Source organism: Streptomyces flaveolus (assembly GCF_014648815.1).
In the GTDB taxonomy this organism is placed as follows: Bacteria; Actinomycetota; Actinomycetes; order Streptomycetales; family Streptomycetaceae; genus Streptomyces; species Streptomyces flaveolus.
Genome location: NZ_BMRV01000010.1, coordinates 230,687 through 287,313, shown reverse-complemented (window position 1 = coordinate 287,313; position 56,627 = coordinate 230,687). Strand labels below are relative to the sequence as shown.

Genomic DNA, 56,627 nt, shown 5'->3' with positions numbered 1-56,627 from the left:
GCGGGGGCCTCGGGCAGGCCCCGGTGGCGGTAGTCCTCGCCGTCGATGCGCAGGGCGCGGAAGTGGGCGGACAGGCCCTGGATCTCGCGCAGGAAGTCGGCCGCCGCGAAGCGGCCCTCGCCGAGCTTGCCCGGCAGTGTGTTGGAGGTGGCGGCGAGCGCGACGCCGGCCTCCACGAGCCGGGCCAGCAGGCTGGAGACGAGGACGGTGTCGCCCGGGTCGTCGAGTTCGAACTCGTCGATGCACAGGAGACGGTGCCCGGACAGCGTCTGCACGGTCTGCTGGAAGCCGAGGGCGCCGACCAGGTTGGTCAGCTCCACGAAGGTGCCGAAGGCCTTGCGGGAGGGCTCGGCGGGGGTGGCGTGCCACAGGGACGCCAGCAGGTGGGTCTTGCCGACGCCGTAGCCGCCGTCGAGGTAGACGCCGCGGGGGCCGGCGGGGGGCTTGGGGGCCTTGCTCCGGCCGAGGCCGAAGAAGCCGCGCTTGCCGGTGGCCGTGCCGGGGGCCTCGCCCAGTCCGGCGGCGAAGCCCTCCAGGACCTGGACGGCCTCGCTCTGGCTGGGCTGGTTCGGGTCCGGGATGTACGTGCTGAAGCGGACGGAGTCGAAGCGCGGGGGCGGCACCATCTCGGCGACCAGGCGGTCCGCCGGGACGTGGGGCTCGCGGGCGCACAGGGACAGCGGGGTCGCCCCGGCTATCGGGGTGGGGCCGGAGGAGGCGGAACCGGGGGCGGCGGAGGAGGACGACACGGTGGTCAATGGTAGGGCCTGTGCGGTGGGTGCCCGGTGCGGCCGCGGCCACGGGGGGTGTGGGTGCCCGTCGGTCTCCGGGTGCCCGGCGTCGTTGCCGGGGCGGGGGTGGGTCGCGCGGCCCGGCGCCTGCGGGGTGCCGCCGCGCCCCACCCGTGCCGCCCTGGGGGTACCTCCCAGGCCGTTCAGGCACTGGGGGAGGCACGACTCTGCCCGCGGCTGGGCGGGAAGGCGGCCTGCGGCTAGGGCTTGCGGCGCTGCGCGGGCGTGACTGCTCGCGGCCGGGGCGATGCGGCACGACTGGCTGCGGCTGCGGCGTGCGGCGGCTGCGGGGCGGGGCGACCACCACCGGCCGGGGTTTGCCGGTGGGTGGCGTGGAACACTGCACCGCATGCGACGTCTGTTCCCTGTGACCGATCCGACAGCAGAGGGCGACTCCGCCGGGGGCGACCGGGAGTGGAGTCTCGCCGAACTGGCCGACGCCTACGCGTACCCGGAGCCGGACGCGCGGACGGGGGTCTGGCTGCGGGCCAACATGGTCTCCACCCTCGACGGAGCCGCCCAGCACGACGGCCGCTCCCAGCCCATCTCCAGCGCGGCCGACATGCGGATCTTCGGCACCCTGCGGGCGCTCGCGGACGTGGTGATCGCCGGCGCCGAGACCGTACGCCAGGAGGGGTACCGGCCCGCACGCGCGCGTGCCGAGTTCGCGGAGCTGCGGCAGGCGGCCGGACAGGGCCCGGCGCCGGTGATCGCGGTGGTCAGCGCGAGCCTGGAGCTGGACTTCTCCCTGCCGCTGTTCACCTCGCCGCTGGTGCCCACCCTGATCCTCACCGGCGCCGCGGCGGCCCCGGACCGCGTCGCGGCCGCCGAGAAGGCCGGCGCCCGGGTGGTGATCGCCGGCGACGGCGTCGGCGTGGACCCGGCCCGTGCCGTCCACGCGCTCGCCGAACTCGGCCACACCCGGCTGCTGACCGAGGGCGGCCCGCGGCTGCTGGGGCAGTTCGTCGCGGCGGGCGTCCTCGACGAGCTGTGCCTGACCGTCTCCCCGATGCTCACCGCGGGCGACGCGCAGCGCATCGCGGGCGGGCCCTCGGTCGAGGTGCCGCGGCGGTACGCCCTGGCGTCCCTGCTGGAGGAGGAAGGTTTCCTCTTCGGCCGGTACCGGCGCGACTGAGCCGCGGCGGCGGCGAACCGTACAGACGTCCGGCCGTTAGCGCGCAGCCGCGAACCTCATGCGGAATCATTCGTTCCGCTTAGCCCGCGCCGGGCACACTGAATCCGGCAGTACCCGTGCGATCACGGGGCAGGATGGTTTCCGCAGGGCTCGGCACGCCTGCGGAGGGTGGGCCCACGGGCCCTCGAAGGAGAAGGGGCGCCTGGTGTTCACAAGCGTTTTGATGATCGAGAAGGCCCTGACGTCCGCCGACGTGGAGTTCGTCACCACCTTGCACGGCGACGAACCGGTCGCCTTCCACGTGCTGCTCCAGCCGCGCGGCGACCAGGCCGACCGGCTGCTGCGGGCCATCGACGACGTCGCCCTCGGCGAACTCGACGACGCGGTCCGCGAGGGCGAGACCCCGGAGGGGGAGGAGGCGCTGAGCGTCGGGCAGCGGGCGCTGGAGGTGTCCCTGACGGCCCTGCGCGCGTCCGGCGCCGGCGCCGAGGGCCGCCTGGTCGAGGCGCACCCGCTGGACGCGCTCAGGTCGCTCGTCCAGGAGATCGGCGCCGACGAGGTGATCGTCCTGACCGACCCGCACTACGTGGAGGAGTTCTTCCACCGGGACTGGGCCTCGCGGGCCCGGCACAAGGTCGGCGTACCGGTCCTGAAGCTGTTCTCCCACAGCAAGGCATAGGCTGGGGCCGCGCTCCCGGGCCCCGCGCCGGGGGCGCGCCCACCAGCACGCACCGCACCCCTGGGGAGAACAGCGCATGGCACCCGGCCTTCCTACCGCCATGGACCGACCGCACTTCATCGGCATCGGCGGCGCCGGGATGTCGGGCATCGCGAAGATCCTCGCCCAGCGCGGGGCCGCGGTGGCGGGCAGCGACGCGAAGAACTCCGCGACCGCCGAGGCACTGCGCGCCCTGGGCGCGACCGTGCACATCGGGCACGCGGCGGAGCACCTCGCCGACGACGCGAGCTGCGTGGTCGTCTCGTCGGCGATCCGCGAGGACAACCCGGAGCTGGCCCGCGCGGCCGAACTGGGCATCCCGGTCGTGCACCGCTCCGACGCCCTCGCCGCCCTGATGGACGGGCTGCGCCCGATCGCGGTCGCCGGCACCCACGGCAAGACCACGACCACCTCCATGCTCGCGGTCTCCCTGTCCGAGCTGGGCCGCGGCCCGTCGTACGCGATCGGCGGCGACCTGGACGCGCCCGGCTCCAACGCCCTGCACGGCGACGGGGAGATCTTCGTCGCCGAGGCGGACGAGAGCGACCGCAGCTTCCACAAGTACGCGCCCGAGGTCGCCATCGTCCTCAACGTCGAGCTCGACCACCACGCCAACTACGCGTCGATGGACGAGATCTACGAGTCCTTCGAGACCTTCGCCGGGAAGATCGTCCCCGGCGGCACGCTGGTGATCGCCGCCGACCACGAGGGCGCCCGGGAGCTGACGCGCCGGCTGGCCGGATCGGTGCGGACGGTGACGTACGGCGAGTCCGAGGACGCCGACGTGCGCATCCTGTCGGTCGTCCCGCAGGGCCTCAAGAGCGAGGTCACCGTGCTCATGGACGGCACCGAGCTGACCTTCGGGGTCTCCGTCCCCGGCCGCCACTACGCCCACAACGCGGTCGCCGCCCTCGCCGCCGGCGTCGCCCTGGGCATCCCCGCCGCCGAGCTGGCCCCCGCCCTGGCCGCCTACACGGGCGTCAAGCGGCGCCTCCAGCTCAAGGGCGAGGCGGCCGGCGTGCAGGTCGTCGACTCCTACGCGCACCACCCCACCGAGATGACGGCGGACCTGGAGGCCATGCGCGCCGCGGTCGGCGACGCCCGCATCCTGGTCCTCTTCCAGCCGCACCTGTTCTCCCGCACCCAGGAGCTCGGCAAGGAGATGGGCCAGGCGCTCGCCCTGGCCGACGCGTCGGTGGTCCTCGACATCTACCCCGCCCGCGAGGACCCGATCCCCGGTGTCACCAGCGAGCTGATCATCGAGGCCGCGCGGGCGGCGGGCGCCGACGTCACACCGGTCCACGACAAGGACGCGGCGCCCGCGGCGGTCGCGGGAATGGCGAAGGCCGGTGATCTCGTTCTCACCATGGGCGCGGGCGACGTCACCGACCTCGGACCGCGCATCCTGGACCAGCTGTCGAACACGGGCAAGTGAGGGGCTGAGAACTCATGGCGTACGACGTCGAGAAGCCGGACGAGCAGTGGCGCGCGGAGCTGAACCCGGCCGAGTACGCCGTCCTGCGCCAGGCCGCCACGGAACCCGCCTTCACCGGTGAGTACACCGACACCAAGACCGAGGGCGTCTACTCCTGCCGCGCCTGCGGCGCCGAGCTGTTCACCTCGGACACGAAGTTCGCCTCGCACTGCGGCTGGCCGTCCTTCTTCGACCCGAAGGACACCGACGCGGTCGAGCTGATCGAGGACCGCTCCCACGGGATGGTGCGCACGGAGGTGCGCTGCGCCCGCTGCGGCTCCCACCTCGGGCACGTCTTCGAGGGCGAGGGGTATCCGACCCCGACCGACCAGCGGTACTGCATCAACAGCGTCGCGCTGCGGCTGGCGCCCACCGAGGGCTGACGCCGCCCGTCGCCCACCGTCCGGACGGGGCGCGGACCCACGGTCGGCTCCGTGGGCCCGCGCCCCGCGTTCGGCCGGACGGCCGCTGTTCACAGGGAGCCCCATCGGGTGGCCTGGTCGACCAGTCGCCGCTGGACGCGTTGTACGGCGGGCTGGAGGGGGCCGGAACGGGTGACCAGGTAGAGGGTGTTGAGCGGCGGCACGTCGCTGCGGTGCAGTTGTTCCACGGAGCCGGCGTGCAGGGCGGGTTCGGCCAGGTAGCGGGGCAGGACCGAGATGCCCGCGCCCGCGATCACCGCGACCAGGACGGCCCGCAGATCGGGCACCACCACCGCGACGGGATTCGGTGGCCGGTGGCCGAACTCGCTCCGCCAGTAGCGGCGGACGATGGGCAGTTCTTCCGCGTAGGCCACCAGCGGCAGGTGGGCCAGCGCGGCGACGGGGTCCTCCTCGAGGCGCTGCGCATCGACGGAGCGCGCTGCGCTCGGCGGGCCCACCAGCAGGAACTCCTCGTCCACGTACGGCATCGCGGCCAGCCCGCGCAGGCGTGGCGGAGGCCGCACAGAGGACACGACCAGGTCGAGCTCGCCCTCGCAGAGGCGCTCCAGCAACGGCTCGGCGTGGTCGAGAGTGAAGCGCAGGTGCACGTCGCTGCGGGTGAGGGCGGTCAGCGCGGGCATCAGCCGCGTCGTGGTGAACTCGGCCGCCGCTCCGAGGCGCACGGTGCCCCGCGCGTCCCCTCCGCCGGCGTCGTCGCCCAGTGCGTGGCGCAGCCCGTCCAGGTGCGGACCGATCCGGCGGGCGAGTTCGTGGCCCCGGCCGGTCGGCCGGGCCCCGTTGCGCGATCTGACGAACAGTGCGTCGCCCAGGTGCTCCTCCAACCGCGCCAGCTGGCCGCTCACGGCCGGCTGGGAGATGCCCATGGCCGTCGCGGCGGCCGTCAGGGAGCCCCGCCGGTAGATCTCCAGGAACGTCGCCAACAGATCGAGGTCCTTCACGCAAGGCACAGTACATAAGAAGGCTTATGGAAGAGAGATGACGGGGTCCGTTGTGCGATGGAACCTGGGCGTGTCAGATCCCCCTGGGCCGCCCGCGCGGCGGCCCCGCTCAGCAGAGGACCTCCGATGGCAGACATCCTGATGATCATTTCGTCGGCCGACACGCTGACCCTCGCCGACGGCACCCCCCACCCCACGGGTTACTGGGCCGAGGAGGTGGCCGCCTCCCACCGGGTGCTCGTCGAGGCCGGCCACCGCGTGCGCATCGCCACCCCCGGCGGCGTCCGGCCGACCGTCGACGCCGTCTCGCTCGACGAGCGCGGTGGTGTCGAGGCCGCCGACGGCGCCGCCTTCAAGGCGTACCTGAAATCCATGGAAGAGGACCTCGCCGCACCGCTCGACCTGGCGGCCGTCCGCGCCGCCGACCATGACGCCCTGTATCTGCCCGGGGGGCACGCCCCGATGGCCGACCTGGCCGCCAGCCCCGTGCTCGGCGCTCTCCTCGCCGACGCCGACCGGCAGGGCAGGACGATCGCGGCCCTGTGCCACGGAGTGGCCGCTCTCCTCAGCGCGGAGCGTGCGGACGGCACCTTCCTCTTCAGCGGCCGCAGCCTGACCGGCTTCACCGACGAGGAGGAGCGTCAGGGCGGGCTCGGTGACGCCGCTCCGTGGCTCGTCGAGAGCCGGCTCGCCGAGCGGGGTGCGCACCTGAAGGCCGGTGCCCCCTGGTCCGACACCGTGATCGTCGACGGCAACCTGATCACCGGCCAGAACCCGCAGTCCAGCGTGACGACCGCCAAGCAGGTCCTCGCCGCCCTCGAGACCGTCTGATCCGGCCTACGCGCCCGCCGCGGGTGGACGCCGCGATCTCCGTGGTGGGTGCCGCAGGGGCGGCGGCCCTCCCGGGCCGGGCAGGTCAGCTCGGGCGGACCGCCGCCTCGACACGGGCGAGCTGGGCGGCGAGGAGTTCCTCGAACGCGGCGCCGCGGTCCGCCCCGAGGGGACGGACGTCGCGGGCGAAGTGGGCCAGGGCCGGGAAGCGCGCGGGGTCGGCACCGAGGACCGCCACGCGGAACAGCTCCATGCCCTGCTCGTGCTCCTGCGGGGTGACGGTGCTGACCCCGGCCTCGGAGGCGATCAACGCGGCGATGAGGACCGCCAACCGGTGGTAGCTCGCCGGGATCTCCTCGTCCGGCAGTCCCGACGCCCGCAGGGCCTGGAGCACCTCTTCCATGACCAGCCGGGATCCGGCGCCGCTCGACGCGTAGCGTCCCCAGACCGAGGCGAGCTGGGGCTGCCGGCCGAAGGCCTCCCTCAGGCGCAGGGCCAGGGACGTGATGCGCTGCTTCCAGTCGCCCTCGGGGCGGTAGCCCTCCATCGCGGCCAGGAGGATCCGGTCGGCGACCGCGCGCAGCAGTTCGGTCTTGCTGCGGAAGTGCCGGTAGAGACTCGAGGAGTCGGTCCCGAGAGCCGCGGCCAGCTTGCGCACGCTGAACGACTCCGCGTCGCTCGTGCGCAGCAGCTCCGCCGCCGCGTCCAGGATCTCCTCCGTCGTCCAACGCCTTCGACCGGCCATGACGCTCCTCTCGCCGTATGCCAGCCTACCTGTGCACTTGGCGTTGCACGCACCGCGTGCATAATGGGTTCAGAAGCATGCAGGTGGGCCCGCACGCCACTCGTGCCCTGTTCGTCCGGGTCAGGCGGCCGCTGCGGAGCGCACTCCGGGGACCACGAAAGGACGCACGACGTGACGAACCCGCTGGATCGCGCGGCGCTCGACGCCGCCCTCGACAACGTTCACCGCGCCGGGATGCCGGGCCTGTTCGCCGAGGTCAGGGACGGCGACCAGGTCTGGCGCGGCGCCGCAGGGGCCGCCGATGTCACCACCGGCCGCCCCGCCACCGCCGGCTTGCGGCACCGCGTCGGCAGCATCACCAAGACCTTCACCGCAGCGGCGGTGCTCCAGCAGACCGAGAGCGGCCGGATCGGTCTCGACACCCCGATAGGCCGGTACCTCCCTGCGCTGGTCCCCGGCGAACGCGGTGACACGATCACCGTCCGCATGCTGCTCAACCACACCAGCGGCCTCGCCGAGTACCTCCCGTACGCCTACCCGTCGCTCAAGGCGTTCCCCGTCCTCGCGGACACCGGTCCCGAGAGCCTGGACGACCACCGGTTCACGCGGTTCGACCCCACAGACCTGATCGAGATGGGGGTCACCGCACCCGCCGTCGGCGTCCCGGGCGGCACTCCGGGGGTGTACTCCAACACCAACTACCTGCTCCTCGTCCGGCTCCTGGAAGAGGTGACCGGCACCACGGCCGAGCGGTACATCACCCAGCACGTCATCGAGCGCGCCGGACTCCGGGACACCGGACTCCCCACCGGGCCGTACGTCGACGGGCCGCACTCGCGGCTCTACGAGTCCTGGTTCGGCATGATCGACCCACCGCGCGACTACAGCGTCTACGACATGTCGTGGGTGGGGCCCTCGGCCTCGCTGATATCGACGGTCGCGGACCTCAACCGCTTCTACGGCATGCTGCTCGCCGGGGAGATCGTCGCCCCGGCGTCACTGGCCCAGATGCAGCGCACCGTCCCGGTCGTCTCCCAGGAGGGAAGGGTGATCGACTACGGCCTCGGCCTGCACCCGATGGAGGGGCCCGGACAGGGCACCTTCTGGGGCCACGGCGGCACGGTCTGGGGCGGTGGGGCGCTGGCCATGACCCGCGCCGACGGCAAGCGGCAGATGGCGGTCGCGGTGAACATGCAGAGGTGGAACAGGCTGGACTCCTCCGGTACGCCGCAGCCGCACCCCATCGACGACGCGCTCGCGGCCCTGTACCGCGAGGCGATGTACGGCTGACCGCGCCGGGCGCCGCCGACCGCCGCCGTGGCCGGCCGGGGAGGACGCGGGGCCGAACGCCGGTGTGAACGCCCCCGCATGGGGAAGGAGTCGCCCCGAACCGAAGGGCCCCGCGACACCCCCGTCTACACTCGACCGGCGACGGCCCCACCGACCGCGGCCGGAGCGGGCAGCTTCTGCCAGACCCGAAGGGCATTCGGCGCTTTGATACGGATGGAATCAGTCACCAAGCGGTATCCGGACGGCACGGTGGCGGTCGACCGGCTGTCGCTGGAGATCCCCGACCGGTCGATCACGGTCCTCGTCGGCCCCTCGGGCTGCGGCAAGACGACGACCCTGCGGATGATCAACAGGATGGTCGAGCCGACCGAGGGCACCATCCTCCTCGACGGCGCGGACATCCAGGGCCGGCCGGTCACCACGCTGCGCCGGTCCATGGGCTACGTCATCCAGAACGCCGGCCTCTTCCAGCACCGGACGATCCTCGACAACATCGCCACCGTGCCCCGCATGCTCGGCTGGGGCAAGCAGAAGTCCCGTGCGCGAGCGGCCGAGTTGATGGAACGGGTCGGGCTCGACACCTCACTCGGCAAGCGGTACCCGTACCAGCTCTCCGGCGGACAGCAGCAGCGCGTCGGCGTGGCGCGGGCCCTCGCCGCCGATCCGCCGGTGCTGCTCATGGACGAGCCGTTCTCGGCCGTCGACCCCGTGGTGCGCAAGGGCCTCCAGGACGAACTGCTGCGCATCCAGGACGAGCTGGGCAAGACCATCGTGTTCGTCACGCACGACATCGACGAGGCCGTCAAACTCGGCACCATGGTCGCGGTGATGCGCACCGGCGGCCGGCTCGCCCAGTTCGCGACCCCCGCCGAGCTGCTGTCCGACCCGGCGGACGCCTTCGTGGAGGACTTCCTCGGCGCCGACCGCGGCATCCGCCGGCTGTCCTTCTTCCCGTCCGCCGCACTGGAGTTGACGACCGACGCCGTCGTGCCCCTGGACGCCGGCGCCGGACGCCTCGCCGCGCCGGACGCCCCCTACCTCCTCGTCACCGACACCGACGGCAGGCCCCTCGGCTGGAGCGAGCCGCGCGACCTGACCGCCGGGGACATCGATCCGGACGCCCTCCTGCCGTACGGGCGGCCGTTCGTCCCCGGCACCGACTCGCTGCGGGCCGCCCTCGACTGCGCCGTGCTCTCGCCCACCGGCTGGGCCGTCGCCGTGGACGCCGACGGCCGGGTGACCGGGGTCGTCTCCCAGCAGACCATCGGCGAGGCCATCCGAGCCGCCCACGCCGCCGGGCGCTCCGACGACGCCAAGGTCGCCTCGTGAACGGCTTCTTCGACATCCCGAGCGACCTGCAGAACACCTACTCCGGCCTGATCGGCCTGCACCTGCGCGAGGCGCTGCTGCCGGTCCTGGCCGGGCTGCTGCTCGCGCTGCCCGTCGCCCAGCTCTGCGTGCGCTTCCGCTGGCTCTATCCGCCCGTGCTCGGCGTGACGACCGTGTTCTACGCCATCCCGTCGCTTGCCGTCTTCGTCGTCCTCATCGACTACACGGGCCAGACCGAGCTGACGGTGATGATCCCGCTGGCCGTCTACAGCCTGGTGGTGCTCGTCCCCGCCATCGTCGACGGCGTGCGATCGGTGCCGCAGGAGACGCTGGCCGCCGCGACCGCCATGGGCTTCGGGCCCGTACGGCGCTACCTCCAGGTGCAGCTGCCGATCGCCGTGCCCGCGATCCTCGCCGGGCTCCGCGTGGCCACCGCCTCCAGCATCTCCCTGGTCAGCGTCGGCGCCCTCATCGGCAACCAGGGCGCCCTCGGCAACCTGCTCGCGGACGCGCAGAAGTACGACCGGCCCGAGCTGGCGGTCAACTCCGTGGTCACGACGGCCGTCCTGGCCATCCTGTGCGACGCGGCGCTGGTCCTGGCCCGGACCCTGCTGACCCCCTGGATGCCGCGCGGCACCCGTCCGCGCGGCAGGAACGGCGCGACCCCGCCGGCCGAGCAGCCCGCGGCGAAGGAGGCGGCCCGGTGAACGTACTGAACTTCGTCAACGCCTTCTTCAGCGACAGCGCCCACTGGCACGGCTACGACGGCATCCCGCAACGCCTGCTGGAGCACGTCCAGTACACGCTGCTCGCCCTGGTCCTCGCCGCCGCGATCGGCCTGCCCGTCGGACTGCTCACCGGGCACACCGGGCGGGGCGGCAACGCCGTCGCCTTCATCGCCACCGCGGCCCGGGCCCTGCCGAGCTTCGGCCTGCTGGTGCTGATCGCCGTCGTGATGGGCATCGGCCTGCTGCCGGTGATGATCCCGCTGGTCGTCCTCGCCGTGCCGCCGATCCTGGTCACCACCTACGAGGCGGTCCGCTCCGTCGACCCCGCCCCGGTGGACGCCGCACGCGGCCTGGGCATGCACGAGACGCGCATCCTGTTCCAGGTCGAACTGCCGGTCGCCCTCCCGCTGGTCCTCAGCGGACTGCGCTCGGCGGCCATCCAGGTCGTCTCGACGGCCACCATCGCCGCCTACGTCAGCCTGGGCGGGCTCGGCCGGTACATCATCGACGGGCTCTACCAGCGCGACTACGAGAAGGTGGTGGGCGGCGCCACCCTGGTGGCGCTGCTGGCACTGGTCACACTCGCCCTGTTCTGGGCGGCGGGCAGGTTCGCGGTGTCCCCGGGGGTGCGCAGGCGCTGACGTCCGGACACGGACGTACGGAAAACCGTGACCCGGCCGTAGTTGACTGACCGACAAGCGGCTCGTTTGGATCAGTGGATGACTTCTACCGCGAAGAGCAGCAGGTCCAGGACGAGGCACACCGGTGCGGCGGCCGTCGCGCTCACCGCCGCGACGGCGCTGCTCGCGGGCTGTTCCTCCTCCGACGACACCTCCGACAACCCCTTGGCCGGCGAGAAGGCGAAGGCCGGCACCGTCGTCGTCGGCTCCAACAACTTCGCCGAGAGCACCCTGCTCGCCGACATCTACGGCGAGGCGCTCAGGGCCAAGGGCCTCAAGGTCACCTACAAGCACAACATCGGCAGCCGCGAGACGACGTACGGCCTGATGAAGAACGGCTCGGTCACGGTGCTGCCGGAGTACAACGGCTCGCTGCTGGCCTACCTCGACCCCAAGGCCGAGCAGAAGTCCGCCGAGGCCGTGAACGCCGCGGCGAAGGCCAAGCTCGACAAGAGCCTGACGCTGCTGGAGTCGTCGCCGGCCGAGGACAAGGACTCGGTCAGCGTCAACGCCGAGACCGCCGAGAAGTACGGCCTCACCGCCGAGTCCACCCTCGCCGACCTCAAGGAGGCGGCTCCCGAGCTGACGATCGGCGGCTCGCCCGAGTTCCAGACCAGGCAGCAGGGCCTCAAGGGCCTGGAGTCCGTCTACGGTCTGAAGTTCAAGTCCTTCAAGGCGCTCGACGCGGGCGGCCCGCTGACCCAGTCGGCGCTGGCCAAGAACACCGTGCAGGCCGCGGACGTCTTCACCACGGACCCGACCATCGTCAAGGAGAAGTTCGTCGTCCTGAAGGACCCGCAGAACCTCTTCGGGTTCGCCAACGTGACCCCGCTGGTCAACAAGGAGGGGCTGTCCCCGGAGGGCGTCGCCGCGCTGAACGCGGTCTCTGCCAAGCTGGACACGAAGACCCTCCTCGACCTGGACGCGCAGGTCCAGCTGGACAAGAAGGACCCGCTGGACGTGGCCAAGGAGTGGCTGAAGTCCGCGGGCCTCGCCTGACGGCCTCGACGCCGCGGCCGAGGCCGCGGCGTCGAGGCGTCCGGTCGTCCTCAGGCCGGGCCGCCGGCCCGCTGCTCCAGCGGCCGCGCGGAGGACCGCGCGGCGCGGGCCTGTTTCCTGCGCCGCCGCCGTTCGCGGCGGGACTCCTGGTCCGGCAGCCACCCGAAGGCGAGGCAACTGCCGACGCAGCCGAGGAGCAGGCCGACGAGGAAGCCGCCCAGATTGGACGTGAGCCACGTGCCCAGGGAGGCCAGCACGCCGATGAGCGAGTAGAAGAGGCGCTGGGCCGGGGTGACGAGGGTGAGCAGTCCGCACAGCAGCATGACGACCGGCAGGAGATAGCCGGCCACGCCCTGCATGCCGACGTGCAGGACGACCTTGAGCGACGCCTTCATGGTGAACAGGACCTCCGCCCCGCCCAGGGCGAGCAGCAGCCCGCCCCAGAACGGCCGGCCGGACCGCCAGTCGCGGAAGGCGGTCCTGAAGCCCCTGCGCCGGTCGCCGGTCATCAGCAGCCCGAGTCGCTGAAGCGCATCTTCAGCCCCGGAAGCTTGAACACACCCGCCGTAGTGGCGTAGTTGGTCTGCCGCAGGTTCTTGATGTGCACGGTGTCGGCCTGCTGGCTGAAGACGCCCTTGGGGCCGCGGCCCTTCGGTCCGGCCTTGTCCAGCGTGCTGGCGTCGTTGCCGATCTCGATGTTGTTGAAGGCGGCGTCGCCGGACAGCAGCGTCGAGTCGGTGGTCAGGTCGCTCGCTGCCACCTTGGTGTCGCCGCCGCCGGCGGTGATGAGCAGGTTGGTACCGCCCAGATCGACGCTCTGGCACAGCTTGGTGAGCGTCGCGTCCTTGATCACGGAGGTGACGACCAGCACCTGGCCGCCGGTGTCGCCCGCGTTGGGGCTGTCCTCGGCCATGTTGTCGAGCCCGCCGAACTGGGCGAATCCGGTGCCGTCGAGCTCCGTGGCGGTGACGGTGAACGGCATGCCGGAGATCGCGAACTGGACACCGAGGGCGCCCTGCGCGGTGAGGATCGCCAGCCCCGCGGTGACCAGTGCGGCCGGCACCGCGAGCACGGCGGCCCGGCGCAGCCTGACCCGCCCGCGTCTCGTGCCGTCCGCTCCCTGGGGCGCGGAGTCGCTTTCCGGTCTGCTGTCGGGTTCGGGGGTGTTGCCGGCGGACGGGGTGACGTCCGAGGACGAGGCCATGTCTGCTCCCAGAGGCATAGTCAATGCGGATCGGGCTTCAGCGGCACGTTGTCCTGGCGCGGACAGCGGCTGGTGCGCACGCCTCCCGGCAACTCCCGGCGGCTGCAAGGGCTTTCACGTTACGCACCAGTAGCCATTCGGAAGTTACCGGTGGTTACACGCAGGGGTCAAGCACGGTGTGGGTAAAGAGTGAGGATCGTGTGCCGCTTACGGCGCGGGACCCGAACTCCGTACTGGTGCTTGACTCTGACGAGGCATCAGCTCTACAAACGGAAGAGTTTCCCGGATCCGTGGCGCCGGATCCGTTCCCGCGGCACCGTTCGCGTTCCCGGCCCCGAAAGGGCTTCACCGCACCTCCCGGGCGCAGCCCGGTATCTCGTCGCATCGGCCCGGCCGCATCCCCGCGGCCGGCCCACCCCTGCTTCACCGAACCCCACTTCCGAGAAGAGGCAGCCGCATGCGTACTCGTACTCTGCTCACCCTCACCGCAGCCGTCGCCGCGCTGACGCTCCCCACGGCACTGCCCGCGGCCGCGGCCGACACGCCCGTCCTGACCACGGGCGCCCTCGGCGGTACCCCCGTCGCCGTCGGCGACACCCTCACCGCCTCCCTGGCGAGCGGCACCAGCGCCACGTTCTACTCCAGCGCCACCGGCAGCAACGGAGTCTCCTGCACGGCCTCGCAGTTCACCGTCTCCGTCACCGACAACCCGACCGCCCCCGGCACGGCCACCGAGTCGCTCACCGCCCACACCTTCGACAGCAGCAGCTGCACCAGCAACGTCACGGGCGTCCTCGGCGTCACCGGGATCAAGGTCGCCAACCTGCCGTACACCACCACCGTCTCCTCCGACGGAACCGTCGCCGTCACCCCGCCCAGCGGCTCCGCCGTCCGGACCACGGTCACGCTGCGCACCCTCCTCGGCAGCGTCAACTGCGTCTACGAGGCGCCCGGCCTGTCCGGCACGGCCAGCAACGCGGACAACGGGATCGCCTTCGCCGACCAGCACTTCACCAAGGTGTCCGGTTCCGGACTCTGCTTCGCCAACGGGTACTTCACCGCCACCTACGCCCCGGTCACCGACGGGGGCGCCACGGTCTTCGTCAACTGAGCGGGCGTACGCCGTGAAGCGGTGGGCCGACCGGTGCGCTGGATGCGCCGGTCGGCCCGCCGTCATGCGGTGGCGCGCTCCGTTCCGCGGGGCGCGAAGGGTGGGCGCCGGACCGTGAGTTATCGTGTACTGGGGGTTAAGGCAGACGGCATGACCCGTCGAGTTCCAGCCCAGGAGAGTTCAACCGATGGCGAGGCAGCTACGCGCCGAGCAGACCCGCGCGACCATCCTCCAAGCCGCCGCCGACCTGTTCGACCGTCACGGTTACGAGGCGACCAGCCTGGCCGAGATCGTCGAGCACGCCGGCGTCACCAAAGGCGCCCTGTACTTCCACTTCGCGGCGAAGGAAGACCTGGCCCAGGCCATCATGGAGCTCCAGTCCAGAACGTGGCGCCGCCTGGCGACGGAGCTGGACGGCCGGGGCTACACCGCCCTGGAGGCCCTGATGCGCCTGACGTTCGTCATGGCCCGGCTGTCCGCCGAGGGGCCGGTCCTGCGGGCCGGGCTGCGGCTCGCCACCGCCGGAGCGCCGGTACGGCCGCCGCTGCCGCACCCCTTCACGGAGTGGGTGGACATCGCCTCCTCCCGGCTCCTCGACGCCGTCGGACAGGCCGACCTCCATCCGGAGATCGACGTCGAGTCGGTCGCCCACACCATCGTCTGCTCCTTCGTGGGGTCCCGCGTCGTGGGACTCACCCTCGAACCGGCCGCCCGGCAGCCCCGCCGGATGGCGGAGATGTGGCACGTCCTGATCCGCGGCATGGTGCCGGTGACCCGCCGTGCCCGCTACCTCAGCCTCGCCGCCCGCCTGGAACGCGAGGCGAGCGCGGCCTGAGCGACGTGCCTCCGTCGGGTGGCGTGCCGGGCGCGGATGCGCCGGGTGGCCTGTGCGGTGCGGCCGCGCGGGAGTGCCTCGAGCGGAGCGGCGCGGGCCCGCCGGGAGGTTCACGCGGTGCGGTTCTCGGGCGCGTGGCGGGCTTCCGGGGAGTTGGGACCTGCGGCCTGCCCCGGCAGTGCGGGGGTCGCCGGACGGCTGTGCGGTGCGAGTCCTCGGGGCGGAACACGGCCGCAGCCCCGTCGGGGCGACAACGGTGGTCGTGCGCGCGGCTCGGTGGCGTCCCGCGCGGGCTGAGCGGCCGCCGCGCGACACCCGCGCGGGCCGCGTCCGTGTCCCGGCGGGACCGTGCGGGCCGCGCGTTACGGTGAGGCCATGCCCGACACCCCCTCCCGTACCGCTCCCGTCATCCTCGGTGACGAGCCCGGGTCCTTCCCGCACGGCGTGCTGGCCGACCGGCATCCCGCCATCATCCGGCAGGTCCGGGAGGCGTTCCCCTACGACCCCGCCCGGCACCGTGCCCTGGACGCGCTGCTGGCGAACTGCACCGAGGGCGTGATCGAGCCCCTGCCCGCCGACGCCCACGACCGGGACCGCTGGGCGGCCTGGGGACTGGCCGAGTACGCCGGCCGCTCCTGGTTCGACGTGCCCTGGCTGTGGGCCGAGAGCCACTTCTACCGCAGGCTCCTCGACGCCGTCGGCTACTTCGCCCCCGGCGCCTGGCAGGGCATCGACCCCTTCCGGCCCGCCAAGCTCGCCGAGCTCGACGCCCCCGAGACGGCCGAGGAACTCACCGCGCTCGACGGCCTCGCCGCCCTGCCCGCCGACGAACAGCTCCGGGCGCTGCTGCACGGCTCCCTCTGGGGAAACCGCGCCGACCTGAGCTTCCGGCTCTCCACCACCGGCGCCGGTGCCGGAGGCGCCGTGCGGGCGCTGGTCGCCGACGACGGCGACGCGCTCCTGTCCCTGCTGCCGCCCGGCGGACGGGACGGGACGGCCGGGACCCTCTGCCTCGTCGCCGACAACGCCGGCCGCGAACTCGTCCCCGACCTGCTCCTCGTCTCCCACCTCCTCGGGCACGGCCGCATCGGCCGGGCGGTCCTGCACGTCAAGCCGTACCCGTACTACGTCTCCGACGCCACGACCGCCGACGTGCTCGACGCGCTGCGGCGGCTGATCGCGGCGGGCGGGGCGGCCGGGGAGTACGGCCGCACCCTGTGGTCCGCGCTCACCGACGGCCGCGTCACCGTCCGCGCCCACCCCTTCTCCGGCGCCCCGCTGCCCTACGCCGACATGCCCGACGACCTGCGCGCGGACTTCGCCGCGGCCACGGTCACCGTCCTCAAGGGCGACCTGAACTACCGCCGCCTGGTGGGCGACCGGTGGTGGCCCCCCACGACGCCCTTCGCGGACGTCACCGCGTACTTCCCCGGCCCGGTCGCCGCGCTGCGCACCCTGAAGTCCGACGTGATCACCGGCCTGGACGCGGACACGGAGGCCGCTCTGGTGGCCGGCGAGGGGCAGCGGTGGCGGACGAGCGGGACACACGCGCTGATCCAGGTCAGGAGCTGAGCCACCGGGGCCCGGCGGCGGACGGCACGCGCCGCGGGACGCGGCATCGGCGAAAGTTCCCGCGTTCCGTCCCGATTCACGCGATGGTGTGATCATGTCCCGGCCGGTGGATGCCTCCGAAGACCCCTGGGTAGGGCCCGGCCATGACGCAACAGCCCTTCGAACTCCCGCACTTCTACATGCCGCATCCCGCGCGGCTCAATCCGCATCTCGACGAGGCCCGCGCCCACTCGACGGCGTGGGCGCGCGAGATGGGCATGCTGGAGGGCTCCGGGGTCTGGGAGCAGTCCGACCTCGACGCGCACGACTACGGCCTGCTCTGCGCCTACACCCACCCCGACTGCGACGGACCCGCGCTCTCCCTCATCACCGACTGGTACGTGTGGGTCTTCTTCTTCGACGACCACTTCCTGGAGAAGTTCAAGCGCAGCCAGGACCGCGTCGGCGGCAAGGCCCACCTGGACCGGCTGCCCCGGTTCATGCCGCTCGACCCGGCCACCGAGACGCCCGAGCCGGAGAACCCGGTCGAGGCCGGCCTCGCCGACCTGTGGACGCGCACGGTGCCCGCCATGTCGGCGGACTGGCGCCGCCGCTTCGCCGTCGCCACCGAGCACCTGCTCAACGAGTCCCTGTGGGAGCTGTCCAACATCAACGAGGGGCGGATCGCCAACCCCGTCGAGTACATCGAGATGCGTCGCAAGGTGGGCGGCGCCCCCTGGTCGGCCGGACTCGTGGAGTACGCGACCGCCGAAGTGCCCGCCGCCGTCGCCGGAAGCCGGCCGCTGCGGGTGCTGATGGAGACGTTCTCCGACGCCGTGCACCTGCGCAACGACCTGTTCTCCTACCAGCGTGAGGTCGAGGACGAGGGCGAACTCAGCAACGGCGTACTCGTCCTGGAGACCTTCTTCGGCTGCACCACCCAGCAGGCCGCCGACATGGTCAACGACGTCCTCACCTCCCGGCTCCACCAGTTCGAGCACACCGCGTTCACCGAAGTGCCCGCGGTGGCCCTCGAGAACGGACTCACCCCGCCCGAGGTCGCGGCCGTCGGGGCGTACGCGAAGGGCCTGCAGGACTGGCAGTCCGGCGGCCACGAATGGCACATGCGCTCCAGCCGCTACATGAACAAGGGCGCCCGGCCCACCAACCCGTGGGAGACCCTCACCGGGCCGGGCACCTCCGCCGCCGACGTGGGCGCGCTGCTCGCGACGGCGGGCGGTGAGCGGATGCGCGCCTACACGCACGTGCCGTACCAGAAGGTCGGCCCGTCGATCATCCCCGACATCCGCATGCCCTTCCCGCTGGAGCTCAGCCCTCACCTGGACGCCGCCCGGCGGCACCTGTTCGAGTGGTCGCAGGCGATCGGCTTCCTCAGCGAGGGAGTCTGGGACGAGGACAAACTCGCGAGCTGCGACCTCCCCCTGTGCGCCGCGGGCCTCGACCCGGACGCCACCCAGGAGCAACTCGACCTCGCCTCCGACTGGCTGGCCTTCGGCACCTACGGCGACGACTACTACCCGCTCGTCTACGGCCACCGACGCGACCTGGCCGCCGCCCGGCTGACCACGGCCCGCCTGTCGGCCTGCATGCCGCTGGACGGCGAGCCGGTACCGCCGCCCGCCAACGCCATGGAACGCGCCCTGATCGACCTGTGGGCGCGCACCACGGCGCACATGACGCCGGAGGAGCGGCGCCCCCTCAAGTCGGCCGTCGACACGATGACCGAGGCCTGGGTCTGGGAGCTGTCCAACCAGATCCAGAACCGCGTCCCCGACCCGGTCGACTACCTCGAGATGCGCCGCGCCACCTTCGGCTCCGACCTCACCCTGGGCCTGTGCCGCGCCGGACACGGCCCGGCCGTGCCGCCCGAGGTGTACCGCAGCGGCCCCGTCCGCTCCCTGGAGAACGCTGCGATCGACTACGCCTGCCTCCTCAACGACGTCTTCTCGTACCAGAAGGAGATCGAGTACGAGGGCGAGATCCACAACGCGGTCCTCGTCGTGCAGAACTTCTTCGGCATCGACTATCCGACCGCGCTCCCCGTCGTGCAGGACCTGATGAACCAGCGCATGCGCCAGTTCGAGCACGTCGTCGCGCACGAACTGCCCGTCGTCTACGACGACTTCCAGCTGTCGGACGAGGCGCGGGCCATCATGCGCGGCTATGTGACCGACCTGCAGAACTGGATGGCCGGCATCCTCAACTGGCACCGGAACGTCCCGCGCTACAAGGCCGAGTACCTGGGCGGACGCACCCACGGCTTCCTCCCGGGCCGGCCCCCGGCCGTACCCGTCCCCAGGAGCGCTCCACTCCCCGCGCTCGGCTGACCCGACCGGGGGAGCGGTCGGTCGGACGGCACGCAGTCGGTCAGGACAGGGAAGCGTGGGCGTGTCGGCCGCCGGTCGGTCTCACTCGTTCGTGGCTCGTCAGGGGCCGGGGCGCCGGGTAGAGCACTGCCGGAGGCGATCCATGGAACAGACTGCGCTGCGACCCAAGCCGATGCCCGGCCGGGAACCCGGGGCCGGCATCACGCCCGGCCCGGCACCGCGCCCGCACGCCGCGCGCGGGCGCCGCCGGCGGCTCACCACCCTGCTGTGCGGCCTGCTCGCCGCGACGGTCCTGGTCCTGGCGGGGGTCGGGCTCGGCACGGTGGGTGCCACGGTGATCGGCATGAGCAGACCCGCCGACCTGCAACGCCAGGCCGGCGCGCCGGGACCCGGAACACCGCCCGGCAGCCGGGCCGCCCCGGCCGCTCCGGCGGCCACCCCCGGCCCGTCCCCGGCACGGGCGGGCACGACCCTCGGCGTGGAGGCCGTGGACGACGAGAAGCCGGGGGCCCTGGTCGTGGGCGTCCACGTGCCCGGCCCCGGGTACACGGCGGGGCTGGTCCGGGGTGACGTACTCCTGGCGGTCGGCACCACCCGCATCGACTCGGCCGCCGACCTCGCACACGCCGTCGCCCGCGCCCGGCCCGGCGAGGAGGTCAAGCTGACCGTGCGCCACGAGAGCGGTGGCTTCCAGCAGCTGACGGCCGTACCGGGCGTCGTCACGTGACCGTACGCAAGCGGCCGACGCAGTGGTCGATCAGTGCGCGGCGACTAGGATCGGTGCTGGTGGGGGCGACACCTGCCGAAGCGGTCGAACGACCGGCTCGCGTCGCCTCCTCGCCGCGGGCAGGATGCTGCCCGTGACCCCTTCGTCCGCCCAGGAGGCCCGGATGACCGGCACTGCGCCCGCTGCTTCCTTCACCGCCGACGACTACCGGGCCCGCATGGAGCGCGCCGCGCGGACGGCAGCCGACGCCGGACTGGCCGGGCTGCTGGTGGCGCCGGGCCCGGACCTCGTGTGGCTCACCGGCTACGCGCCCACCGCGGCCACCGAACGGCTCACCCTCCTCGTCCTCGCCGCGGGCCGGGACCCCGTCCTCGTCGTGCCGACGCTCGAGGCCCCCGACGCCGAGAAGGCCGTCGGCGCGCCCGCCCTGACCCTGCGCGACTGGACCGACGGCAAGGACCCCTACGCCGTCACCGCCGCACTCCTCGACGGCTCGGGGCGTTTCGGCATCAGCGACAACGCCTGGGCGATGCACCTGCTCGCCCTCCAGCGGACGCTGCCCGGCACGTCGTACGCCTCCCTCACCGAGGCGCTGCCGATGCTGCGCGCCGTCAAGGACGCGGCGGAGCTGGATCTGCTCGCGGCGGCCGGCGCGGCGGCGGACGCGGCCTTCGAGGAGATCCGCACGGTCTCCTTCGGCGGGCGCCGGGAGTCAGACGTCGCCGCGGACCTCGCCGCCCTGCTGCGGCGCTTCGGCCACTCCCAGGTCGACTTCACGATCGTCGCCTCCGGACCGAACGGCGCCAACCCGCACCACGAGGTCGGCGACCGTGTCATCGAGGACGGCGACATGATCGTCCTCGACTTCGGCGGCCTCAAGGACGGCTACGGCTCCGACACCTCCCGCACGGTCCACGTCGGCGAACCGACCGAGGAGGAGCGCCGGGTGCACGACCTGGTCCGCGAGGCCCAGGAGGCCGGATTCCGGGCGGTGCGGCCCGGCGTCGCCTGCCAGGAGGTCGACCGGGCCGCGCGCTCCGTCATCGCCGACGCCGGATACGGGGAGTACTTCATCCACCGCACCGGCCACGGCATCGGCGTCACCACCCACGAACCGCCCTACATGATCGAGGGCGAGGAGCAGCCCCTCGTGCCCGGCATGTGCTTCTCCGTCGAGCCCGGGGTCTACCTGCCCGGCCGGTTCGGGGTGCGCATCGAGGACATCGTCACGGTCACCGAGGACGGCGGCCGGCGCCTCAACGACACGACCCGGGAGATGGTCATAGTGGAGTGAGCCTCCACGTACAGACCCAGAACCCCCTGGAAGACGACGGCGCGACCATGACCCAGGCACCGACACCGACCGCGGACACGGTCCGCCGACTGGTCCGTACCCTGCTCAGCGAGGGCGCGGCACCGGAGGTCCGGCCCGTCGCGGAGGGCGCCGAGCCCGCCACCTGGTGGGTCGGCACCCGCCACGTACTGCGGCTCGCCCCCGACCGTGAGACCGCCGTGCGCCAGCGCCGCGAGCTGCGCCTGCGCGACCTGGTCCGTCCCTACCTCCCCGTCGCGGTGCCGACGAGCGTGGCGCACGGCGAGTGGGCGCCGGGGCTGACGTACACGCTGGACGCCAAGATGCCCGGCGGGTCGGGAGAGCGGCACGCCGTGTCCGCCGTCGGCGAGGCCGAGCTGGCGGCGCTGCTCAGCGGGCTGCGCGAGGTGCCGGTCCGCCAGGCCGAGACCCTCGGCGTGCCGCGGGCCGCCCCGCGCTCCCTGGAGACGCTGCGCCGGGCCGCCGAACGCGCCGCCCGGCGACTCGCCGAGGCCGACGAGTTCGACCCGGCCCGTCCGGAGCGGCTGACGGCGGCGGCGACGGCCCAGCTCGGCGCCCAGCCCGGCGCCGCGGTCCTCGTCCACCACGGCCTGGCGGGCGAGCACCTCGTCGTCGGCGTCGACGGACGGGTGCGCGGGGTCCTCGGCTGGACGGACGCGGTCCTCGGCGACCCGGCCGAGGACATCGCCGGACTCGCGCTCTCCGTCGGCTCTCCCGCCGCCGTGCGCGCCGCCACCCTGGCCGGCTACGGCGCCCGGCCCTGCCTGCGCGGCCTGTGGCTGGCGCGCTGCGACACCGTCGTCCACCTCACCGACGCCCTCGCCGGCCGGTCGGTCACGCCCCTGCCCCTGCTGCGGACCCGGCTGCGCCGCGCCTGGGAGCCGATCCTGCTGGAACGGGTGACGGAGTTCCGCGAGGACGGCGAGGACGGCACCGCCTAGCCCCGGCGAACGGCCGGCACGTCACTCCTGCACGAGCACCACGCTCGACTCGCCCGGCACGCGCAGCACGCCGTCCTCGCCCGGCCCCTGCACCGGCTCCCACGCCGCGAGCACGCGCGCGGGACGGGAGCCCAGCGGGATCGCCGCGGGCTCGGTGCCCAGGTTGACGGCCACCCGGATGTCGCCGCGCCGGAAGGCCAGCCACCGGCCCTCGCGGTCGTGGGCCACCCTGGTGTCGGCGAGGTCGGGGTCGGTCAGGTCCGGCTGCTCGTGCCGCAGGGCGATCAGCCGTCGGTACCAGGCCAGCACGCGCGCGTGCGGATCGCGTTCCGGCTCGGACCAGTCGAGGCAGGAGCGGTCCCGTGTCGCCGGGTCCTGCGGGTCGGGCACCTCCTCCTCCTTCCAGCCGTGCGCGGCGAACTCCCGCCGCCTGCCACGCCGTACGGCCTCCGCGAGGTCCGGGTCGGTGTGGTCGGTGAAGAACTGCCACGGCGTGCCCGCCGCCCACTCCTCGCCCATGAACAGCATCGGCGTGAACGGCGCCGTCAGCGTCAGCGTGGCCGCGCACGCCGCCAGGCCGGGGGAGACCAGGGACGCCAGCCGGTCGCCCTGGGCGCGGTTGCCGACCTGGTCGTGGGTCTGGCTGTAGCCGGTCAGCCGGTGCGCCGCCGTGCGCTGCCGGTCCAGGGGCCGGCCGTGACCGCGGCCCCGGAAGCTGGAGTAGGTGCCGTCGTGGAAGTAGCCCCGCGTGAGCGTCTTGGCGAGCGCCGCCAGCGGGTCGCGCGCGAAGTCGGCGTAGTAGCCCTGCGACTCCCCGGTCAGCGCGGTGTGCAGGGCGTGGTGGAAGTCGTCGTTCCACTGCGCGTGCACGCCCAGGCCGCCCTCCGCGCGCGAAGTGATGATCCGCGGGTCGTTCAGGTCGGACTCGGCGATCAGGAACAGCGGCCGGTCCAGGTCGGCGGCCAGGTCGTCCACGGCCGTCGACAACTGCTCCAGGAAGTGGCACGCGCGCGTGTCGACGAGGGCGTGCACCGCGTCCAGGCGCAGGCCGTCGATCCGGTAGTCGCGCAGCCACGCCAGCGCGCTGTCCACCAGATACGCCCGCACCTCGTCGGAGCCGGGCGCGTCCAGGTTGATCGCGACGCCCCAGGGCGTGTGGTGGGTGTCCGTGAAGTACGGGCCGAAGGCGGGCAGGTAGTTGCCGGACGGGCCCAGGTGGTTGTGCACCACGTCCAGGACGACGCCCAGACCGAGTTCGTGGGCCCGGTCGACGAACCGCTTCAGCGCGTCGGGCCCGCCGTACGGCTCGTGCACCGCCCACAGCGACACGCCCTCGTAGCCCCAGCCGTGCCGGCCGGGGAAGGGGCACAACGGCATCAACTCGACGTGCGTCACGCCCAGTTCCGCCAGGTGTTCCAGCCGCTCGGCGGCGGCGTCGAGGGTGCCCTCGCGCGTGTACGTGCCCACGTGCAGCTCGTACAGCACCGCGCCGGGCAGCGGGCGTCCGGCCCACTCGGCGCGCCAGGCGTAGCGCCCGTGGTCGACGACCGCGCTCAGCCCGTCCGGCCCGTCCGGCTGCCGCCGCGAGCGCGGGTCCGGCAGCACCGGCCCGTCGTCCACCGCGAAGCCGTAGCGCGAGCCCTCCCCGGCCTCGGCGCGACCGCTCCACCACCCCTGCCGCTCCGGATCGCGCTCCATCGCGCGCGTGACGCCGTCGCACGTCAGCGTCACGCGGCCGGCCTGCGGTGCCCACACCTCGAACTGCACGGACGGTTCCCCTTCGTCTGCTCACCGTGACGTAGCCCGTCCATGGTCCTGCAAAATCGATCAATCCGCTGGTGAACGTCCCCGTTCGCGGCGGGTGTCGTGAACCCACGGGCCGGCGGCGGCCGTTTCCCGGTTTTCTGGACACCCCGGCCCGGCTGACCGACAATCACCTGCGTGACGTCGTCCTTCGAGTTCCCCACATACCCCGCGCGGTTGTCCGACGCGGAGCGCGACAAGGCGCTGAAGGCGCTCCGGGACGGCGTCGCCCTGGGCCGCCTGTCGCACGACACCTTCGTGCGCCGCATGGAACTGGCGCTGACCGCCCACCACTCCCACGAACTCGCCGCGCTCACCGCCGATCTGCCCACGGAGGGCAGGGTCTCGCGCCTGGTGTTCGGCACCGTCGAAGCGGTGTCCGGCTTCGGCGTCCGGCTGCGCCGGGCCTGGCAGGCCGAGCGGCTGCCCAAGCTGCTGCTGCCGCACCCCGGCACCGGCCATCCGCTGCGCATAGGGCGCGACCCGGCGAGCGGGCTGCGGCTGACCCACGAGACGGTCTCCCGCGTGCACGCCGAACTCGTCCGCCAGGGCGGCATGTGGGTGCTGCGCGACCTCGGCTCGACCAACGGCACCACGGTCAACGGACGACGGGTCATCGGCGCGGCCGTGGTCCGCGAGGGCGACCAGATCGGCTTCGGCCAGATGGCGTTCCGCCTGGCCGTGAACTGACCCCCCGGACAGCTCTGGCCTGGGCTTCACGCCGCGTCGTGTGTCTCGGGGTGGCCTGAATCCCTTTGCTTTTCCTGGTGTTGACGTACCCCTGAAGTCGTGACTGACTGTGCGTACACCGCGCACGTCAGGTGAACCGACGGCTCCCATCGTGGAGGTGTGCCCTGCCGCCCCTCCTGCGCTACCCGACCGTGGACGAGCTGGGCGTCCGGGCCGCCGCACTCGTCGCCCGCCACCCCCGGGGCGCACGGCTGCGCCGCGTCGGCACCTCCCGCGCGGGCACCCCGCTGCTGCTGCTCTCCGTCGGTCACGGCACCCGCCAGGCCCTCGTCGTCGCCGGGCCGCACGCCAACGAGCCCGTGGGCGGCGCCACCGTGCTGCGACTGGCCGAGCGGGCCCTGGCCGACCCGCGGCTCACCGAGGGCGCCGACGCCACCTGGAACCTGCTGCTGTGCGCCGACCCCGACGGCCTGCGCCGCAACGAGGGCTGGCTGTCCGGCCCGTACACCCTCGGCCGCTACGCCCGGAACTTCTTCCGGCCCGGCTTCCTGGAACAGCCCGAGTGGCTGCCCGACGGCCCCGACCACGCCGTGCTGCCGGAGACCCGCACCCTGCTCGCCCTCCAGGACGAACTGCGGCCCTTCCTGCACTGCTCCCTGCACGGCGTCGACGTCGGCGGCGGCTTCGCCGAACTGACCCACGACCTGCCGGGCCTCGCCCAGCGCATGGCCCACACCGCGGCCCGCCTCGGCATCCCCCGCGAGCTCGGCGCCTACGACACCCTGTACTGGCCCGGCCTCGGCCCCGCCCTCTACCGGATACCGCCGCCCCGCCACGGCGACCTGACGCAGGCCATCACCGAGGCGGCCGTCGACTCGACCTGGAGCCACCCGCGGCGGTACGGCACCGTCACCGCGGTCGTCGAGGCACCCATGTGGGGCGTGGCAGCCGTGGAGGACGACTCACCCCCGGCCGACGGGGACGCGGTGCTGCGCTCCGTGAGCCTGACCCTGCGCCACGACACACACCGGCTGCACCGCCTCCTCGCCCGGCTCCGCCCGTACGCCGCGGGCAGCCCCGACGCGGCCCGCCTGCTCGCGCCGGTCGACGACTACCTGCTGGTCTGCCCCAGACTCGCCGACGCGTGGGACCCCGACGCCGACGACGGAACGGGCCGTCCCCTGCCGCCGATGAGCACCGCCCACCTGGTCGCCCTGCGTATCGCCGGCCGGCGTCTCGCCCTGCGCACGGCGGGCTTGCTGCACCAGCTGGTGACCCGCGGCGGAAACGATCCGGCAGGCGTGCTGCCGGAGCTGGACCGGATCGTCGACGAGTGGTGCGCCGACTACCGCGACGGCTGCGCGGCCCACTGGATACCGGTCGCCCGCCAGGTGGAGTACCAGACCCGCGTCGTGCTCGCCGCCTTCGAACTGGCCGGGCGGCACACGCACGCGGTATCCCGTTCGGGTGAGCCGGGCTGGGGCTCCGAGCCCGCCGTGCCGATGCACCGGGAATGACCCACATCATCACGACCGCGGCAGCCCGGACGGGCCTCCTCCTGACCGCGGCCCTCCTCGCCTTCGGCGCCGCCCCCGCGACGGCGACCGCACAGCCGGAACCCGGGAACGACTGGCTCCAGGTCACGGTCACCCGGGGCGACACCTCCGCCGGCACCCCCCGCCGCGCCATGCTCCGGTGCGATCCGCCCCGCGGCCACGCCCGCGCGGCCGAGGCGTGCGCGGAGCTCGAAGCGGCGGACGGAGACCTCGACCGCATCCCGCTGCGGGACACGTACTGTTCGATGATCTACGCACCGGTGACCGCGCACGCCCGGGGGCAGTGGCGGGGACGGGCCGTGGAGTACACGCAGACCTTCCCCAACACCTGCGTCATGACGGCGCGGACGGGAGCGGTCTTCGCCCTGGACGACGTGCAGGGGTGAGCAGGGCGGGCCGGTGACCGCGCGGGCCCGCCGTCACTGCTGGTGCAGCCCGCGGCCCGCCAGGGTCAGGAACGCCTCCCCGACCGCCTCCGACAGGGTGGGGTGGGCGTGCACGTGCCGGGCCACGTCGGCGGGCTCGGCGTCCCAGCCGACGATCAGCTGGCTCTCGGCGATCATCTCCGACACGTGCGGGCCCACCAGGTGCACCCCGAGCACCCGGCCGCCCCCGGCCTCGGCGACGACCTTCACCATTCCGCCCTGCCCGTGCACCATCCCCTTGGCCACGGCCGTCAGCGGCATCACGTTGACGGCCGGCTCGTACCCGCGCGCGCGTGCCTCCGCCTCGCTCAGCCCCACGGCGGCGGTCTGCGGCGCCGAGTACGTCACCCGCGGCACGGCCGCGTAGTCGACGGGCGCGGACGGCACGCCCGCCAGCGTCTCGGCCACCAGCAGGCCCTCCGCGAAGGACGCGTGCGCCAGCCCGAGCGACGGCGGCGGCAGCAGGTCGCCCACCACATGGACACCGGGCACGGCCGTCTCCAGCCGGTCCCAGTCCGCCGGTACGACGAAGCCGCGCTCGTCGGTGCCGAGGCCCGCCGCGCCCAGGTCCAGCCCGTCGGTGACCGGTGCCCGGCCGACGGCCACCAGCAGCCGCTCGGCCTCGACCGTGAGGGTCTCGCCCCGCGCCGTGCGCACGCGCGCGCGGACGCCGTCGTCCAGCACCTCCGCGTCCAGCAGTCGCGCACCCACCCGCACGTCGACGCCGCGCTTCTTCAGACCCCGCGTCAGATGGCGGCTCACGTCCGCGTCCTCCAGTGGCACGATCCGGTCCGCGGCCTCCACCAGGGTGACCTCGGCGCCCATCGAGCGGTGGAACGAGGCGTACTCGACGCCGATCGCGCCACCGCCCAGCACCAGGACGGATGCCGGCAGCCCGGGCGCGAAGAGCGCGTCGTCGCTCGTCACCACGCGCCGCCCGTCCGGGTCGAGTCCCGGGAGGGTGCGCGGGCGTGAACCGGTGGCCAGCACGATGCCGCGGCGCGCGGTGAGGCCGGGACCGCCGTCCACGCGTACGGAGCGCGGTCCCGTGAGCCGCGCGCCGCCCCGCAGCACGGTCACGCCCGCGTGCGCCAGATGCGCCTCCACGCCCCGGTGGTTGCGCGCCACGATGTCGTCGCGGGTGGCGACCAGAGCCGGCCAGTCGACGCCGTCCAGGCTCGCCTTCACCCCCCAGCGCTCACGCGCTTCGGCGACGCCGTCCACCAGTTCGGCGGCGTGCAGCATCGCCTTGCTCGGGATGCAGCCGCGGTGCAGGCACGTGCCGCCGACCTTGGCGCGCTCGACCAGGGCGACGTCGAGACCCAGGGCCGCGGCACGCAGCGCGGTGCTGTAACCGCCGGTGCCGCCGCCGATGACGATCACGTCATGTGTGTTCATGACCCCAGCCTCCGCCCGGCCCTTGCCATGAGTCCAAGGCAATGTTCTTGTGGGTTCGATGCAGGACGTTCATGACGGCGCGGCTTTGCGGGGCCGGGTCCGTAGCGGGGAGCGGGGATGAGTCTGCGCCAGATGGAGTACTTCATGGCCGTCGTCGACGAGGCGTCGTTCACCCGGGCGGCCGAGACGCTGCATGTCACGCAGTCCGCGCTCTCGCACCAGATCAAGGCCCTGGAGAGGTCGGTCGGCGGCCCCCTGCTGGAGCGCATGCCGCGCGGGGTGCGCCTGACGCCGATGGGCCGCGCCTTCCGGCCGCACGCCGAACTCGCCGTCCGCAGCGCCGCCCAGGCCCGTCGCGCGGCCCGCGCGGCCGCCGGGGCCGAGGGCGGGGAACTGCACGTCGCGGCCGTGCACTCGGTCGCCGCCGGCATCCTGCCCGACGTCTTCGCCCGCTGGCGCTCCGCGCACCCCGGCGTCCTGCTGCACCTCCACGAGTACGCCACGACCGAGGCGCTGGAGGAGGAGGTCGAGCGCGGCACCGCGGACCTCGCCGTCGGCCCGGCGCCCCGCGACTGGCCCGGCACGGTCGTCCCGGTCGGCGAGGAGGAGATCGTCCTGGTGGTGCCCTTCGACGACCGTTTCGCGGGCCGTACGACGGTGACGCTGCCGGAACTCGCGGACCGGCCCTGGGTGCGGTGCGCCATGGAACCCGTCGTCGAGGGCGAGCGCTTCCTCGACCTGGTGTGCGGACGGGCGGGATTCCGGCCGCTCACCGCCGTGTTCACCGAGCACACGTCGACGGCCGTGCGGATGGCCGCCGCCGGCGTCGGGGTGTGCACGGCGCCCTCGCACATCGTGGGCGGGGCGGTCGGCGAGGACTGCGTGGTCCTGACGCCCGACCCGCCGTGGCGCCGGCCGCTGACGGTCTTCTCCCGCGTCCCCCCGACCGGCGCCGCGGAGGCCTTCATCGACCTGCTCCGCACGACGTGGCCGGCCCCGGGTGCCCCCGTGGCGCCGGCACAGCCGGAGGATGTCTGCGGTTCCGTGGGCGGGGTGGCGGGTTGAGTCCGGCCGGCACTGCCCTGCGCAGCGGCCGCGCCGGAAGCGTGCCCGGCTGTACGTTCTGCGGCAGTCCGGCGACGTGGGGGCGTGCGTCCACCTGATGAACGCGGTGTGGCCCGGCCCGGGTGCCCCCGTGGCGCCGGCACAGCCGGAGGATGTCTGCGGTTCCGTGGGCGGGGTGGCGGGTTGAGTCCGGCCGGCACTGCCCTGCGCAGCGGCCGCGCCGGAAGCGTGCCCGGCTGTACGTTCTGCGGCAGTCCGGCGACGTGGGGGCGTGCGTCCACCTGATCCACGCGACGTGGCCCGCCCCCGAGCAGCCCTCCGGGGCGGTCGTGTCGGGTACGGCGGTGCACGCCGTCACGCGTCCGGCGTCCACCGGAACGGGCCTCCGCCGCACGGCACCGTGCTCCGGCTCGGCCGCCGCCCGGCGGACCCCGGCCCACGGCCGCCGTCCCGGCGTGCACCCGCTTGCCGTCCCCGTCAGCCCGTCTCCGTCGGCGTCCCGGTCCGTTCCAGCAGGGCCACCGGTAGGGCCGCGAACAGGTCCTCCACGCGCACGTGACCCTCGAACTCACGGCCGGGGGACAGCGCGTCGGCCCAGCGGCCCGGCGGCAGCGTGAGCGTCGTCCCGCGCCAGCCGCCCGACTCGGCCAGCCGCAGGGACAGCCGGGTCACGGCCGTCAGGACCTGACCGGAGCGGACGAACGCCACGCAGTGCGCCGCCGCGGGGCCGTCGGCGGGCAGCGCCTCGTACGTCGCCGTGTCGCCGAACGCGTCGGGCCGCCGTGCCCGCAGAGCCAGCGCCGCCCGGGTCACCGCGTCCTTGTCCCCGGGGGCGGCGGGCGGGAAGTCCACGGGACGCCGGTTGTCGGGGTCCACCAGCGCCCGGTAGTCGCCCTCGGTGCCCTGGTAGAGGTCGGGCACGCCCGGCATCGTGAGGTGGGTCAGGGCCGTGCCGAGGACGTTGGCCCGGATGTGGGGCTCCAGACCGGCCCGGAAGGCGGCCACCCGCTCACCGGCCGCACCGCACGGCCCCTTCGCCACGAACTTGGCCACCGCCTCCTCGTACGCCGGCTCCTGCTCGGTCCAGCTGGTGTACATCCCCGCCTCGCGCACATGCTTCAGCAGCGCCTGCCCCACGCGCTCCCCGTCCGCCGGCCCCAGCCCGAACACCGTCTGCCAGGCCGCCCACGCCAGCTGCCCGTCCGGCACCCCCTCGCCCGGGCCGGTGACCTCGGCCAGGAGGTCCGCCCAGCGCTCCGGGCACTCCGTGAGCACCGCCAGCGCGGCGCGCACGTCGGCGCTGCGCTTGGTGTCGTGGGTCGACACGACCGTGCCGGTCGTGGGCCAGTCGCGCTGCACACGCGCGCAGTACGCGTGGAAGAGCTCCGGCGACACCGCCGGACTCCCCGGGTTCCCGCCCACCTCGGTCGCCGACAGCAGCGGCACGTAGCGGTAGAACGCCGTGTCCTCGACCGACTTGGCGCGCAGCGCCGACGCCGTCTGGGCGAACCGCGTCCGGAACTCCACGTGGTCCGGCCCGTCGCCGAACCGCCCCAGCACCAGGTCCCGCACCACGTCCACCGCACCGGCCTCCTCCGGCACCGCGAACGCCCGCCGCGCCTCGGCCGCGGCCTCCTCGGTGACGACCGACGCCGCGTCCACCGACGCGTAGGGCCGGTACACCTCCAGCCGTACCAGCAGCTCCCGCAGCGCGGTGCGCAGCGCCCACGGCGCCCGGTCGCGCAGCGCGGCGTACGGCGAGGCGACGCACAGCCGGTGCGCCACCCGGGTCAGCCGGTCCGTCTCGGTGGCCAGCTCGTGCGTGAGCACCTTGTACGCCGCCCGCCGCACCGTGGCCGCCCAGTCCCCGCCCCGGTCCGGCTGCGGGGCGGCGAACGCGCGGTACCGCCCGAGGAGTTCCCCGTACCCCGTCGGGTCGGTGAACAGCCCGTCGATGTGCCGCAGGGCGTCGTAGCCGGTCGTGCCCGCGACGGGCCAGGCCGCGGGCAGCCGCTCCCCGTCCGCCAGGATCTTCTCCACGACCGTCCACCGGCCGCCGCTCGCCTCGTGCAGCCGCCGCAGGTAGCCGTCGGGGTCGGCGAGGCCGTCGGGGTGGTCGACGCGCAGCCCGTCGATCACGCCCTCGCGCAGCAGCCGCAGGACCGTGGCGTGCGTGGCCTCGAACACCTCCGGGTCCTCCACCCGCACCCCGATCAGCTCGGAGATGCTGAAGAAGCGCCGGTAGTTCAGCTCGGTGCGGGCCAGCCGCCACCACACCGGCCGGTACCACTGCGCGTCCAGCAGCTGCGGCAGCGGCAGGTCCCCGGTGCCCTCCCGGAGGGGGAAGACGTGGTCGTGGTAGCGCAGCACGTCGCCGTCGGCCCGCAGGTCGTCCAGCACCTCGCCGACGGGCGCGCCGAGCACGGGCAGCAGCACCTGGCCGCCCTGCGCCTCCCAGTCGATGTCGAACCACCGCGCGTACGGCGACTTCGGCCCCTCCCGCAGCACCTCCCACAGGGCGCGGTTGTGACGGGGGGACATCGCCATGTGGTTCGGCACGATGTCCACCACCAGCCCGAGACCGTGCTCCCGCGCGGTGCGCGCCAGGGCCCGCAGCCCCTCCTCGCCGCCCAGCTCCTCGCGGACCCGCTCGGGGTCGACCACGTCGTAGCCGTGCAGCGAGCCCGGGACCGCCTCCAGGACGGGGGACAGGTGCAGATGGGTCACACCGAGCGAGGCCAGGTACGGCACGGCCGCCGCCGCGGCCCCGAAGGGGAACCCGGGCTGGAGCTGCAGCCGGTACGTGGCGAGGGGAGCCTGGGGGGAGGTCTGGGCCGGGAGGGACGTGGGCACCGGGTCGGGTCGCTCAGGTGTCATGGAAAGCTACGTACCCGCCTCGCCGCCTTTCGTGTCATCGGCCCATCCCCGGGCGCACCCGCGGGTGGCTAGCTTCGAGCGATGGGCAGCACACGGAGTACGGCGGACACGGCTCGACGGCACCGCACGCTGCGGACGTACCGGGAGGTCGTCGGGCTGACCGGGCCGCTGCTGCCCGTGGTGTCCTTCCTGGGGCGGCTGCCGACGGCCACCATCCAGTTCGGCAGTGTGCTGCTCGTCGCCCGCACCAGCGGCTCCCTGGCCGCCGCAGGACTGACCGGCGGTGCGCTCGCCGTCGGGCAGGTGGCGTGCGGCCCGCTGGTGGGCCGGCTCGCGGACCGGCACGGCCAGCGCACGGTCGTCCTCCTGTTCAGCCTGGCCAACGCCCTGGCGATCGCCGCGCTCGTGGCCGGTGCGCTCGCCCGGCTGCCGACGCCCGTGCTGGCCGCCCTGGGCGCGGTGGCGGGTGCCAGTGTGCCGCTGATCGGTCCGCTGGCCCGGGTCCGGCTGGTGGCCCTCGCCCGGCGCGCGGGGGCCTCCGAACCGACCGTGGGCGCAGCCCTGTCCTTCGAGAGCACCCTCGACGAGATCTCCTTCGTGCTCGGCCCGGCCCTGGTCGGCGTGGCGGCGGTGCTGGCCCACCCCGCCCACGCCCTGGGCGCCGCCGCCCTGCTGGTGGTCGTGTGCGGCTCGGGCTTCGCGCTGCACCCGACGGCTCGGGTGACGGGCGACGCCGCGCTTCCCGCGCCCGACGCCCCACCGGCGCGTGCCCGGGTCCGCATGCCCCGCTCCGTGCACGCCCTGTACGCCTCCCTCGCCCTCCAGGGCGCGATGTTCGGTGCCTGCCAGGCGGGGATCACCGCGTTCACCGAGCGGCTCGGACAGGGCGACCAGGCCGGACTGGTGTACGCCGCCATGGGGGTGATGAGCGCGGGCGCGGGGCTCGCCATGGCCGCCGTACCCGCCCGTGTCGGCCTGCGGACCCGCTGGCGGACGGCCACCGCGACGGCGTGCGTGCTGTCGCTGCCGCTGCTGTGGACGGACACCCTGGCCGGCCTGTACGCGGTCGTCACCGTCCTCGGCATCGCCTACGCACCCCACCTGATCACCGTCCTGGCGCTGACCGAGCGGACGGTGCCGCGCGCCCGGCTCGCCGAGGCGATGGCCTACGCGACCAGCGCGATCGTCGGCGGCCAGGCCCTGGCGGTGGCCGTCACCGGTCGCCTCGCCGAGTCCCACGGTCCCGTGGCGGCCTTCACGGCGGCGACCGGGACCGCCGGTCTGGCCTTCGCGATCGCCCTGGCCGCCCGCCCCGCGTCGTACGCCGCGCACAGCGGAGCGGTCCACCACGCGCGCGTGGCGGACCGCTCCGGCGACACGTCGTCCTAGACGGGCCGCTGCAGCACCGTCAGGCTCCGGTCCACCAGCGTCAGCCGGTCTCCGGCCTGCACCTTCGTCCCCGTCGGGGCCGGTACCCCGTCGGTGCGGGCGGTGTCGACCACCACCTCCCACTGGCGGCCGTGGTCGACGGGCACCACGAAGTCCAGGGACTTCGGAGAGGCGTTGAACATCAGCAGGAACGAGTCGTCGGCGATGCGTTCCCCGCGCGCGCCCGGCTCGGAGATCGCGTTGCCGTTCAGGAACACCGTCAGCGCCGACGCCCGCGCCGAGTTCCAGTCCCGCTGGGTCATCTCCGCGCCCTCCGGGGTGAACCAGGCGATGTCCGACAGGTCGTCGTGGGTGCCTTCCACGGGCCGGCCGTGGAAGAAGCGCCGCCTGCGGAAGACCGGGTGGTCCTTGCGGAGCCACACCATCGCGCGCGTGAAGTCCAGCAGCGTGGTGTCGGCGTCCTCGCCCTCGGGCCAGGACACCCACGCCAGCTCGTTGTCCTGGCAGTAGGCGTTGTTGTTGCCCCGCTGGGTGCGGGCGAACTCGTCACCGTGACTGATCATCGGCACGCCCTGGGACAGCAGCAGGGTGGCGATGAAGTTCCGCATCTGCCGCGCCCGCAGCTCCTGTACCGCCGGGTCGTCGGTGTCGCCCTCGGCGCCGCAGTTCCAGGACCGGTTGTGGCTCTCCCCGTCCCGGTTGTCCTCGCCGTTGGCCTCGTTGTGCTTGTCGTTGTAGGAGACCAGGTCGTGCAGGGTGAAGCCGTCGTGGCAGGTGACGAAGTTGATGGAGGCCAGCGGGCGGCGTCCGTCGTCCTGGTAGAGGTCGGACGAGCCGGTCAGCCGGGACGCGAACTCCGCCAGGGTGCGCTGTTCGCCGCGCCACAGGTCCCGCACCGTGTCCCGGTACTTGCCGTTCCACTCGGTCCACAGCGGCGGGAAGTTGCCCACCTGGTAGCCGCCCTCGCCCACGTCCCACGGCTCGGCGATCAGCTTCACCTGCGAGACCACGGGGTCCTGCTGGACCAGATCGAAGAAGGACGACAGCCGGTCCACCTCGTGGAACTGCCGCGCCAGGGTCGCCGCGAGGTCGAAGCGGAACCCGTCGACGTGCATCTCGGTGACCCAGTACCGCAGTGAATCCATGATCATCTGGAGGACGTGCGGGGACCGCATGAGCAGCGAGTTCCCGGTGCCCGTGGTGTCCATGTAGTACCGGGGGTCGTCGGTCAGCCGGTAGTAGGACGGGTTGTCGATGCCCTTGAAGGACAGCGTCGGGCCCAGGTGGTTGCCCTCGGCGGTGTGGTTGTAGACCACGTCGAGGATGACCTCGATGCCCGCCTCGTGCAGCGCCTTCACCGCCGACTTGAACTCCAGCACCTGCTGGCCGCGGTCGCCCCAGGAGGCGTACGCGTTGTGCGGGGCGAAGAAGCCGATGGTGTTGTAGCCCCAGTAGTTGTTCAGCCCCATGTCCACCAGGCGGTGGTCGTTGACGAACTGGTGTACCGGCATCAGCTCCAGCGCCGTCACCCCCAGTTCGGTCAGGTGCTCGATGACCGCCGGGTGCGCGAGGGCCGCGTAGGTGCCGCGCAGTTCCTCGGGCAGGCCGGGGTGCCGCATGGTCAGGCCCTTGACGTGGGCCTCGTAGAGCACCGTGTGGTGGTACTCCGTCCGCGGTCGCCGGTCGTCGCCCCAGTCGAAGTAGGGATTGACCACGACCGAGCTCATCATGTGCGGAGCGGAGTCCAGGTCGTTGCGCCGGTCGGGATCGTCGAAGTGGTAGCCGTACACCTCCTCGCCCCACTGGATCGAGCCGCTGATCGCACGCGCGTACGGGTCGAGGAGCAGTTTCGCGGAGTTGCAGCGCAGCCCGCGCTCCGGCGCGTAGGGGCCGTGGACGCGGTAGCCGTACCGCTGCCCCGGCATCACGCCCGGCACGTACGCGTGCCGTACGAACGCGTCGCTCTCGCGCAGTTCCACCGCCGTCTCCGAGCCGTCGTCGTGCAGCAGACACAGCTCTACTCGGTCCGCGGCCTCCGTGAAGACCGCGAAGTTCGTGCCGGCGCCGTCGTACGTGGCACCGAGTGGATATGCCTCTCCAGGCCAGACCTGCATGGACACGACTCTTTCAGGTGTGCGGCGCCGGTGCGGACGCCTTGGCTCCGAGTCTCCCCGAAAGTGAGGCGACCACCTAGCACTCACGTGCCTCTTACCCACCGCGCGCCGATCCGTTCCCGGTGAGTTCCCGGCCGTCCTGTCCGCACCGTACGACGTCACCGCTATGAATCCGCTCACTCGCGCCGGTCCCCGGGCCCGGAACGGGCCCGTGGATCAGGGCCGTTGGGAAAACCGGCCTGCCCATCCGGCTGCACCGCGCACCGCTCGCGGAGTACCCTTCCTTGATCGTTGGACGGGGTCTGACCGGGAGTGCTCCCAGGGAGCGGAAGGCGGTGCGCGGGTGGGCTCGGGAGGGCTGGAGCTGCCCCCTGGTGACGAGGGTCACGAGGGGAACTCCACGGACGTCCCGCCCGGTGCGGTGTCCCTGGCGCGGCCCATGCACGCGGGTGCGATCGGTCCGGAACTGGACTGGGACGCCGACGCCTGGCACGAGGTGCGCACGCGCGCGCAGCGGGCCGGCCGGGCCTACATCTGGCTGAACCTCGTCGAGCAGCGGCTGCGCGCGGTCGTCGCCGCCGTCCTGCGGCCGATCTACGAACCCGTCCACGGCGACGACTGGGTGGTCGCCGCCGCCGGACCCGCCGGGCAGGAGTGGGTGCAGCGCGCCGTCGCCGTCCGCGAGGTCAGCCGCCGCAAGGGCTACCTCCTCGACCCCGCCGACGACAACGTGCTGAGCTTCCTCACGCTGCCCCAGCTGCGCGAGCTGATGGTCCAGCACTGGCCGTGCTTCGAGCCCTACGTGGACGAGCGCCGGGACGTGGAACTGGCCCTGGACGAGCTGGAGGTCACCCGCAACGTCGTCTCCCGCAACCGGGCGCTGTCCGAGGCGGTCCTGAACCAGGCCGAACGGGCCTCGGCGCGGCTGCTGGAGGTCCTCGGCACCGGCAGCGACCTGCCGTCCACGCGCCGGCTGCCGGTCGACGCGGTGGAGGACCTGGTCGGCGACCGGTACGCCGACGTGGTCGCCGTGCACCCGGACCGGGTCCGGCTGCTGCGCCAGTTCCCGGCGGAGGACATCTTCGGCAGGGCCCGCCGCGTGGACGCCCTCGGCATCGGCCTCAACCTGCTCGTGCAGAACTTCTCCGGCCGCCGGCTGCTCCGGCTGGCCGAGTCCGGCGGCCGGGTGCGGCTGCTGTTCCTGAACCCCGCCTCCAGCGCCATCAAACGCCGCGAGCGCGAACTGGGCATCAAGCGCGGCGAGCTGAGCCGCGCCGTCGAGACGAACATCCTGCACATGCGCCGGGTGCGCTCCCGGCTGCGGGACCCGGGGGCGTTCGAGATCCAGGTCTTCGACGAGACGCCCCGCTTCACGGCCTACCTCGTGGACGGGGACGGCGCCGACGGCATCGCGGTCGTGCAGTCCTACCTGCGCCGGACGCGGGGGATGGAGGCGCCGGTGCTCGTCCTGCGCAACGGGCGCAACGGCGGCAGGGTCGTGAAGTCGGACCAAGTGGATGAAGGCGGACTTTTCCCCACCTACCGTGAGGAGTTCGAGCAGATGTGGGCGGATTCGCGACCGGTGTCCTGAGTGCCGGGCCCCGGGGCCGGAACGGCATGAACGGAACGCGATCCTTCGATTGTCAGTGGCCCGTGCGAAGGTGGGAACCACTGGGGGAACGCACCACCGAGGAGGGGGACCGCCCATGGGCTGGCACCGGGAGCTGCTGATCGGATTCGACCTGGAGACGACGGGCACCGATCCGCGCGAGGCGCGCATCGTCACCGGCGCCGTGATCGAGGTCAGGGGCGGGGAGCCGCTCGGCCGCCGCGAATGGCTGGCCGACCCCGGCGTGGAGATCCCGGCGGACGCGGTCGCGGTGCACGGCATCAGCAACGAGCGCGCGGCCGCCGAGGGCCGCCCCGCCGACCAGGTCGCCGACGCCATCGCCTCGGTCCTCACGGACCACTGGAGGGCGGGCGTCCCGGTCGTCGCCTACAACGCGGCCTTCGACCTCACCCTGCTCAGTGCCGAACTGCGGCGCCACGGGCTGCCGTCCCTGCGGGAGCGCCTGGGCGGCCTGGACCCCGCGCCCGTCATAGACCCGTACACCATCGACCGCTCCGTGGACCGCTACCGGCGCGGCAAGCGCAACCTGGAAGCGGTCTGCCGGGAGTACGGCGTCCCGCTCGACGCCGCCCACGACGCCTCGGCCGACGCCCTCGCCGCGGCCCGGCTGGCCTTCGCGATAGCCGGCCGCCACCCCAAGGTCGCCGCCCTCGGCCCGGCGGAGCTGCACCACCGCCAGATCGAGTGGTACGCGCAGTGGGCGGCGGACTTCCAGAGCTTCCTGCGCCGCAAGGGCGACGCCACGGCCGTCGTCGACGGGACGTGGCCGGTCCGCGAGTTGGCCGGCGAGCCGGTCTGACCCGGTCCCGCCGGGCGAGCCGTCAGAACGGATACCAGCGCACCGTCGGATCCTCGTCCCGCAGCGACGCCACCCTGCGTTCGAACTCGGCCAGTGCCTTGGGGTTGCTCGGCGCGTGCTGCGCCACCCAGGCGCAGCTGGCCGTCTCGCGGGCCCCGCGCAGCACCGCGCAGCCGTCCCATGCGCGCACGTCCCAGCCGTAGGTCGCCGTGAAGGCGTCGTACGCCTCGGCGGGCAGCCCGTAGCGGTCCCGGCTGAGGGCCATCACCACCAGGTCGTGCTCGCGCAGGTCGGAGGAGAAGGTCTCCAGGTCGACCAGGACCGGACCGTCGGGACCGACGTGCACGTTGCGGGGGAGCGCGTCGCCGTGGATCGGGCCCGGCGGCAGATGGGGGGTGAGCGCGGCGGCGGCCGTCGCGAAACCGTCGCGGCGCTCGCGCAGATACGCCGCGTCCGCGGGGTCGATCGCGTCGCCGGCGAGCCGCAGCCAGCGCTCCACACCGCCCAGCAGCTCGCGGGGCGGCAGCGCGAAGGAGGGGGAGGGCAGCGCGTGGACGAGCCGCAGCAGTCCGGCCACGTCCCGCGGTTCGGTGGGCCGCACGGCGTCGGGCAGCCGGTGCCACACGGTCACGGGATGTCCGTCGACCATCAGCGCCTCCGGCCGGGCCGCCCGCACCGCGGGCACACCGGCCTCCTCCAGCCACACCGCGACGGCCAGTTCACGGCTCGCCCGCCCGGCGAGTTCGGCGTCGCGGCCCACCTTGACGGCCAGGTCGCCGGCGGCGAAGACCGCGTTCTCGCCGAGGGCGAGCAGCCGCGCCTCCCGCGCCGGGCCGGGCAGCACCTCCGCCACGGCCAGTACCTCCCGCGCCCGTGCCTCGTCCATCGTCCGCCTCTCCGTGTCCGTCCTGGTCCGTCGTCACCGCCCCGCCGTCGACCGGCAGGCGCGGTGCGCCTGAGCCGGTGCGGTCGCCGGGGACGGGCCCGGGTCCCCGCCGGGCGCCGGCACGGGTCAGCCGTGCGCGTCCACCGTCGGGATCCCGCCATCCGTCGGCCAGTGTCGCATTCGTACAGGTGGGAGCGTGTGCGCGGTCCCTTGACGGGGCACAGCGCCTTCACGACCATGACCAGGCCCGTCCGAGCCGCGCGAAGGGGCTGACCACGTGACATCGGAGACCGAGGTGAGGAGACCGGCGCGCCGCGCGCCCGGCGGGGACCGGCCACGGCGCGACCCCGGCCACGGCGCCTGGTTCCTGGTGCTGCCCGCGCTGATCCCCATCCTGGTGCTCAGCGTCGGACCGCTGCTCTACGGCATCCTGCTGGCGTTCACCGACGCCCAGTCGGGCCGGACCGAGCCCACCCAGTGGATCGGCACCCTGAACTTCCAGGACCTGCTGCACGACACGCTGTTCTGGGAGTCGTTCCGCATCGGCCTGGTCTGGGCGGTCGGCGTCACCGTGCCGCAGTTCCTGCTCGCGCTCGGCCTCGCCCTGCTGCTCAACCAGAACCTGCGGCTGCGCTGGCTGGCCCGCGCCCTGGCGATCGTTCCCTGGGCGATGCCCGAGGTCGTCGTCGGCATCATGTGGCGGCTGGTCTACAACCCGGACGCCGGCATCCTCAACGAGACCCTCCGCGACCTCGGCCTCGGCGACGGCCGCGACTGGCTCAGCGGCCTGGCCACGGCCCTGCCCGCCGTGATCGTCGTCGGCGTCTGGGCCGGCATGCCGCAGACCACGGTCGCCCTGCTCGCCGGCCTGCAGAACACCCCGCGCGAGCTGCACGAGGCCGCCGCGGTCGACGGCGCCGGTGCCTGGCGCCGCTTCCGCACGGTCACCTGGCCCGCCCTGAAACCGGTCGCGCTCGCCATCACCGCGCTCAACCTCATCTGGAACTTCAACTCCTTCGCCCTGGTCTACGTGCTGACCAACGGTGGCCCCGGCGGTAGGACCCGGCTGCCCATGCTCTTCGCCTACGAGGAGGCCTTCCGCTACGGGCAGTTCGGTTACGCGGCGGCGATGGGCTGCGTCATGGTCGCCGTGATCTCGGTCCTGCTGGCCGTCTTCCTCGTCGGCCGGCTCAAGGGAGGTGACGACGCGTGAGGACCTCGACCGGAGCCCGCGTGGGCCAGTACGCGGCGCTGCTCGCCTATCTCGTCTTCCTGGCCTTCCCGTTCCTCTGGCTCCTGTCCACCGCGTTCAAACCGCCGCGCGAGCTGGCGAGCCTTCACCCCACCTGGATCCCGGAGAACCCCACCCTCGACAACTTCCGGCAGGCCTTCGACGAGCAGCCGCTGCTGCACGCCGCGCTCAACTCCCTGGTCGCCGCCCTCGGCGCCGCCGTGATCGCGGTGCTCATCGCGACGCCCATGGCGTATGTGATGGCCCGGCACCGCGGCCGGCTCACCAGGGCGGCCACCGGGTGGGTCGTGGTCAGCCAGGCCTTCCCCTTCGTCCTGCTGATCATCCCGCTCTTCCTGGTCCTGAAGAACCTCCGGCTGATCAACTCCGTGCCCGGGCTGGTGATGGTGTACGTCGTGTGGTCGCTGCCGTTCGCGCTGTGGATGCTCGCGGGATACGTCCGCGCCGTGCCGGCCGAGCTGGAGGAGGCGGCCGCGGTCGACGGGGCCGGGCGGCTGCGCACCCTCGTCTCGGTGACCGCGCCGCTGCTCGCACCGGGGATCGTGGCGACGGCGCTGTTCGCGTTCATCACCGCGTGGAACGAGTTCTTCTTCGCGCTGGTGCTGCTGAAGACACCGGAGAAACAGACGCTGCCGGTCGTGCTCACCCACTTCATCGGCGCCGAGGGCGTCGCGGACCTCGGCCCGCTGGCGGCGGCGGCCTTCCTCGCGACGCTGCCCTCGCTGGTCGTCTTCGCCCTCATCCAGCGGCGGATCACGGGCGGCATGCTCGCCGGGGCGGTGAAGAGCTGATGCGCACCAGGACCACCACCGTGCTCGTCGCGCTCGTCCTGCTGCTCGCGGCCTGCACCGGCGCGGGCGGTGACGCCGACGACGGCCGGATCACCCTGCGTTTCCAGTCCCTGGCCTGGCAGGAGGAGTCCGTGCAGGCCAACAAGGAACTGGTGGAAGAGTGGAACGCGGCCCATCCGGACGTGCGGGTCGAGTACGTCCAGGGCAGCTGGGACAGCGTCCACGACCAGCTCCTCACCTCCTTCGAGGGTGGCGAGGCGCCGGACATCATCCACGACGCTTCCGACGACCTCGCGGACTTCGCCTACGGCGGCTACCTCGCCGACCTCACCGACCTGCTGCCCCAGCGGCTGAAGAACGACATCCCCCGGGCCGGCTGGGAGACGGTCACCTTCGACGACGGCGTCTACGGCGTGCCGTTCCTCCAGGAACCCCGCGTCCTGATCGCCAACACGGCCCTGCTGGAGAAGTCCGGCGTCCGGATCCCGACACCTGAACACCCCTGGACGTGGCCGGAGTTCCGGCAGGTGACCAAGCGGCTGAGCGGCGACGGGACGTACGGCGTGGCCTGGCCGCTCAAGGAGCCCGTGTCCGCCACGCTCAACCTGTCGCTGTCCACCGGCGGGCAGCTGTTCCACCGCGACGCGGACGGCAGGGTCACCGTCCGGTTCGAGGAGGCCGACCAGGTGGTGCCGCGCACGATCCACGACCAGGTCGGCCGCGACCGCAGCGCCTCCGCGTCCACCCTGGGCAGCGGCGGCTCCGACACCCTGCCCGGCTTCTTCGCGGGCAAGTACGCGATGGTGCCGCTCGGCTTCTCCTACCGCCAGCAGATCGAACAGCAGGCACCCGAGGGCTTCGACTGGCAGGTCCTGCCCGCCCCGGCCGGCGCCGACGGGCTCGCCCAGGGCGTCAGCCCGCAGACGCTGTCCGTCGCCGAGGACAGCCCGCACAAGAAGGAGGCCGTCGCGTTCGTCGACTTCCTCCTCCAGCCGGACAACATGGTCCGCCTCGCCCTCGGCGACTGGATGCTGCCCACCGGCACCCGGGCCCTGGAGGACCCCGCCCTGCACACGACCGAGAACGGCTGGGCCACCGGCACCGCCCTCGCGGCCCACCTGCGCCCGGCCCCCGCGCAGTCCGTCCGCGGCTACGCCGAGTGGAAGGACAAGGTGGCCACCCCGGCACTCCAGGAGTACTACAGCGGGGCGATCGGCATGGAGACGCTGCGCGAGAGGCTGGAGGAGGACGGCAACCTCGTACTCGCCCGCTACCAGCGCTGACACGGCGTGCCGCTGAACAGCTTGCACGATACGTATCGTCTCGCATACGGTCACGGCATGACCAGTCGCGCCCACATCGCCATGTTCTCCATCGCCGCGCACGGCCACGTGAATCCCAGCCTGGAGGTGATCCGCGAGCTCGTCGCGCGAGGGCACCGGGTGACGTACGCGATCCCGCCGCTCTTCGCGGAGAAGGTCGCCGAGACGGGCGCCGAGCCCAAGCTCTGGAACAGCACGCTGCCCGGCCCCGACGCCGACCCCGAGGCGTGGGGCACCACCCTGCTCGACAACGTCGAGCCGTTCCTGAACGACGCCGTCCAGGCGCTGCCCCAGCTCGTCGAGGCGTACGAGGGGGACGAGCCGGACCTGGTCCTGCACGACATCACCTCCTACCCGGCCCGCGTCCTCGCCCACCGCTGGGGCGTGCCCGCCGTCTCCCTCTCGCCGAACCTGGTCGCCTGGGAGGGCTACGAACAGGAGGTCGCCGAGCCTATGTGGGAGGAGCCGCGGAAGACCGAACGCGGTCAGGCCTACTACGCCCGCTTCCACGCCTGGCTGGAGGAGAACGGGATCACCCAGCACCCCGACCCGTTCGTCGGCCGCCCCGCCCGCTCCCTGGTGCTCATCCCGAAGGCGCTCCAGCCCCATGCCGACCGGGTGGACGAGACGGTGCACACCTTCGTCGGCGCCTGCCAGGGCGACCGCGCCACCGAGGGCGATTGGCACCGCCCCGACGGTGCCGAGAAGGTCGTGCTCGTCTCCCTCGGGTCCTCCTTCACCAAGCGGCCCGCGTTCTACCGGGAGTGCGTCGAGGCGTTCGGCGACCTGCCCGGCTGGCACCTGGTGCTCCAGGTCGGCAGGCACGTCGACCGCGCCGAGCTGGGCGACGTACCGGCGAACGTGGACGTGCGGACGTGGGTGCCGCAGCTGGCGGTCCTCAAGGAGGCCGACCTGTTCGTCACCCACGCGGGCGCGGGCGGCAGCCAGGAGGGCCTGGCCACCGCCACGCCGATGATCGCCGTACCGCAGGCCGTGGACCAGTTCGGCAACGCGGACATGCTCCAGGCGCTCGGCGTGGCCCGGCACCTGTCCACCGAGGACGCCACCGCCGATGCGCTGCGCACCGCCGCACTCGCCCTGGTCGACGACCCGGAGGTGGCCGCGCGCCTGAAGGAGATCCAGGAGCAGATGGCCCAGGAGGGCGGCACCCGGCGGGCGGCCGACCTGATCGAGGCGGAACTCGCCGCCCGCCGGGCCTGAGGCCGGGCCGCCGGCTCGCCCCGCCCGGGCGGGGCGACGTCACCGCTGGGCGTCGCCCGCCGGGTGCCAGGGCCAGGTGGCGAGCGTGGTGTGCATCAGACGGGCGGCGGCCGACAGCCGGCCGCCGGCGACCCGGTGCAGGGTGAGGGTGCGTCGGCAGCCGGGGTCGTCGATGCCGATCCAGGCGCAGGGCGCGCTGACGTCGGCGCCGCGGGCCATCGCCGGGACGAGGGTGAGGCCGATGCCGGCGCTGACCAGGCCGGCGAGTGCGGCCGGTTCGTCGCCCTCACAGACGATTCGCGGAGTCAGGTCGTGACCGGCGAAGAGGCGGTCGAGCAGGCGGCGCTGCCAGTGGCCGGGGCGCGCGATCACGAACGGTTCCGTGCGCAGCTCCGCCACCCCGACGCGGGCGCGGGAGGCCAGCGGGTGGCCGGGCGGTGCGGCCAGCCAGACCGGCTCGTCGTGCAGGCGGACGCCGGCCAGCCCGTCGGCCGGGATCGGCTGGGAGGCGACGCACAGGTCCACCTCACGGGCGTGCAGGGCGCGGTGCATGTCCGAGGCCGGCATCTGCCGGAGGTCGACGTCGACGTCGGGATGGGCGTCCTTGAAGGCGGCCAGGGGGCCGGTGATGGTCAGGAAGGTCTCGGATGCCAGCCGTACCCCGCCGACGCCGTCGCGGGCCGCATCCGCGACCGCCCGGCGCCCGGCTTCCAGCTCCCCGAGAGAGCGCTCGACGTGGTCCCGGAAGAGCCGTCCCGCCTCGTTGAGCCGCAGACGGCCGGCCCTGTCGAACAGAGGAGCGCCGAGCTCGGCCTCCAGCCGGGCGATGGTCCGGCTCAACGAAGGCTGGGCGACCCGCAGTTCGCCGGCCGCCCGACTGAGGTGCTCGAGCCGCGCGACGACGAGGAACTGCTCGAGCGCGTGCAGATCCATCCCTTGCCCTCCACTCATAGCCCCGCGGGCATAGCAGAATAGCAATACTGATCTTTGACGTAATAGCCGCGGAAGCATGACCGTGGACGTGTGACCACGACGAACGAACAACCATCGACGGCACGGCGGACCGGGGGCGTTGCCGATCTCCTCTTCCGTTCGGTGGTGACGGCTCACACCGTCGCCGCCTTCGGACAGCCGGTCTTCGCGGGCGTGTACCTCACCGGGGAGATCGGTGGCCTGGACTGGCACGCCCGCGGCGCCGACACCGTGTTCTCGCTGGGACTGCTGCAGGCCGCGGTCGGCGTCGCGGTCCGGGCGCGGACGCGCCGCTGGTGGCCGGCCGCCGTGTCACTGCTGCTCGTGGCGGCCGAGACGGGACAGTACCTGGCAGGGATGTCCGGCCTGTTGTGGGTGCACCTCCCCCTGGGGGTGATGACCATCGCCGCGCTGGCCGTGCTGGCCGCCGCGGTCTGGGTGCGGCCGCTGCCCCGGGGCGCGGTGGCCGGCCGGGCCGGCGGCGTGACCGAGCCCCGTCGGGACGCGGCCGATGTCTGAGCGGCAGCGGCTCACCCGTCACGGCGGTCCGAGCCGCGCGGAGTGGCCCCGGCGCCGGGTGCTCGGGCTCGGCGGCGCCCTGGGACTCGCCACGGCGGGCGGGCTGGCGCTGTCCGGGGCGATGGCCCACCGGCCGCCAAGCACGGGCAACCAGCTGCGGAGCGCCGTGCCGCTGCCGGAGCCCTATACCGTGCCGCTGCCGGTCCCTCCCGTCCTCGTACCGGCCCGCACCTCCGGGGGCACCGACCGGTACGAGATCACGCAGCGTCGGGTGTCCGCGGAGATCCTGCCCGGGGTGCGGACGGAGCTGTGGACGTACGACGGGAGCTTCCCCGGCCCGACGATCGAGTCCCGCCGCGGACGACCGGTCACCGTGACGCACCGCAACGAGCTGCCGGTGCCGACCGTGGTGCACCTGCACGGCGGGCGCACCCCCGCCGCCTCCGACGGCTACCCCACCGATCTGGTCCTCCCGCGGGACTGGCCCGACCCGACGGCGCATCACCAGCACCCCGGTGGTGCCCACGGGATGTCCGATCCCCGCGCGGTGACCACCCGGACCACGCGGGCGTACACCTTCCCGCTGGACCAGCGCGCGACCATGCTCTGGTACCACGACCACCGCATGGACTTCACCGCTCCGGCGATCTGGCGCGGCCTGGCCGGCCTGCATATCGTCCGCGACGACGTCGAGGACGCCCTCGATCTGCCCCGCGGCGGGCGCGAACTGCCCCTGATGATCGCCGACCGCGCGTTCGGCTCCGACGGTTCGCTGGCCTACCCCTCCCTCGACCCCACGCTGCGCGACCGGCCCGGAGTGGACGCGCCCTTCGCGGCCGGCGTGCTGGGCGACGTGATCCTGGTCAACGGCGCGCCCTGGCCGATCCACGAGGTCGACGCCGTCCGCCATCGGTTGCGGCTGCTCAACGCCTCCAACGCCCGCCACTACGAGCTCCAGGCCGTCACGGACGAAGGGCGACGCCTGGAGCTGCTGCAGATCGGCTCCGACCAGGGCCTGCTCGCCAGGCCCGTCCCGCACACGGTCCTGCCCCTGGCGCCGGCCGAGCGCTACGACGTGGTGATCGACTTCGGGGACCTGCCCGTCGGCAGCCGGGTGCGGTTGGTCAACCGGCTCGGCTCCGGACCGACTCACGAGGTGATGGCGTTCCGGGTGGTGCGCCGTGCCCGCGACGACACCCGCGTCCCCGCGAGGCTCGCCGACGACCTGCCCACCTGGCGGCGTTCCGAGGCGACCGCGGTCCGCGAGTTCGTCTTCCGCGCCGGGCGGATGCAGCACGGCCGGGGCTGGGTCATCGGGGGACGGGCGTTCGACCCGTCGCGTACGGACGTCCGCACGCGGCTGGGCGCCGTCGAGGTGTGGCGTCTCGTCGCCGACGTCCACCACCCGGTTCATCTGCACCTCGTCGGGTTCCGGGTTCTGTCCCGTGGCGGACGCGGGATCCTGCCGCACGACGCCGGGCTCAAGGACACCCTCTCGCTGCGCCCGGCGGAATCGGCGGAGATCATCACCCGCTTCGACGGCTACCGCGGCCGGTACCTGTTCCACTGCCACAACGCGGAACACGAGGACATGGGCATGATGGCCAACCTCGAGGTGACCTGACGCGCACTCACCACCGTGCAGGAAGGCCGAGGCCCGTCGGTTCCCCCGGAACCGACGGGCCTCGTCTCTTCCCGGGCCGCTCAGACGCCGACCCGCTCGCCCTCGTCGTCCCGGGCCGACGGAGCGACCGCCTCGGGCGTCTCGTCGTGGGTGAGATCGGGCAGCCGGTGCAGCCACTTCGGCAGGTACCAGTTCCGCTCGCCGAGCAGGGCCATCACGGCCGGCAGCAGCACGCCCCGGATGATCGTCGCGTCGATCAGCACCGCCGCCGCCAGGCCCACGCCCATCTGCTTCATGGACTGCATGGACAGCGTGCCGAAGATGGCGAACACGGCGACCATGATGACCGCGGCACTGGTGACGACCCCGGCCGTGGTGACCACGCCGTGCTGGATCGCGTCCCTGGTCGTCCGCCCGCGCAGCCGCGCCTCACGGATCCGCGAGACCACGAACACGTGATAGTCCATCGACAGGCCGAAGAGGATCACGAAGAGGAACAGCGGCAGCCAGGTGATGATGGCGCCGACCCCTTCCGCGCCCACCAGCGAGGCGCCCCAGCCGTGCTGGAAGACGGCGACGAGGATGCCGTACGCCGCGCCCACCGACAGCAGGTTCAGCACGATCGAGGTGATCGCGACCGTCAGGGAACGGAAGGACAGCAGCATCAGCAGGAAGGCGAAGACCACGACGAACACGAAGACCGGCACCACCGAGCCGACGAGCTGGTCGTTGAAGTCCTTGTTGCCGGCCACCTGCCCGGTGATCGGCGCCTCGACGCCGTCGACCTTGCCGAGCGTGGCGGGCCGTACGTCGTCGCGCAGCTTGTCCAGGCTCTCGCCCGCCTTGTCCTGGTCGGAACCGCCGACCAGCGGGACGTAGACCAGGGCGACGTTCTGCTCGTCGTGCATGGTGATGTCGACCGGTCCGCGCGAGGCACCCGAACTGACCGCCTGCTCCCGGAAGTCGGCGAGCGCGGCCCGCACCTCGGGCGCGTTGATGTCGTCGGCCTTGACGACCACCTCGGCCGGGTCGGAGCCGCCGGGGAAGGCGTCGTTGACCCGGTTGTACGTCTGCACGATGGGCAGCGAGTCGCCGAACTCCTGGTCCAGGGTGAGGTTCTGCGTCTTCATGCCCACGGCGGGAGCGGCGACGGCCAGCAGGGCGCCGACCGCCACGGCGGCGGCGAGCACCGGCTTGGCGAGCACGCGCCGCAGCACGGCGGTCCAGAACCGGCTGCCCTCCTCGGTGCCCCGGCGCTGACGCCGGCGCAGGAACGGGATGCGCCCCTTCTCCACCCGCTCGCCCAGCAGGGACAGCAGCGCCGGCAGCACCGTCACCGACCCGACCATGGCGACCGCGACGACCATCAGCGAGGCCAGCCCCATCGCCTCGAACTCGGCGATGCCGGTGAACAGCATGCCCGCCATCGCCACGCACACCGTCACACCGGAGACGACGATCGCCCGGCCACTGGTGGCGGCGGCGATCCGCAGCGCGGTCTGCGCGTCCCGGCCGGCCGCACGCTCCTCGCGCTCACGGCGCAGATAGAACAGGCAGTAGTCGACGCCGACGGCCAGACCCACCAGCAGCATCACGGAGTTGGCGGTGTCGCTCATCGGCTGGAGGTGACTGACGAGGCCCATCAGACCCATCGTCGCCACGATCGCGGTGATCGCCAGCGCCACCGGCACCAGCGCGGCCACCAGCGCGCCGAACGCGACGAGCAGAATGCCGAGGGCCACCGGCACCGCGGAGTACTCGGCCTTCTTGAAGTCGTCGCCGAACGCGTCGTCGAACGTCTTCATCATGCTGGCGCCGCCGATCTCCTCGATCCGCAGCGACCCGTGGTCCTTCTGGACGCCCTCGACGGCCTTCAGCACCGGCTCGACTCGCTCGCCCGCGGTGTCCGCCTCGCCGCGCATGTCGAACTGCACCAGCGCGCTGCGGCCGTCCTTCGAGATCGTCTTCGCCTCGTACGGGGAGGTCACCCCCGTGACCTCCCCGGTGCCCTCCACCGCCGCGACGACCGCGGTGACGGCCGCGCGGAACTCGGCGTCGGTGGCCGTCAGCTTCCCGTCCTTCGCCTGGATCAGGACGCTCTCGCTGGCCGGTTCGTCGATCCCGGCGTCCTCGACGATCCGGGCGGCGGTGTGCGTCTCGCCCCCCATCTGGTCGCTGTCCTTGACGTCGACCCGGCCGGCCGCCGAACCGAGCCCCATCGCCAGGACGACGAACAGTACCCAGATCCCGACGGCAGCCCATCGGTGCCGGGCGCTCCAGCCGCCGGCCCGGGCGGCGATGCCCCGCACCCGTGTGTCTCCGTTCCCCATGACGGGCTTGCCCCCTCGTCTGCGGTGGAGGCCCCCTGCCGCCACCTTCCGCTTCGAAGGTATGGCCCGGATAAGTCCGTCTCGTCGTGCTGACCGGTGAAGTGGCACGGGTCCGGCTCATCCCCTCGTATGCCCGCTCTCACCGCTGGGGAGGACGGCGGCCCCTTACATCTACCCGGGCCTCTCGGGGACGGTGATCAGGGTGCGCCCGGCGGCAGGGATTCCGCCAGGTTTCCTTCCGCAGGGTTGTTGAACAAGTCACAGGCGCGTGGAGTGGTTGAACCCCGCTCCCGGATCGGCGAGAGTGGCGCGCACGTCCGCCCGGCGGACGCGGCCGTCGCGCCCACCCCCACGGGGCGCGACGGCCGCTCTATGGTGTGCGCATGACGACGACGTATGCGGCGCTGCTGCGCGGGATCAACGTGGGCGGCGCCAAGAAGGTCCCGATGGCCGAGCTGCGCACGCTCCTGGAGGGCCTCGGCCACGACGCCGTACGCACCCATCTGCAGAGCGGGCAGGCCGTGTTCACGTCCGGTCACGGGGACGAGGAGTCCCTGGCCGCCGAGTTGTCGCAGGCGATCGAGAAGCACTTCGGCTTCCCGGTGGACGTGATCGTGCGCGACCACGCCTATCTGCGGGCCGTCGCCGAGTCCTGCCCCTTCCCCGCCGCCGACCTGGAGGCGAGACAGCTCCACGTCACCTACTTCTCCGCGCCGGTCGACGAGGAGCGCTTCGCCTCGGTCGACCGGGCCGCCTTCCTCCCCGAGGAGTTCCGGCTCGGCGACCGCGCCCTGTACCTGTACGCGCCGGACGGCCTGGGCCGCTCCAAGCTCGCCGAGGCCCTCTCCAAGCCCCGCGTGAACAAGGGCGTGATCGCCACCAGCCGCAACTGGAACACGGTCGTCAAACTGGTGGAACTGACCGCCCCCGGGTCCTGATCGGCGTCCTTCCGCGCGGCACCCGCGCCGCGGAACTCTTCGACGCCTTCCGCGTCCTGGCGGGCGACCCCGACCTCTTCGAACTCAGGCGCACCCGCACGGGCACGCTGTCGTTCGGCTGAGCCGGCGTCAGGCGCCGACCGCCACCAGCGCCGGCAGCGGCGTCCGCGCCGCGTCGTACCGCTCCAGCAGCAGCCGCGCCACCTCGGGCGCCGGGCCCAGCACGTCCGCCAGTACGTCCGCCCCGGCCGCGCCCCGCGCGATGCGGTCCGGCAGGAAGCCGGGGGCCAGCACGTACGGGGCCACGGCGACGCGTTCGCAGCCGGCGGCACGCAGTTCACGGACCGCGTCCTCGGTGCGGGGAAGGGATGCGGAGGCGAACGCAGGCCGCACGGCGCACCAGCCGGTGTGCCGCCACTCCCGCGCGATTTCTGCGATCACTGCGATCGCCTCCGGGTCGGAGGACCCCGCCGAGGCCAGCACGACCCCGGTCGAGGACTTGTCGGCGGGCGTGAGGCCCGCCTCGTACAGGCGCCGTTCCAGCGCCGACAGCAGCAGCGGTGAGGGGCCGAGCACCTCCGCCTGCCGGATCCTCAGCCGGGCCGGCGCGTCCGCGAGGACGGCCGGGATGTCGGCCTTGGCGTGGAAGGCGCGGGTCAGCAGCAGCGGCAGCGCCACCACGTCCCGCACCCCTTCCGTCGCCAGGGACTCCAGCACGCCCTGCACGGAGGGCACGTTGAAGTCCAGGAAGCCGGTCTCCACCCGTACGTCCGGGCGCTGCGCCCTGACCCGGCGGACCAGGGCGTGCACGGTCGCGGCGTGCCGCGGATCGCGGCTGCCGTGGGCGACGACCAGAAGGACGGGGCGGGCGTGACGGACGGGTCGGACCGGACGGTGCATGGTGTGCCTCAGCTCCTCACCAGCAGACCGCGGCTGCGCAGCACCCACCGCTCCAGCGGGCTGAAGATCAGCAGGTCGATGGCGATGCCGACGATCAGGATCAGCAGGATGGCCTCGAAGACCATGGCCATGTCGCTGGCGTTGCGGCCGTTCTCCAGCAGCTGGCCGAGGCCCACCCCCAGGTCGGGGAAGGACGCGATGATCTCGGCGGCCATCAGCGACCGCCAGGAGAAGGCCCAGCCCTGCTTCAGACCCGCGACGTAGCCGGGCAGCGCGGCCGGCAGCACGATGTGCCAGGTGCCCTTCAGCCCCGTCGCGCCCAGCGTGCGGCCCGCCCGCAGGAACAGCGGCGACACCTGGTCCACGCCGGACACCAGGCCGTTGGCGATGGACGGCACCGCGCCCAGCAGGATGACGGCGTACATCATCGTGTTGTTCAGGCCCAGCCAGATCACGGCCGGCGGCACCCACGCCACCGACGGCAGCGACTGGAGGCCGGACAGGATCGGGCCGATCGCGGCCCGCACGAACTTCACCCGCGCCACCAGCAGCCCCAGCGGGGTGCCGATCAGCAGCGCGAAGCAGAAGCCGAGCAGGCCGCGCGAGACGCTGGTCCAGATGTAGCCGAGCAGCTCGCCCTCGAGCCACGCCTGCTGGACGACGTCCCACACGGCGGACGGGGCGGGCAGCTTGGTCGGGTCGTCGACGACGTCGAACGAGACCAGCCCCTGCCAGACCGCCAGCACCAGGAGCACCGCGACGGTGGGCGGCAGGATCTTCTCGACGAAGGTCTGCCGGAACGGCGTGCGGCCCTGCTGCACCGTCTCCAGTGCGTCCAGGCCCGCCTCCAGACCGGCGAGGTCGCCGCCGTCCTTCGCCGGGCTGGTCGTATCAGTGCTGGCCATGGCGGCGGATCTCCCCACGCAGTTCTTCGGTGATCTCGACGGACAGTTCCGCCACGGCGGTGTCCTCGATGCGGCGCGGGTGCGGGATGCCCACCGTCCACTGGCGCGCGACGCGCCCGGGGCGGGAGGACAGCAGCACCACGCGCTCGGCGAGCCGCACGGCCTCGCGCACGTTGTGCGTGACGAACAGGACGGACAGCCGCGTCTCGCGCCAGATCCGGGTGAGTTCGTCGTGCAGCACGTCCCGCGTGATCGCGTCCAGCGCCGCGAACGGCTCGTCCATCAGCAGCAGTTTGCTCTCCTGCGCGAGAGCGCGCGCCATCGCGACGCGCTGGCGCATGCCGCCGGACAGCTCGTGCACCCGCTTGCCGTACGCGCCCTTGAGCCGGACGAGTTCGAGCAGCTCCTCGGCCTTGTCGCGGCGCTCGGACTTGGGCACGCCGCGCAGCTTGAGGGCGAGTTCGATGTTCTTGCCCGCGGTCAGCCACGGGAACAGGGCGTGCTCCTGGAACATCAGGGCCGGCCGCCCGTCCGTGGTGATGGCGCCGGCGCTGGGCCTGTCCAGGCCCGCCACCAGGTTGAGCAGCGTCGACTTGCCGCAGCCGGAGGCCCCCAGGAGAGTGACGAACTCGCCGGGCGCGACATCGAGGGTGATGTCGTCCAGCACGAGCTGCTGTCCGGCGGGGCCCGCGAACGACTTCGAGACGTGCTCGATCCGGGCGGCGTGCGTGGCCGCCTCGGTGCCGTCGGCGGCCTTGGCGAGGGTCGTGGCCATGGTCGTCACCTCCTGGGATTGGTCGGATCCGGACTTACTTGACGCCGAGACCGGCGTCGTCGACCGCGGGCGCGCCCTTGGCCTCGAGGACCTTGTTGAGCAGCGTGAGGTCGTAGATGCCCGCGAGGTCGGGCTCCTTCAGCAGACCGGCCTTCACGGCGTGCTCCGCCTGGGCGTCGAGGGTGGCGGCCAGCGGGTCGTCGGTGACCTCGATCGACTTCCACGCCGGGTCCAGGACCTCGGCCGGCAGCGCCTTGCCGGTGTCCTTCTCCAGCTGCTTGTTGGCCGCGGCCTTCGCCTCGTCCGGGTTGGCCTTGATCCACTCGTTGGTGTCGACCGAGGCCTTCAGGACGGCCTCGACGGCCTTCGGGTGCTCCTTCAGGAACTTCTGCGACACGATGATGTTCGTGATCACGAACTTCTTGTCCGGCCACAGCGTCGACTCGTCCAGCAGCACCTTCGCGCCCTCGGCGACCAGCTTGGAGGCGGTCGGCTCCGGCACCCAGGCGCCGTCCAGGGAGCCCGACTTGTAGGCGTCCGGGGTGACCTTGTTGTCGCTGCGGACGACGGTCACGTCGCCCTTGCCGCTCTGCGCGTCGACCTTCCAGCCCTGCTCGGCGATCCAGTTGAGGAACGCCACGTCCTGCGTGTTGCCGAGCTGCGGGGTCGCGATGCGCTTGCCCTTGACGTCCTTCAGAGACTTGATCTTGTCAGGGTTCACCACCAGCTTCACGCCGCCGGAGGCCGAACCGCCGATGATCCGCAGGTTCTTGCCGTCCGACTTCGTGTAGCCGTTGATCGAGGGGGAGGGGCCGATCCAGCCGATGTCGATGGAGCCGGAGTTCAGCGCCTCGATCTCGGACGGGCCGGCGTTGAAGGTCGCGTACTTGGCCTCGGTCGCGCCCAGCGCCTTCTGGAAGAAGCCCTTCTGGTTCCCGACCAGGGCGGTGGCGTGGGTGAGGTTGCCGAAGTAGCCGATGCGGACGGAGTCGAGACCGTCGATCTTCTCGGCGCCCGCGGCGACCTTGGCGGTGTCGTCGTCCTTCGCCTCGGAGCCGTACCCGCAGGCGGCGAGGGTCAGGAGCGGCAGGGCGGCTATGACCGCGAGGGTGCGGCGCAGGACGGTGGTGGCAGGCACGGGAGGTGTTCCTCTCGTTGGCCCGGCGGTCACGCCTGTCGGTTCGTCCGAGGTGTCAGGTCGTGGCCGGGAGGTCGGCAGGTCTTCGGCTGTGCGGGTGGGGGGTGTGGGCGCGCATGCGGTGCGCGTACGTCAGCGCGCACATCGCGCCACTCCGCCCTGCCCGCTGCCGAGAGCACCGCTGCCGACGCGGCCGCCCTCCTTGGCGAACGTGGAGTAGAAGTCGGAGGAGTTCATGCTCAGAAGTCCCACCCGTCCTCGTCGTCCGGGTCCTTGACCGGTTCCGGGGCGGCGAAGGACTCGCCGACCATCCCGGCGGTGAGCGTGGTGCCGTCGCTCGGGTCGATCAGGATGAACGAACCGGTGCGGCGGGAGTCCGCGTAGGAGTCGGCGGGCAGCGGCTCGGCGGTGCGGATCTTCACGCGGCCGATGTCGTTGGCGACGAGCTGCCCGGGGTGCGGGTGCAGGGACAGGTCGTCCAGCGTGAGCCGGGCCGGGATGTCCTTGACGATGGCCTTGACCGTGCGGGTGCCGTGCTTGAGCAGCACGCGGTGGCCCACGGTCAGCGGCGCGTCGGCGACGTGGCAGACGGTGGCCTCGACGTCCTGCGTGGTGGCCGGGGCGTCCTTGCTGGGAACGATCAGGTCGCCGCGGGAGACGTCGATGTCGTCCTCCAGCAGCAGCGTCACCGACTGCGGCGTCCAGGCCGCGTCGACCGGCTCGCCCAGCAGGTCGATGCCGGACACCTTGGAGGTGCGGCCCGACGGCAGCACGGTGACCGGATCGCCGATGCGGAAGGTGCCGGCGGCGATCTGGCCCGCGTAGCCCCGGTAGTCGGGGTGCTCGGCGGTGCGCGGACGGATCACGTACTGCACGGGCAGCCGGGCGTGGCAGTGCGCCAGGTCGTGGCTGACCGGGACGGTCTCCAGGTGCTCCAGGACGGTCGGGCCGCCGTACCAGTCCATGACCGCGGACGGCTCCACCACGTTGTCGCCGGCGAGCGCCGAGATCGGGATCGCGGTGACCTCGGGGATGCCCAGCTCGGTCGCGTACGCCGTGAACTCCTCGGCGATGGCGGCGAACACGGACTCCTTGTACTCGACCAGGTCCATCTTGTTGACGGCGAGCACGACGTGCGGCACCCGCAGCAGCGCGGCGATCGCGGCGTGCCGGCGGGTCTGCTCGACGACGCCGTTGCGGGCGTCGACAAGGATGACCGTGAGCTCGGCCGTGGAGGCGCCGGTGACCATGTTGCGGGTGTACTGCACGTGCCCGGGGGTGTCGGCCAGGATGAACCGGCGCCGGGGCGTGGCGAAGTAGCGGTAGGCCACGTCGATGGTGATGCCCTGCTCGCGCTCGGCCCGCAGGCCGTCGGTGAGCAGCGCCAGGTCCGGGGCCTCCTGGCCGCGGCTCGCGGAGGCGCGCTCCACGGCCTCCAGCTGGTCCACGAGGACCGACTTGGAGTCGTGCAGCAGGCGGCCGACCAGGGTGGACTTGCCGTCGTCGACGGACCCCGCGGTGGCGAACCGCAGCAGGGTGGTCTCCGACAGCTGCTCGACCGACAGCGGCTCGGTGGGCTCGGTGGTGCTGGTCATGTCTAGAAGTACCCCTCGCGCTTGCGGTCTTCCATCGCGGCCTCGGAGAGCTTGTCGTCGGCACGCGTCGCGCCGCGCTCGGTGAGCCGGGAGGCGGCGATCTCGGCGATCACCTTCTCGATGGTGTCGGCGTCGGAGTCGACCGCGCCGGTGCAGGACATGTCGCCGACGGTGCGGTAGCGGACCCGCCGCTTGACCACTGTCTCGTCGTCCTTCGGGCCGCCCCACTCGCCGGCGGTCAGCCACATGCCGGCGCGCGCGAAGACCTCGCGCTCGTGGGCGTAGTAGATATCGGGCAGTTCGATGCCCTCGCGGGCGATGTACTGCCACACGTCCAGCTCCGTCCAGTTGGACAGCGGGAAGACCCGGACGTGCTCGCCGGGGGCGTGCCGGCCGTTGTACAGGTTCCACAGCTCGGGGCGCTGGCGGCGCGGGTCCCACTGGGAGAACTCGTCGCGCAGCGAGAACACCCGCTCCTTGGCGCGGGCCTTCTCCTCGTCGCGGCGCCCGCCGCCGAAGACGGCGTCGAACTTCTCCGCCTGGATCTTCTCGGTCAGCGGCAGCGTCTGCAGCGGGTTGCGCGTGCCGTCCGGGCGCTCCTTGAGCACCCCCCGGTCGATGTAGTCCTGCACGGAGGCCACGTGCAGGCGCAGCCCGTGCTTCTCCACCGTGCGGTCGCGGTAGTCCAGGACCTCGGGGAAGTTGTGCCCGGTGTCGACGTGCAGCAGGGAGAACGGCACGGCCGCGGGGGCGAACGCCTTCAGCGCCAGGTGCAGCATGAGGATGGAGTCCTTGCCGCCGGAGAACAGGATTACCGGCCGCTCGAACTCGCCCGCCACCTCGCGGAAGATGTGCACCGCCTCGGACTCGAGGGCGTCGAGGTGGGAGAGGGCGTACGGGCTGCTCGCCGAGCCCTCGCCCTCCTTGACCGTGGCGACGGTCGTCGTCATGCCAGTCCCCTTTCGCTGAGCAGGGCGTACACCGCCGCGGCGGACTCCTGGACGGTCTGGTCCTGCGACTCGATGCGCAGGTCGGGCGCGACGGGTTCCTCGTACGGGTCGTCGACCCCGGTGAGCCCCGTCAGCTCACCCGCGGCCTGCTTGGCGTACAGGCCCTTCACGTCGCGTACGGAGCACACCTCGACCGGGGTGGCCACGTGCACCTCCACGTACGCCGTCCCGTGGGTCTCGTGGCGCTTGCGCACCGCGTCCCGGCTGTCCGTGTACGGCGCGATCACCGGGACCAGCGCGATGACGCCGTTGCGGGCGAGCAGTTCGGCGACGAAGCCGATGCGCTGCACGTTGGTGTGCCGGTCCTCGCGGCTGAAGCCGAGGCCCGCCGAGAGGAACTCGCGGATCTCGTCGCCGTCGAGCACCTCGACGCGGTGGCCCTCCTCGCGCAGCCGGCCGGCCAGCTCGTGCGCGATGGTGGTCTTGCCGGCGCTCGGCAGACCCGTGAGCCAGACGGTGGCTCCGGTCGTCACGTGGTTCTCCTGATTCTCGGTGGTCGTCGTCATGTCAGCCGTGCAGTCCGCACTCGGTCTTGGAACGGCCCGCCCAGCG

General features: G+C 73.0%; 51 protein-coding genes and 1 pseudogene (2 of these 52 running past the window's edge). 32 read left to right on the top strand and 20 right to left on the bottom strand.

Annotation, left to right across the window (positions count from 1 at the left end):
• Nucleotides 1–749, bottom strand: the 5' portion of a protein-coding gene (gene zapE / locus IEZ05_RS23520) for a cell division protein ZapE (protein WP_189232204.1). The gene continues 373 nt to the left of window position 1, outside the view; 749 of the gene's 1,122 nt are visible here — the first part of the coding sequence; the start codon lies at nt 747–749; the stop codon falls past the left edge of the window.
• Between the two features lie 391 nt (nt 750–1,140).
• On the opposite strand from zapE, the gene IEZ05_RS23515 reads away from it, so the two are divergent.
• The 4 genes from IEZ05_RS23515 to msrB all read left to right on the top strand — a co-directional run bounded on the left by IEZ05_RS23515 (nt 1,141) and on the right by msrB (nt 4,501).
• Entirely contained in the window at nt 1,141–1,926 is a 786-nt protein-coding gene (locus IEZ05_RS23515; RefSeq protein ID WP_189232203.1) for a pyrimidine reductase family protein, read from the top strand.
• A gap of 205 nt (nt 1,927–2,131) precedes the next feature.
• Nucleotides 2,132–2,605, top strand: coding sequence for an indole-3-glycerol phosphate synthase (locus IEZ05_RS23510; protein WP_189232202.1), 474 nt, complete (start codon nt 2,132–2,134; stop codon nt 2,603–2,605).
• Nucleotides 2,606–2,681: 76 nt separating this feature from the next.
• Nucleotides 2,682–4,079: a UDP-N-acetylmuramate--L-alanine ligase gene (murC, locus tag IEZ05_RS23505; protein ID WP_189232201.1), complete on the top strand. Its 1,398-nt coding sequence runs from the start codon at nt 2,682–2,684 to the stop codon at nt 4,077–4,079.
• 14 nt (nt 4,080–4,093) lie between these two features.
• Nucleotides 4,094–4,501 carry a peptide-methionine (R)-S-oxide reductase MsrB gene (gene msrB / locus IEZ05_RS23500; protein ID WP_189232200.1) on the top strand — a complete coding sequence of 136 codons (408 nt, stop codon included), beginning with the start codon at nt 4,094–4,096 and terminating at the stop codon, nt 4,499–4,501.
• 89 nt (nt 4,502–4,590) lie between these two features.
• Here the strand turns inward: msrB and IEZ05_RS23495 are convergent, their stop codons facing one another.
• Nucleotides 4,591–5,499: a LysR family transcriptional regulator gene (locus tag IEZ05_RS23495; RefSeq protein WP_189232199.1), complete on the bottom strand. Its 909-nt coding sequence runs from the start codon at nt 5,497–5,499 to the stop codon at nt 4,591–4,593.
• Nucleotides 5,500–5,625: 126 nt separating this feature from the next.
• On the opposite strand from IEZ05_RS23495, the gene IEZ05_RS23490 reads away from it, so the two are divergent.
• Nucleotides 5,626–6,330 carry a type 1 glutamine amidotransferase domain-containing protein gene (locus IEZ05_RS23490; RefSeq protein ID WP_189232198.1) on the top strand — a complete coding sequence of 235 codons (705 nt, stop codon included), beginning with the start codon at nt 5,626–5,628 and terminating at the stop codon, nt 6,328–6,330.
• Between the two features lie 85 nt (nt 6,331–6,415).
• Here the strand turns inward: IEZ05_RS23490 and IEZ05_RS23485 are convergent, their stop codons facing one another.
• The gene (locus IEZ05_RS23485) at nt 6,416–7,075 is read right to left on the bottom strand and encodes a TetR/AcrR family transcriptional regulator (RefSeq protein WP_189232197.1); all 660 of its coding nucleotides are present in this window, start codon (nt 7,073–7,075) and stop codon (nt 6,416–6,418) included.
• A gap of 171 nt (nt 7,076–7,246) precedes the next feature.
• Here IEZ05_RS23485 and IEZ05_RS23480 point away from each other — a divergent pair, with 171 nt between their 5' ends.
• The 5 genes from IEZ05_RS23480 to IEZ05_RS23460 all read left to right on the top strand — a co-directional run bounded on the left by IEZ05_RS23480 (nt 7,247) and on the right by IEZ05_RS23460 (nt 12,101).
• Nucleotides 7,247–8,365 carry a serine hydrolase domain-containing protein gene (locus IEZ05_RS23480; protein WP_229869824.1) on the top strand — a complete coding sequence of 373 codons (1,119 nt, stop codon included), beginning with the start codon at nt 7,247–7,249 and terminating at the stop codon, nt 8,363–8,365.
• 204 nt (nt 8,366–8,569) lie between these two features.
• Nucleotides 8,570–9,694, top strand: coding sequence for an ABC transporter ATP-binding protein (locus tag IEZ05_RS23475; protein WP_189232195.1), 1,125 nt, complete (start codon nt 8,570–8,572; stop codon nt 9,692–9,694).
• Nucleotides 9,691–10,401: an ABC transporter permease gene (locus tag IEZ05_RS23470; RefSeq protein WP_189232194.1), complete on the top strand. Its 711-nt coding sequence runs from the start codon at nt 9,691–9,693 to the stop codon at nt 10,399–10,401. Before IEZ05_RS23475 ends, IEZ05_RS23470 begins: the two co-directional genes overlap by 4 nt.
• Entirely contained in the window at nt 10,398–11,063 is a 666-nt protein-coding gene (locus IEZ05_RS23465; protein ID WP_189232193.1) for an ABC transporter permease, read from the top strand. Before IEZ05_RS23470 ends, IEZ05_RS23465 begins: the two co-directional genes overlap by 4 nt.
• Before the next feature lie 78 nt (nt 11,064–11,141).
• Complete coding sequence (locus IEZ05_RS23460) at nt 11,142–12,101, top strand: ABC transporter substrate-binding protein (RefSeq protein WP_189232192.1); 960 nt, start codon at nt 11,142–11,144, stop codon at nt 12,099–12,101.
• Nucleotides 12,102–12,151: 50 nt separating this feature from the next.
• Here the strand turns inward: IEZ05_RS23460 and IEZ05_RS23455 are convergent, their stop codons facing one another.
• Both IEZ05_RS23455 and IEZ05_RS23450 read right to left on the bottom strand, forming a co-directional pair.
• On the bottom strand, nt 12,152–12,610 hold the full coding sequence (locus IEZ05_RS23455) for a DUF6114 domain-containing protein (protein WP_189232191.1): 459 nt from the start codon (nt 12,608–12,610) through the stop codon (nt 12,152–12,154).
• A complete protein-coding gene (locus IEZ05_RS23450) occupies nt 12,610–13,305 on the bottom strand; it encodes a DUF6230 family protein (protein WP_189232190.1) in 696 nt (231 codons plus the stop codon). The genes IEZ05_RS23455 and IEZ05_RS23450 overlap by 1 nt, the downstream gene beginning before the upstream one ends.
• Nucleotides 13,306–13,762: 457 nt before the next feature.
• Between IEZ05_RS23450 and IEZ05_RS23445 the strand changes: the two genes are divergently transcribed.
• The 7 genes from IEZ05_RS23445 to IEZ05_RS23415 all read left to right on the top strand — a co-directional run bounded on the left by IEZ05_RS23445 (nt 13,763) and on the right by IEZ05_RS23415 (nt 22,151).
• Entirely contained in the window at nt 13,763–14,416 is a 654-nt protein-coding gene (locus IEZ05_RS23445) for a Tat pathway signal sequence domain protein (protein ID WP_189232189.1), read from the top strand.
• Nucleotides 14,417–14,603: 187 nt separating this feature from the next.
• Entirely contained in the window at nt 14,604–15,251 is a 648-nt protein-coding gene (locus IEZ05_RS23440; RefSeq protein ID WP_189232188.1) for a ScbR family autoregulator-binding transcription factor, read from the top strand.
• 375 nt (nt 15,252–15,626) lie between these two features.
• The gene (locus IEZ05_RS23435; protein ID WP_189232187.1) at nt 15,627–16,823 is read left to right on the top strand and encodes a damage-control phosphatase ARMT1 family protein; all 1,197 of its coding nucleotides are present in this window, start codon (nt 15,627–15,629) and stop codon (nt 16,821–16,823) included.
• Between the two features lie 143 nt (nt 16,824–16,966).
• Entirely contained in the window at nt 16,967–19,150 is a 2,184-nt protein-coding gene (cyc2, locus tag IEZ05_RS23430; protein ID WP_189232186.1) for a germacradienol/geosmin synthase Cyc2, read from the top strand.
• Between the two features lie 142 nt (nt 19,151–19,292).
• Nucleotides 19,293–19,877 (top strand): PDZ domain-containing protein, encoded by a 585-nt coding sequence (locus tag IEZ05_RS23425; RefSeq protein ID WP_189232185.1) that lies wholly within the window; start codon nt 19,293–19,295, stop codon nt 19,875–19,877.
• A gap of 163 nt (nt 19,878–20,040) precedes the next feature.
• The gene (locus tag IEZ05_RS23420; RefSeq protein ID WP_189232184.1) at nt 20,041–21,171 is read left to right on the top strand and encodes an aminopeptidase P family protein; all 1,131 of its coding nucleotides are present in this window, start codon (nt 20,041–20,043) and stop codon (nt 21,169–21,171) included.
• A gap of 47 nt (nt 21,172–21,218) precedes the next feature.
• Nucleotides 21,219–22,151, top strand: a complete 933-nt coding sequence (locus IEZ05_RS23415) for an aminoglycoside phosphotransferase family protein (protein ID WP_189232235.1) — start codon at nt 21,219–21,221, stop codon at nt 22,149–22,151.
• Nucleotides 22,152–22,172: 21 nt separating this feature from the next.
• Here the strand turns inward: IEZ05_RS23415 and treZ are convergent, their stop codons facing one another.
• Nucleotides 22,173–23,918, bottom strand: coding sequence for a malto-oligosyltrehalose trehalohydrolase (gene treZ, locus IEZ05_RS23410; protein WP_189232183.1), 1,746 nt, complete (start codon nt 23,916–23,918; stop codon nt 22,173–22,175).
• Between the two features lie 174 nt (nt 23,919–24,092).
• On the opposite strand from treZ, the gene IEZ05_RS23405 reads away from it, so the two are divergent.
• The 3 genes from IEZ05_RS23405 (at nt 24,093) to IEZ05_RS23395 (ending at nt 26,586) form a co-directional block, all read left to right on the top strand.
• A complete protein-coding gene (locus IEZ05_RS23405; RefSeq protein WP_189232182.1) occupies nt 24,093–24,644 on the top strand; it encodes a DUF1707 and FHA domain-containing protein in 552 nt (183 codons plus the stop codon).
• A 191-nt stretch (nt 24,645–24,835) separates the two neighbouring features.
• Nucleotides 24,836–26,161 (top strand): M14 family zinc carboxypeptidase, encoded by a 1,326-nt coding sequence (locus IEZ05_RS23400; RefSeq protein ID WP_189232181.1) that lies wholly within the window; start codon nt 24,836–24,838, stop codon nt 26,159–26,161.
• The gene (locus tag IEZ05_RS23395; RefSeq protein WP_189232180.1) at nt 26,158–26,586 is read left to right on the top strand and encodes an SSI family serine proteinase inhibitor; all 429 of its coding nucleotides are present in this window, start codon (nt 26,158–26,160) and stop codon (nt 26,584–26,586) included. The genes IEZ05_RS23400 and IEZ05_RS23395 overlap by 4 nt, the downstream gene beginning before the upstream one ends.
• 33 nt (nt 26,587–26,619) lie before the next feature.
• On the opposite strand, the gene lpdA is transcribed toward IEZ05_RS23395, so the two are convergent.
• Nucleotides 26,620–28,023, bottom strand: coding sequence for a dihydrolipoyl dehydrogenase (lpdA, locus tag IEZ05_RS23390; RefSeq protein WP_189232179.1), 1,404 nt, complete (start codon nt 28,021–28,023; stop codon nt 26,620–26,622).
• A 117-nt stretch (nt 28,024–28,140) separates the two neighbouring features.
• Between lpdA and IEZ05_RS23385 the strand changes: the two genes are divergently transcribed.
• Nucleotides 28,141–29,088, top strand: a complete 948-nt coding sequence (locus IEZ05_RS23385) for a LysR family transcriptional regulator (RefSeq protein WP_189232178.1) — start codon at nt 28,141–28,143, stop codon at nt 29,086–29,088.
• Between the two features lie 477 nt (nt 29,089–29,565).
• Here IEZ05_RS23385 and treY read toward each other — a convergent pair whose 3' ends face one another.
• Nucleotides 29,566–31,965, bottom strand: a complete 2,400-nt coding sequence (gene treY / locus IEZ05_RS23380; RefSeq protein ID WP_189232177.1) for a malto-oligosyltrehalose synthase — start codon at nt 31,963–31,965, stop codon at nt 29,566–29,568.
• 81 nt (nt 31,966–32,046) lie between these two features.
• On the opposite strand from treY, the gene IEZ05_RS23375 reads away from it, so the two are divergent.
• Nucleotides 32,047–33,354, top strand: coding sequence for an MFS transporter (locus IEZ05_RS23375; protein WP_229869823.1), 1,308 nt, complete (start codon nt 32,047–32,049; stop codon nt 33,352–33,354).
• On the opposite strand, the gene glgX is transcribed toward IEZ05_RS23375, so the two are convergent.
• Nucleotides 33,351–35,468: a glycogen debranching protein GlgX gene (gene glgX / locus IEZ05_RS23370; RefSeq protein WP_189232176.1), complete on the bottom strand. Its 2,118-nt coding sequence runs from the start codon at nt 35,466–35,468 to the stop codon at nt 33,351–33,353. The genes IEZ05_RS23375 and glgX overlap by 4 nt on opposite strands.
• 343 nt (nt 35,469–35,811) lie before the next feature.
• Between glgX and IEZ05_RS23365 the strand changes: the two genes are divergently transcribed.
• Together IEZ05_RS23365 and IEZ05_RS23360 are read left to right on the top strand one after the other, a co-directional pair.
• On the top strand, nt 35,812–37,059 hold the full coding sequence (locus tag IEZ05_RS23365; protein WP_189232175.1) for an SAV2148 family HEPN domain-containing protein: 1,248 nt from the start codon (nt 35,812–35,814) through the stop codon (nt 37,057–37,059).
• 115 nt (nt 37,060–37,174) lie between these two features.
• Entirely contained in the window at nt 37,175–37,897 is a 723-nt protein-coding gene (locus IEZ05_RS23360; protein WP_189232174.1) for a 3'-5' exonuclease, read from the top strand.
• Nucleotides 37,898–37,919: 22 nt separating this feature from the next.
• Here IEZ05_RS23360 and IEZ05_RS23355 read toward each other — a convergent pair whose 3' ends face one another.
• The gene (locus tag IEZ05_RS23355; protein ID WP_189232173.1) at nt 37,920–38,783 is read right to left on the bottom strand and encodes a phosphotransferase enzyme family protein; all 864 of its coding nucleotides are present in this window, start codon (nt 38,781–38,783) and stop codon (nt 37,920–37,922) included.
• A gap of 277 nt (nt 38,784–39,060) precedes the next feature.
• Here IEZ05_RS23355 and IEZ05_RS23350 point away from each other — a divergent pair, with 277 nt between their 5' ends.
• The 4 genes from IEZ05_RS23350 to mgt are packed head-to-tail and all read left to right on the top strand — an operon-like array spanning nt 39,061 to nt 43,369.
• Nucleotides 39,061–39,996: a carbohydrate ABC transporter permease gene (locus IEZ05_RS23350; RefSeq protein WP_189232172.1), complete on the top strand. Its 936-nt coding sequence runs from the start codon at nt 39,061–39,063 to the stop codon at nt 39,994–39,996.
• A complete protein-coding gene (locus IEZ05_RS23345) occupies nt 39,993–40,826 on the top strand; it encodes a carbohydrate ABC transporter permease (protein ID WP_189232171.1) in 834 nt (277 codons plus the stop codon). The genes IEZ05_RS23350 and IEZ05_RS23345 overlap by 4 nt, the downstream gene beginning before the upstream one ends.
• On the top strand, nt 40,826–42,109 hold the full coding sequence (locus IEZ05_RS23340) for an ABC transporter substrate-binding protein (protein WP_189232170.1): 1,284 nt from the start codon (nt 40,826–40,828) through the stop codon (nt 42,107–42,109). Before IEZ05_RS23345 ends, IEZ05_RS23340 begins: the two co-directional genes overlap by 1 nt.
• 57 nt (nt 42,110–42,166) lie before the next feature.
• Complete coding sequence (gene mgt / locus IEZ05_RS23335; RefSeq protein ID WP_189232169.1) at nt 42,167–43,369, top strand: macrolide-inactivating glycosyltransferase; 1,203 nt, start codon at nt 42,167–42,169, stop codon at nt 43,367–43,369.
• Nucleotides 43,370–43,408: 39 nt separating this feature from the next.
• Here the strand turns inward: mgt and IEZ05_RS23330 are convergent, their stop codons facing one another.
• Nucleotides 43,409–44,302, bottom strand: coding sequence for a LysR family transcriptional regulator (locus tag IEZ05_RS23330; protein WP_189232168.1), 894 nt, complete (start codon nt 44,300–44,302; stop codon nt 43,409–43,411).
• Nucleotides 44,303–44,392: 90 nt separating this feature from the next.
• Between IEZ05_RS23330 and IEZ05_RS23325 the strand changes: the two genes are divergently transcribed.
• The gene (locus IEZ05_RS23325; protein ID WP_189232167.1) at nt 44,393–44,860 is read left to right on the top strand and encodes a hypothetical protein; all 468 of its coding nucleotides are present in this window, start codon (nt 44,393–44,395) and stop codon (nt 44,858–44,860) included.
• A complete protein-coding gene (locus IEZ05_RS23320; RefSeq protein WP_189232166.1) occupies nt 44,853–46,484 on the top strand; it encodes a multicopper oxidase family protein in 1,632 nt (543 codons plus the stop codon). The genes IEZ05_RS23325 and IEZ05_RS23320 overlap by 8 nt, the downstream gene beginning before the upstream one ends.
• A gap of 80 nt (nt 46,485–46,564) precedes the next feature.
• Here the strand turns inward: IEZ05_RS23320 and IEZ05_RS23315 are convergent, their stop codons facing one another.
• Nucleotides 46,565–48,814: an MMPL family transporter gene (locus IEZ05_RS23315; protein WP_189232165.1), complete on the bottom strand. Its 2,250-nt coding sequence runs from the start codon at nt 48,812–48,814 to the stop codon at nt 46,565–46,567.
• A 383-nt stretch (nt 48,815–49,197) separates the two neighbouring features.
• On the opposite strand from IEZ05_RS23315, the gene IEZ05_RS23310 reads away from it, so the two are divergent.
• Nucleotides 49,198–49,752 carry a DUF1697 domain-containing protein gene (locus IEZ05_RS23310; RefSeq protein WP_189232164.1) on the top strand — a complete coding sequence of 185 codons (555 nt, stop codon included), beginning with the start codon at nt 49,198–49,200 and terminating at the stop codon, nt 49,750–49,752.
• A gap of 8 nt (nt 49,753–49,760) precedes the next feature.
• Nucleotides 49,761–49,874, top strand: a pseudogene (locus tag IEZ05_RS36450) (disulfide bond formation protein DsbA); the annotation flags it as partial.
• A 7-nt stretch (nt 49,875–49,881) separates the two neighbouring features.
• Here the strand turns inward: IEZ05_RS36450 and IEZ05_RS23305 are convergent.
• From IEZ05_RS23305 to IEZ05_RS23265, 8 genes are all read right to left on the bottom strand, one after another.
• Nucleotides 49,882–50,652, bottom strand: a complete 771-nt coding sequence (locus IEZ05_RS23305; RefSeq protein ID WP_189232163.1) for a sirohydrochlorin chelatase — start codon at nt 50,650–50,652, stop codon at nt 49,882–49,884.
• An 8-nt stretch (nt 50,653–50,660) separates the two neighbouring features.
• On the bottom strand, nt 50,661–51,557 hold the full coding sequence (locus IEZ05_RS23300) for an ABC transporter permease (RefSeq protein ID WP_189232162.1): 897 nt from the start codon (nt 51,555–51,557) through the stop codon (nt 50,661–50,663).
• Entirely contained in the window at nt 51,544–52,332 is a 789-nt protein-coding gene (locus IEZ05_RS23295) for an ABC transporter ATP-binding protein (protein WP_189232161.1), read from the bottom strand. Before IEZ05_RS23295 ends, IEZ05_RS23300 begins: the two co-directional genes overlap by 14 nt.
• Before the next feature lie 34 nt (nt 52,333–52,366).
• Nucleotides 52,367–53,470 carry an aliphatic sulfonate ABC transporter substrate-binding protein gene (locus IEZ05_RS23290; protein ID WP_189232160.1) on the bottom strand — a complete coding sequence of 368 codons (1,104 nt, stop codon included), beginning with the start codon at nt 53,468–53,470 and terminating at the stop codon, nt 52,367–52,369.
• A gap of 239 nt (nt 53,471–53,709) precedes the next feature.
• Nucleotides 53,710–55,065 (bottom strand): sulfate adenylyltransferase subunit 1, encoded by a 1,356-nt coding sequence (locus IEZ05_RS23280; protein ID WP_189232159.1) that lies wholly within the window; start codon nt 55,063–55,065, stop codon nt 53,710–53,712.
• A gap of 2 nt (nt 55,066–55,067) precedes the next feature.
• Complete coding sequence (cysD, locus tag IEZ05_RS23275; RefSeq protein WP_189232158.1) at nt 55,068–56,015, bottom strand: sulfate adenylyltransferase subunit CysD; 948 nt, start codon at nt 56,013–56,015, stop codon at nt 55,068–55,070.
• Nucleotides 56,012–56,581, bottom strand: coding sequence for an adenylyl-sulfate kinase (gene cysC, locus IEZ05_RS23270; RefSeq protein WP_189232157.1), 570 nt, complete (start codon nt 56,579–56,581; stop codon nt 56,012–56,014). The genes cysD and cysC overlap by 4 nt, the downstream gene beginning before the upstream one ends.
• A gap of 1 nt (nt 56,582) precedes the next feature.
• Nucleotides 56,583–56,627, bottom strand: partial view of a phosphoadenylyl-sulfate reductase gene (locus tag IEZ05_RS23265; protein WP_189232156.1) — the final stretch only. It continues 666 nt past the right edge of the window; 45 of the gene's 711 nt are visible here — the last part of the coding sequence; its start codon lies off the right edge, out of view; its stop codon occupies nt 56,583–56,585.

Bases quoted from the DNA above. Each gene is read 5' to 3' on its own strand.
- IEZ05_RS23515 (WP_189232203.1), top strand. From the start codon at position 1,141: ATGCGACGTCTGTTCCCTGTGACCGATCCGACAGCAGAGGGCGACTCC.
- murC (WP_189232201.1), top strand. From the start codon at position 2,682: ATGGCACCCGGCCTTCCTACCGCCATGGACCGACCGCACTTCATCGGC.
- msrB (WP_189232200.1), top strand. From the start codon at position 4,094: ATGGCGTACGACGTCGAGAAGCCGGACGAGCAGTGGCGCGCGGAGCTG.
- IEZ05_RS23490 (WP_189232198.1), top strand. From the start codon at position 5,626: ATGGCAGACATCCTGATGATCATTTCGTCGGCCGACACGCTGACCCTC.
- IEZ05_RS23485 (WP_189232197.1), bottom strand. From the start codon at position 7,075: ATGGCCGGTCGAAGGCGTTGGACGACGGAGGAGATCCTGGACGCGGCG.
- IEZ05_RS23460 (WP_189232192.1), top strand. From the start codon at position 11,142: ATGACTTCTACCGCGAAGAGCAGCAGGTCCAGGACGAGGCACACCGGT.
- IEZ05_RS23455 (WP_189232191.1), bottom strand. From the start codon at position 12,610: ATGACCGGCGACCGGCGCAGGGGCTTCAGGACCGCCTTCCGCGACTGG.
- IEZ05_RS23450 (WP_189232190.1), bottom strand. From the start codon at position 13,305: ATGGCCTCGTCCTCGGACGTCACCCCGTCCGCCGGCAACACCCCCGAA.
- IEZ05_RS23445 (WP_189232189.1), top strand. From the start codon at position 13,763: ATGCGTACTCGTACTCTGCTCACCCTCACCGCAGCCGTCGCCGCGCTG.
- IEZ05_RS23440 (WP_189232188.1), top strand. From the start codon at position 14,604: ATGGCGAGGCAGCTACGCGCCGAGCAGACCCGCGCGACCATCCTCCAA.
- IEZ05_RS23435 (WP_189232187.1), top strand. From the start codon at position 15,627: ATGCCCGACACCCCCTCCCGTACCGCTCCCGTCATCCTCGGTGACGAG.
- cyc2 (WP_189232186.1), top strand. From the start codon at position 16,967: ATGACGCAACAGCCCTTCGAACTCCCGCACTTCTACATGCCGCATCCC.
- IEZ05_RS23425 (WP_189232185.1), top strand. From the start codon at position 19,293: ATGGAACAGACTGCGCTGCGACCCAAGCCGATGCCCGGCCGGGAACCC.
- IEZ05_RS23420 (WP_189232184.1), top strand. From the start codon at position 20,041: ATGACCGGCACTGCGCCCGCTGCTTCCTTCACCGCCGACGACTACCGG.
- IEZ05_RS23415 (WP_189232235.1), top strand. From the start codon at position 21,219: ATGACCCAGGCACCGACACCGACCGCGGACACGGTCCGCCGACTGGTC.
- IEZ05_RS23395 (WP_189232180.1), top strand. From the start codon at position 26,158: ATGACCCACATCATCACGACCGCGGCAGCCCGGACGGGCCTCCTCCTG.
- lpdA (WP_189232179.1), bottom strand. From the start codon at position 28,023: ATGAACACACATGACGTGATCGTCATCGGCGGCGGCACCGGCGGTTAC.
- IEZ05_RS23385 (WP_189232178.1), top strand. From the start codon at position 28,141: ATGAGTCTGCGCCAGATGGAGTACTTCATGGCCGTCGTCGACGAGGCG.
- treY (WP_189232177.1), bottom strand. From the start codon at position 31,965: ATGACACCTGAGCGACCCGACCCGGTGCCCACGTCCCTCCCGGCCCAG.
- IEZ05_RS23375 (WP_229869823.1), top strand. From the start codon at position 32,047: ATGGGCAGCACACGGAGTACGGCGGACACGGCTCGACGGCACCGCACG.
- glgX (WP_189232176.1), bottom strand. From the start codon at position 35,468: ATGCAGGTCTGGCCTGGAGAGGCATATCCACTCGGTGCCACGTACGAC.
- IEZ05_RS23360 (WP_189232174.1), top strand. From the start codon at position 37,175: ATGGGCTGGCACCGGGAGCTGCTGATCGGATTCGACCTGGAGACGACG.
- IEZ05_RS23355 (WP_189232173.1), bottom strand. From the start codon at position 38,783: ATGGACGAGGCACGGGCGCGGGAGGTACTGGCCGTGGCGGAGGTGCTG.
- IEZ05_RS23340 (WP_189232170.1), top strand. From the start codon at position 40,826: ATGCGCACCAGGACCACCACCGTGCTCGTCGCGCTCGTCCTGCTGCTC.
- mgt (WP_189232169.1), top strand. From the start codon at position 42,167: ATGACCAGTCGCGCCCACATCGCCATGTTCTCCATCGCCGCGCACGGC.
- IEZ05_RS23330 (WP_189232168.1), bottom strand. From the start codon at position 44,302: ATGGATCTGCACGCGCTCGAGCAGTTCCTCGTCGTCGCGCGGCTCGAG.
- IEZ05_RS23320 (WP_189232166.1), top strand. From the start codon at position 44,853: ATGTCTGAGCGGCAGCGGCTCACCCGTCACGGCGGTCCGAGCCGCGCG.
- IEZ05_RS23315 (WP_189232165.1), bottom strand. From the start codon at position 48,814: ATGGGGAACGGAGACACACGGGTGCGGGGCATCGCCGCCCGGGCCGGC.
- IEZ05_RS23310 (WP_189232164.1), top strand. From the start codon at position 49,198: ATGACGACGACGTATGCGGCGCTGCTGCGCGGGATCAACGTGGGCGGC.
- IEZ05_RS23305 (WP_189232163.1), bottom strand. From the start codon at position 50,652: ATGCACCGTCCGGTCCGACCCGTCCGTCACGCCCGCCCCGTCCTTCTG.
- IEZ05_RS23300 (WP_189232162.1), bottom strand. From the start codon at position 51,557: ATGGCCAGCACTGATACGACCAGCCCGGCGAAGGACGGCGGCGACCTC.
- IEZ05_RS23295 (WP_189232161.1), bottom strand. From the start codon at position 52,332: ATGGCCACGACCCTCGCCAAGGCCGCCGACGGCACCGAGGCGGCCACG.
- IEZ05_RS23280 (WP_189232159.1), bottom strand. From the start codon at position 55,065: ATGACCAGCACCACCGAGCCCACCGAGCCGCTGTCGGTCGAGCAGCTG.
- cysD (WP_189232158.1), bottom strand. From the start codon at position 56,015: ATGACGACGACCGTCGCCACGGTCAAGGAGGGCGAGGGCTCGGCGAGC.
- cysC (WP_189232157.1), bottom strand. From the start codon at position 56,581: ATGACGACGACCACCGAGAATCAGGAGAACCACGTGACGACCGGAGCC.